The organism is Micromonospora sp. CPM1 (genome assembly GCF_023896895.1).
Classification (GTDB): Bacteria; Actinomycetota; Actinomycetes; order Mycobacteriales; family Micromonosporaceae; genus Micromonospora; species Micromonospora tulbaghiae.
Window position 1 is genome coordinate 1 of sequence record NZ_JAMHIU010000029.1, and the last position, 56,394, is coordinate 56,394.

Annotated in this window: 53 protein-coding genes and 1 pseudogene (1 of these 54 only partly in view); 15 read left to right on the top strand and 39 right to left on the bottom strand. The window is 74.5% G+C overall.

The window, feature by feature from the left end:
* Positions 1 to 240: 240 nt before the first annotated feature.
* Together M8C11_RS26520 and M8C11_RS26525 are read right to left on the bottom strand one after the other, a co-directional pair.
* Positions 241 to 960: a hypothetical protein gene (locus M8C11_RS26520; RefSeq protein ID WP_252454115.1), complete on the bottom strand. Its 720-nt coding sequence runs from the start codon at positions 958 to 960 to the stop codon at positions 241 to 243.
* Positions 961 to 965: 5 nt separating this feature from the next.
* Positions 966 to 1,469, bottom strand: coding sequence for a SigE family RNA polymerase sigma factor (locus M8C11_RS26525; RefSeq protein ID WP_013285212.1), 504 nt, complete (start codon positions 1,467 to 1,469; stop codon positions 966 to 968).
* 136 nt (positions 1,470 to 1,605) lie between these two features.
* Here M8C11_RS26525 and M8C11_RS26530 point away from each other — a divergent pair, with 136 nt between their 5' ends.
* Entirely contained in the window at positions 1,606 to 2,400 is a 795-nt protein-coding gene (locus M8C11_RS26530) for a DUF3152 domain-containing protein (protein WP_252454046.1), read from the top strand.
* 134 nt (positions 2,401 to 2,534) lie between these two features.
* On the opposite strand, the gene M8C11_RS26535 is transcribed toward M8C11_RS26530, so the two are convergent.
* Genes M8C11_RS26535 through M8C11_RS26545 form a run of 3 tightly spaced genes read right to left on the bottom strand, consistent with a single transcriptional unit; the run spans position 2,535 to position 4,359 of the window.
* A complete protein-coding gene (locus M8C11_RS26535; RefSeq protein ID WP_252454116.1) occupies positions 2,535 to 3,362 on the bottom strand; it encodes a DUF72 domain-containing protein in 828 nt (275 codons plus the stop codon).
* 29 nt (positions 3,363 to 3,391) lie between these two features.
* Positions 3,392 to 4,021, bottom strand: coding sequence for a hypothetical protein (locus M8C11_RS26540; protein ID WP_252454048.1), 630 nt, complete (start codon positions 4,019 to 4,021; stop codon positions 3,392 to 3,394).
* On the bottom strand, positions 4,018 to 4,359 hold the full coding sequence (locus M8C11_RS26545; RefSeq protein WP_252454050.1) for a hypothetical protein: 342 nt from the start codon (positions 4,357 to 4,359) through the stop codon (positions 4,018 to 4,020). The genes M8C11_RS26540 and M8C11_RS26545 overlap by 4 nt, the downstream gene beginning before the upstream one ends.
* A gap of 198 nt (positions 4,360 to 4,557) precedes the next feature.
* On the opposite strand from M8C11_RS26545, the gene M8C11_RS26550 reads away from it, so the two are divergent.
* Entirely contained in the window at positions 4,558 to 4,983 is a 426-nt protein-coding gene (locus M8C11_RS26550; RefSeq protein WP_252454052.1) for a VOC family protein, read from the top strand.
* A gap of 69 nt (positions 4,984 to 5,052) precedes the next feature.
* Here M8C11_RS26550 and prfH read toward each other — a convergent pair whose 3' ends face one another.
* Both prfH and M8C11_RS26560 read right to left on the bottom strand, forming a co-directional pair.
* Positions 5,053 to 5,658, bottom strand: a complete 606-nt coding sequence (prfH, locus tag M8C11_RS26555) for a peptide chain release factor H (protein WP_252454053.1) — start codon at positions 5,656 to 5,658, stop codon at positions 5,053 to 5,055.
* Positions 5,655 to 6,803 (bottom strand): RNA ligase RtcB family protein, encoded by a 1,149-nt coding sequence (locus M8C11_RS26560; protein ID WP_252454054.1) that lies wholly within the window; start codon positions 6,801 to 6,803, stop codon positions 5,655 to 5,657. Before M8C11_RS26560 ends, prfH begins: the two co-directional genes overlap by 4 nt.
* A 221-nt stretch (positions 6,804 to 7,024) precedes the next feature.
* Here M8C11_RS26560 and M8C11_RS26565 point away from each other — a divergent pair, with 221 nt between their 5' ends.
* A complete protein-coding gene (locus tag M8C11_RS26565; protein WP_252454055.1) occupies positions 7,025 to 7,783 on the top strand; it encodes a peptidylprolyl isomerase in 759 nt (252 codons plus the stop codon).
* A 70-nt stretch (positions 7,784 to 7,853) separates the two neighbouring features.
* Entirely contained in the window at positions 7,854 to 8,831 is a 978-nt protein-coding gene (locus tag M8C11_RS26570) for a DUF2804 domain-containing protein (RefSeq protein ID WP_252454056.1), read from the top strand.
* Positions 8,832 to 8,877: 46 nt separating this feature from the next.
* On the opposite strand, the gene M8C11_RS26575 is transcribed toward M8C11_RS26570, so the two are convergent.
* The 11 genes from M8C11_RS26575 to M8C11_RS26625 all read right to left on the bottom strand — a co-directional run bounded on the left by M8C11_RS26575 (position 8,878) and on the right by M8C11_RS26625 (position 21,483).
* Positions 8,878 to 10,251, bottom strand: coding sequence for a glycosyl hydrolase family 18 protein (locus tag M8C11_RS26575; RefSeq protein WP_252454057.1), 1,374 nt, complete (start codon positions 10,249 to 10,251; stop codon positions 8,878 to 8,880).
* A gap of 122 nt (positions 10,252 to 10,373) precedes the next feature.
* Complete coding sequence (locus M8C11_RS26580) at positions 10,374 to 11,474, bottom strand: L-dopachrome tautomerase-related protein (RefSeq protein ID WP_120570757.1); 1,101 nt, start codon at positions 11,472 to 11,474, stop codon at positions 10,374 to 10,376.
* A gap of 86 nt (positions 11,475 to 11,560) precedes the next feature.
* Positions 11,561 to 13,822: a catalase gene (locus M8C11_RS26585; RefSeq protein WP_252454058.1), complete on the bottom strand. Its 2,262-nt coding sequence runs from the start codon at positions 13,820 to 13,822 to the stop codon at positions 11,561 to 11,563.
* Positions 13,823 to 13,914: 92 nt separating this feature from the next.
* Positions 13,915 to 14,577 (bottom strand): 4'-phosphopantetheinyl transferase, encoded by a 663-nt coding sequence (locus tag M8C11_RS26590; RefSeq protein ID WP_252454059.1) that lies wholly within the window; start codon positions 14,575 to 14,577, stop codon positions 13,915 to 13,917.
* Positions 14,574 to 15,398: a metallophosphoesterase gene (locus tag M8C11_RS26595; RefSeq protein WP_252454061.1), complete on the bottom strand. Its 825-nt coding sequence runs from the start codon at positions 15,396 to 15,398 to the stop codon at positions 14,574 to 14,576. Before M8C11_RS26595 ends, M8C11_RS26590 begins: the two co-directional genes overlap by 4 nt.
* A 64-nt stretch (positions 15,399 to 15,462) precedes the next feature.
* On the bottom strand, positions 15,463 to 16,413 hold the full coding sequence (gene pip, locus M8C11_RS26600) for a prolyl aminopeptidase (RefSeq protein ID WP_252454062.1): 951 nt from the start codon (positions 16,411 to 16,413) through the stop codon (positions 15,463 to 15,465).
* A 43-nt stretch (positions 16,414 to 16,456) separates the two neighbouring features.
* Positions 16,457 to 16,831 carry a hypothetical protein gene (locus M8C11_RS26605; protein ID WP_252454063.1) on the bottom strand — a complete coding sequence of 125 codons (375 nt, stop codon included), beginning with the start codon at positions 16,829 to 16,831 and terminating at the stop codon, positions 16,457 to 16,459.
* Positions 16,832 to 16,958: 127 nt separating this feature from the next.
* Entirely contained in the window at positions 16,959 to 18,428 is a 1,470-nt protein-coding gene (locus M8C11_RS26610) for a hypothetical protein (RefSeq protein ID WP_252454064.1), read from the bottom strand.
* A 135-nt stretch (positions 18,429 to 18,563) separates the two neighbouring features.
* Positions 18,564 to 19,526, bottom strand: a complete 963-nt coding sequence (locus M8C11_RS26615) for an anti-sigma factor RsbA family regulatory protein (RefSeq protein WP_252454065.1) — start codon at positions 19,524 to 19,526, stop codon at positions 18,564 to 18,566.
* Positions 19,523 to 20,350, bottom strand: coding sequence for an MEDS domain-containing protein (locus tag M8C11_RS26620; RefSeq protein ID WP_252454066.1), 828 nt, complete (start codon positions 20,348 to 20,350; stop codon positions 19,523 to 19,525). Before M8C11_RS26620 ends, M8C11_RS26615 begins: the two co-directional genes overlap by 4 nt.
* 23 nt (positions 20,351 to 20,373) lie before the next feature.
* The gene (locus M8C11_RS26625) at positions 20,374 to 21,483 is read right to left on the bottom strand and encodes a hypothetical protein (protein WP_252454067.1); all 1,110 of its coding nucleotides are present in this window, start codon (positions 21,481 to 21,483) and stop codon (positions 20,374 to 20,376) included.
* Positions 21,484 to 21,658: 175 nt separating this feature from the next.
* Between M8C11_RS26625 and M8C11_RS26630 the strand changes: the two genes are divergently transcribed.
* Positions 21,659 to 22,117, top strand: a complete 459-nt coding sequence (locus tag M8C11_RS26630; protein WP_252454068.1) for a GNAT family N-acetyltransferase — start codon at positions 21,659 to 21,661, stop codon at positions 22,115 to 22,117.
* 214 nt (positions 22,118 to 22,331) lie between these two features.
* Here M8C11_RS26630 and M8C11_RS26635 read toward each other — a convergent pair whose 3' ends face one another.
* Positions 22,332 to 22,847, bottom strand: a complete 516-nt coding sequence (locus tag M8C11_RS26635) for a 2'-5' RNA ligase family protein (protein WP_252454069.1) — start codon at positions 22,845 to 22,847, stop codon at positions 22,332 to 22,334.
* Positions 22,848 to 22,967: 120 nt separating this feature from the next.
* Here M8C11_RS26635 and M8C11_RS26640 point away from each other — a divergent pair, with 120 nt between their 5' ends.
* On the top strand, positions 22,968 to 23,474 hold the full coding sequence (locus M8C11_RS26640; protein WP_252454070.1) for a DinB family protein: 507 nt from the start codon (positions 22,968 to 22,970) through the stop codon (positions 23,472 to 23,474).
* Here M8C11_RS26640 and M8C11_RS26645 read toward each other — a convergent pair.
* Positions 23,461 to 24,438, bottom strand: a complete 978-nt coding sequence (locus tag M8C11_RS26645) for a glycoside hydrolase family 88 protein (RefSeq protein WP_252454072.1) — start codon at positions 24,436 to 24,438, stop codon at positions 23,461 to 23,463. The genes M8C11_RS26640 and M8C11_RS26645 overlap by 14 nt on opposite strands.
* 133 nt (positions 24,439 to 24,571) lie before the next feature.
* Between M8C11_RS26645 and M8C11_RS26650 the strand changes: the two genes are divergently transcribed.
* Both M8C11_RS26650 and M8C11_RS26655 read left to right on the top strand, forming a co-directional pair.
* Entirely contained in the window at positions 24,572 to 24,949 is a 378-nt protein-coding gene (locus tag M8C11_RS26650; protein ID WP_120570744.1) for an SCP2 sterol-binding domain-containing protein, read from the top strand.
* Entirely contained in the window at positions 24,946 to 27,024 is a 2,079-nt protein-coding gene (locus M8C11_RS26655) for a glycogen debranching N-terminal domain-containing protein (RefSeq protein WP_252454074.1), read from the top strand. The genes M8C11_RS26650 and M8C11_RS26655 overlap by 4 nt, the downstream gene beginning before the upstream one ends.
* Positions 27,025 to 27,036: 12 nt before the next feature.
* On the opposite strand, the gene M8C11_RS26660 is transcribed toward M8C11_RS26655, so the two are convergent.
* Positions 27,037 to 27,747, bottom strand: coding sequence for a Pr6Pr family membrane protein (locus tag M8C11_RS26660; protein WP_252454076.1), 711 nt, complete (start codon positions 27,745 to 27,747; stop codon positions 27,037 to 27,039).
* A gap of 25 nt (positions 27,748 to 27,772) precedes the next feature.
* Positions 27,773 to 28,501 carry a hypothetical protein gene (locus tag M8C11_RS26665; RefSeq protein ID WP_252454078.1) on the bottom strand — a complete coding sequence of 243 codons (729 nt, stop codon included), beginning with the start codon at positions 28,499 to 28,501 and terminating at the stop codon, positions 27,773 to 27,775.
* Between the two features lie 144 nt (positions 28,502 to 28,645).
* On the opposite strand from M8C11_RS26665, the gene M8C11_RS26670 reads away from it, so the two are divergent.
* Together M8C11_RS26670 and M8C11_RS26675 are read left to right on the top strand one after the other, a co-directional pair.
* Positions 28,646 to 29,536, top strand: a complete 891-nt coding sequence (locus M8C11_RS26670) for a DUF72 domain-containing protein (protein ID WP_252454080.1) — start codon at positions 28,646 to 28,648, stop codon at positions 29,534 to 29,536.
* A 60-nt stretch (positions 29,537 to 29,596) separates the two neighbouring features.
* Positions 29,597 to 29,782: a GTPase activator gene (locus M8C11_RS26675; RefSeq protein WP_252454082.1), complete on the top strand. Its 186-nt coding sequence runs from the start codon at positions 29,597 to 29,599 to the stop codon at positions 29,780 to 29,782.
* 1 nt (position 29,783) lies between these two features.
* On the opposite strand, the gene M8C11_RS26680 is transcribed toward M8C11_RS26675, so the two are convergent.
* The 13 genes and pseudogenes from M8C11_RS26680 to M8C11_RS26740 all read right to left on the bottom strand — a co-directional run bounded on the left by M8C11_RS26680 (position 29,784) and on the right by M8C11_RS26740 (position 43,761).
* A complete protein-coding gene (locus tag M8C11_RS26680; protein ID WP_120573875.1) occupies positions 29,784 to 30,167 on the bottom strand; it encodes a hypothetical protein in 384 nt (127 codons plus the stop codon).
* A 111-nt stretch (positions 30,168 to 30,278) separates the two neighbouring features.
* On the bottom strand, positions 30,279 to 30,908 hold the full coding sequence (locus M8C11_RS26685; protein ID WP_252454084.1) for a hypothetical protein: 630 nt from the start codon (positions 30,906 to 30,908) through the stop codon (positions 30,279 to 30,281).
* Between the two features lie 84 nt (positions 30,909 to 30,992).
* Positions 30,993 to 31,850, bottom strand: coding sequence for an alpha/beta fold hydrolase (locus tag M8C11_RS26690; protein ID WP_252454086.1), 858 nt, complete (start codon positions 31,848 to 31,850; stop codon positions 30,993 to 30,995).
* 23 nt (positions 31,851 to 31,873) lie between these two features.
* Positions 31,874 to 32,854 (bottom strand): glycosyltransferase family 9 protein, encoded by a 981-nt coding sequence (locus tag M8C11_RS26695; RefSeq protein ID WP_252454088.1) that lies wholly within the window; start codon positions 32,852 to 32,854, stop codon positions 31,874 to 31,876.
* Positions 32,851 to 33,546 (bottom strand): SDR family oxidoreductase, encoded by a 696-nt coding sequence (locus M8C11_RS26700; RefSeq protein WP_120570736.1) that lies wholly within the window; start codon positions 33,544 to 33,546, stop codon positions 32,851 to 32,853. The genes M8C11_RS26695 and M8C11_RS26700 overlap by 4 nt, the downstream gene beginning before the upstream one ends.
* A 21-nt stretch (positions 33,547 to 33,567) precedes the next feature.
* Positions 33,568 to 34,968: a D-glycero-beta-D-manno-heptose 1-phosphate adenylyltransferase gene (gene rfaE2, locus M8C11_RS26705; RefSeq protein WP_252454090.1), complete on the bottom strand. Its 1,401-nt coding sequence runs from the start codon at positions 34,966 to 34,968 to the stop codon at positions 33,568 to 33,570.
* 377 nt (positions 34,969 to 35,345) lie between these two features.
* Positions 35,346 to 35,918 (bottom strand): annotated as a pseudogene (locus tag M8C11_RS26710) (SIS domain-containing protein); the annotation flags it as partial.
* A complete protein-coding gene (locus tag M8C11_RS26715) occupies positions 35,918 to 37,135 on the bottom strand; it encodes a glycosyltransferase (protein ID WP_120570735.1) in 1,218 nt (405 codons plus the stop codon). The gene M8C11_RS26715 and the pseudogene M8C11_RS26710, both read right to left, overlap by 1 nt.
* Positions 37,120 to 38,103, bottom strand: a complete 984-nt coding sequence (locus tag M8C11_RS26720; protein ID WP_252454092.1) for a glycosyltransferase — start codon at positions 38,101 to 38,103, stop codon at positions 37,120 to 37,122. The genes M8C11_RS26715 and M8C11_RS26720 overlap by 16 nt, the downstream gene beginning before the upstream one ends.
* Positions 38,104 to 38,153: 50 nt before the next feature.
* The gene (locus M8C11_RS26725; RefSeq protein ID WP_252454094.1) at positions 38,154 to 39,722 is read right to left on the bottom strand and encodes an HAD-IIIA family hydrolase; all 1,569 of its coding nucleotides are present in this window, start codon (positions 39,720 to 39,722) and stop codon (positions 38,154 to 38,156) included.
* Positions 39,722 to 40,738, bottom strand: coding sequence for a glycosyltransferase family 2 protein (locus M8C11_RS26730; RefSeq protein WP_252454096.1), 1,017 nt, complete (start codon positions 40,736 to 40,738; stop codon positions 39,722 to 39,724). The genes M8C11_RS26725 and M8C11_RS26730 overlap by 1 nt, the downstream gene beginning before the upstream one ends.
* Positions 40,735 to 42,387 (bottom strand): carbamoyltransferase C-terminal domain-containing protein, encoded by a 1,653-nt coding sequence (locus tag M8C11_RS26735; RefSeq protein WP_252454098.1) that lies wholly within the window; start codon positions 42,385 to 42,387, stop codon positions 40,735 to 40,737. Before M8C11_RS26735 ends, M8C11_RS26730 begins: the two co-directional genes overlap by 4 nt.
* 162 nt (positions 42,388 to 42,549) lie before the next feature.
* Positions 42,550 to 43,761, bottom strand: coding sequence for a globin domain-containing protein (locus M8C11_RS26740; protein WP_252454100.1), 1,212 nt, complete (start codon positions 43,759 to 43,761; stop codon positions 42,550 to 42,552).
* Between the two features lie 155 nt (positions 43,762 to 43,916).
* Here M8C11_RS26740 and M8C11_RS26745 point away from each other — a divergent pair, with 155 nt between their 5' ends.
* On the top strand, positions 43,917 to 44,354 hold the full coding sequence (locus tag M8C11_RS26745) for an Rrf2 family transcriptional regulator (protein WP_091423567.1): 438 nt from the start codon (positions 43,917 to 43,919) through the stop codon (positions 44,352 to 44,354).
* Entirely contained in the window at positions 44,354 to 44,986 is a 633-nt protein-coding gene (locus M8C11_RS26750; protein ID WP_252454102.1) for a class I SAM-dependent methyltransferase, read from the top strand. The genes M8C11_RS26745 and M8C11_RS26750 overlap by 1 nt, the downstream gene beginning before the upstream one ends.
* A 40-nt stretch (positions 44,987 to 45,026) precedes the next feature.
* On the opposite strand, the gene M8C11_RS26755 is transcribed toward M8C11_RS26750, so the two are convergent.
* A complete protein-coding gene (locus tag M8C11_RS26755) occupies positions 45,027 to 46,283 on the bottom strand; it encodes a hypothetical protein (RefSeq protein ID WP_252454104.1) in 1,257 nt (418 codons plus the stop codon).
* A gap of 345 nt (positions 46,284 to 46,628) precedes the next feature.
* On the opposite strand from M8C11_RS26755, the gene M8C11_RS26760 reads away from it, so the two are divergent.
* Entirely contained in the window at positions 46,629 to 48,686 is a 2,058-nt protein-coding gene (locus M8C11_RS26760; protein WP_120573871.1) for a type IIA DNA topoisomerase subunit B, read from the top strand.
* A gap of 32 nt (positions 48,687 to 48,718) precedes the next feature.
* A complete protein-coding gene (locus tag M8C11_RS26765; RefSeq protein WP_252454106.1) occupies positions 48,719 to 51,208 on the top strand; it encodes a DNA topoisomerase (ATP-hydrolyzing) subunit A in 2,490 nt (829 codons plus the stop codon).
* Positions 51,209 to 51,871: 663 nt separating this feature from the next.
* Here the strand turns inward: M8C11_RS26765 and M8C11_RS26770 are convergent.
* From M8C11_RS26770 to M8C11_RS26780, 3 genes are all read right to left on the bottom strand, one after another.
* Positions 51,872 to 53,212, bottom strand: a complete 1,341-nt coding sequence (locus M8C11_RS26770) for a uracil-xanthine permease family protein (RefSeq protein ID WP_252454108.1) — start codon at positions 53,210 to 53,212, stop codon at positions 51,872 to 51,874.
* Between the two features lie 95 nt (positions 53,213 to 53,307).
* Complete coding sequence (locus tag M8C11_RS26775) at positions 53,308 to 53,943, bottom strand: alpha-ketoglutarate-dependent dioxygenase AlkB (RefSeq protein ID WP_121682944.1); 636 nt, start codon at positions 53,941 to 53,943, stop codon at positions 53,308 to 53,310.
* A gap of 40 nt (positions 53,944 to 53,983) precedes the next feature.
* Positions 53,984 to 55,309, bottom strand: coding sequence for a polysaccharide pyruvyl transferase family protein (locus tag M8C11_RS26780; RefSeq protein ID WP_252454110.1), 1,326 nt, complete (start codon positions 55,307 to 55,309; stop codon positions 53,984 to 53,986).
* Positions 55,310 to 55,464: 155 nt separating this feature from the next.
* Between M8C11_RS26780 and M8C11_RS26785 the strand changes: the two genes are divergently transcribed.
* Positions 55,465 to 56,394, top strand: the 5' portion of a protein-coding gene (locus M8C11_RS26785; RefSeq protein WP_252454111.1) for an acyltransferase. It continues 288 nt past the right edge of the window; 930 of the gene's 1,218 nt are visible here — the first part of the coding sequence; its start codon is at positions 55,465 to 55,467; its stop codon lies off the right edge, out of view.

The window sequence follows — 56,394 nt, forward strand, 5'->3', positions numbered from 1 at the left end:
ACCCCCACCCGCCCCCGGCCGCTCCCCGCGATCTTGCACTTGCGGCCCTGTCGATGTCGCAGATGTCCCATCTGACCGGGCAGAAAGTGCAAGATCGCCGACGAGGGCCGGTCCCAGGCGCGTCATGTCCCCCCGTCACGTATCCCGGGAGCAGCCGGAGATCTTGGTACGAGAGCGCCCTCGTGGGGGCCGTTCCGTACCAAGATCTACGGGCGGCTCGGGTCGCCGGGGCGGGCGAGGCTACAGGCGGCGGCCCTGGGGGTCTCGGGCGGTGATGCCGTCGAGCGGGGTTCCCGGCGTGAGGGTCGCCGGGTCGAACCAGAAGATCACCACCTGTCGGTCCTCGCTCCACCGGGCCAGTTTCGCCTCGACCTGCCGGCCGTCGACTGTCCCGACGATGCGTGCCGCCGGGCCGACGAAGTAGCCGAACGTGGGGATCGACGCGTCGGCGGGCACCCGCTGCTGGTCGTACCCGATCTCGTGGAAGCCCGGCCGGCGGTCGCTGCCGGACACGTCGTTGACCAGGAAGTCGGACGTCAGGTGGCCGTCCGGCGCGCGCCGCCCGGCGACCAGGCCGATCGTCACACGTGGCAGTTCCGGCACGTCGACCGGGACCATGAAGAACACGCGCGCGTCGGCGCCGTACCGGATGCCGCTGTCCACGACGGTCCCGAGCGGCCGCAGCGGCGACTCGGTTGGGGCCGGCGCGGCGGTCGGCGCGGGTGGGGGAGTGGCGGTGGACGCGGTGGCGACCGGCTCCCCGGCCGGGAGGTCCGGCGGGCCGGGCCGCGTCGCCACGGCGTCGACCCCGACCGCCACCGCGACCGTCGCCACGGCCGCCGCGACCCCGGCGCCGACCCGCCGGCGGCGGCGCAGCCGGCGTCCCCGGCGCATGATGTCCGCGATGTCCAGGCCGTCGGCCCGTTCGGTCGCCCGCATCGCGCGGCGCAGCTCGTCCATCTCGGTCACCGGCACGTCTCCTGCGGTCGGGGCGCGGACAGACCGGCGGTACGCAGCTTCTCCAGCGCCCGGGACGAGGTGCTCTTGACGGTGCCGACGGACACGTCGAGTTCGCGGGCCACCTGGGCCTCCGGCAGGTCGAAGTAGTGGCGCAGGACGACGACGGCGCGTTCGCGCGCGGTGAGCGTGCCGAGCGCGGTGACCAGCCACCGCCGCGTCGCCACCTCCTCGGCCATGTCGCCGCCGCGCCGCTCCGGGAGGTCGTCGCTCGGGTACTCGCGGATCGGCCGCCGCCAGGTGTCGACGAGGTGGTTCACCAGCACCGAACGGGCGTAGCCGTACGGGTCGCCGTTGCGGATCCGGGACCAGGACGCGTACGTGCGCACGAGCGCGGTCTGGGCGGCGTCCTCGGCGTGGTGGTGGTTGCCGGTCATGAGGAAGGCGGCGTGCGTCAGCCGCGCGGAGGACGCCCGCGCGAACTCGACGAACTCCGCGTCACCCCGGGCCATGCCGGTCCTCTGCACCTCTCACCCCGGTAGGGACGTGCGGGACGCGGAAAAGGTTGAGTCCCCGCCGGACCAACTTTCGCGGCGGGTCACCCGTCCTCATCCCCGCGCCCCCGACCGGGCGCCGAGGGGAGACGAGATGACCAGGACCGTGGACCGGACACGCGGCGGCGCGGCGGTGATCGCGCTGGCGGTGTCGCTGGCCGGTTGCACACCGGCAGGGGCCGACCAGCCCGCAGTCGCGCTGTCCGAGCCGGCCGGGCCGTCCGCTGCCGCGCCGGCCGCGTCGGCGGCGGCGCCCGTCCGGTCCCGGCCGGCGCGGATCGGCTATCCCGCCGAGGGTGGCAACCGATGGCGGTACGCCGCCGCCGAGCCGGCCACCACAAGGGGTACGGGCCGGCTGCTGCGCTACCGGGTGGCGGTGGAGCGCGACATCACGGGTCTGCCACCGGCCGAGTTCGGGGCGCAGGTCACCGGCATCCTCGCCGGCCCGGGTGGCTGGACGACTGACGGACGGATCGCCCTGCGCCGCGTCGGCGCCGGCGGGCCCGCCGACTTCACCGTCTACCTCGCCACCCCCGGTACGCGCGACGACCTGTGCGGGGACGGGCCGGACCGGTACACGTCCTGCCGGCGCGGGGACCGGGTGGTGGTGAACGTGGCCCGCTGGGTGCTCGGCGCGCCCGCCTACGGGAGCGACCTCGCCGCGTACCGCCGGTACGTGGTCAACCACGAGGTCGGTCACCGCCTGGGGCACGGGCACGAGCGCTGCCCGGGGCGGGGGCGTCCGGCGCCGGTGATGCAGCAGCAGACACTCGGCCTGCACGGCTGCACACCGAACCCGCTGCCGTTCCTGCGCGGCGAGCGGTACGCGGGCCGGTCCGGCGCGTACGACGACCGCCTGCCCCCGCCCGAGGGCGGCCGGCCGGGCTGAGGTCCGGTCCGGCGCCGGGTCTGTGCGGCCGGGCTGCGCGGACCGTCCGGTCGGGCGCGCCTGCGCCCGGCCGGGCCGGCGATCCCACCCGGCGCTCGGAACAGCATGACCGGGCCGGCGATCCCGCACGGCGCTCAGAACAGCGTGGCCGGGCCGACCGGCTCCGGCTCCGGCAGCGGCGCGAGCCCGGGCACCCGCTCGCGGACCTGGCCGTGGAAGCGGCGGGCCAGCTCGGGCGCGTCCGCGTTGTCCGGCGTGTGCACGAACACGGTCGGCGAGCGGCCCTCCCGCAGCCAGCCGGTGACCACGTCCAGCCACGGCTGCCAGCCCTCGACGGTGCGGGCCGGGTCGTCCCGGCCCAGGTAGCGCACGATCGGCCGGTCGGTCAGCGCCCGGGTACGCAGCGGCAGGCGCGGCTTGCGCGTCCACGCCTCCCGCTCCGCGTCGCTCGTCGGCGGCGCCCGGAAGAACGCTGTGGTGTCGAACGGGATCCACTCGGCGCCGGCCCGGTCGAGCGTCGCCTCCAGCGCGCGTACCGCACCGGCCTCGGTGAAGAAGGCGGGGTGGCGGACCTCGACGGCGTACCGGTGGCCGGCGGGCAGCGTGCGCAGGAACCGGTCGAGGTCGGGCACGTCACCGGGGCCGAACGAACCGGGCAGCTGGATCCAGAGCGCGTCCGCCCGGGGGCCGAGCGGCTCCATCGCGTGCAGGAACGCCCGCAGTTCCGCCTCGCCGCCGGTGAGCCGGCGCTCGTGCGTGACCACCTTCGGCAGCTTCGGCAGGAAACGGAAGCCCGGTTCGGTCTGCTCGGCCCAGGACGCCACCGTCTCCCGGGCCGGGGTCGCGTAGAACGTGGTGTTGCCCTCCACGGCGTCGCACCACCCGGCGTACGCGCGCAGCCGCTCGTGCGCGGGCAGCGGGTGCGGCAGGAAGCGGCCGGACCAGGACTTGTGCGTCCACATGGCACAGCCCACGTGCAGGCGCAGCCCGGTCACCGGTAGGGCCAACTCGTCGAGCCGCCGCGCAGAGCCGCCTCCCGGTTCCATTTCCGGGTGAGGTACTGCGCGAGGCAGCCGAGGCCGGCGAGCACCGGGGCGAGCAGCATGAGCAGCAGTCCGGCGCCGAGCCGGAACCGGTCGCTCTGGATGCCCTTGGCGGTGGTCAGCGCGAACGCCTCCGCACCGGCGCCGGTGCAGCTCACGAAGTCGGTCTCCATCCAGCCGGTGCCCTCGGTGGCCAGCACCGGAGTGAACTGCCGGGGTTCGCCGCGGTCGCGCATCACCGCCGCGGTCCCCTCGGGCCGGGCCCCGGTCAGCTCCCTGGTCCGCTGCTCGCCGGTGGAGTAGACCCGGCTCTTCGCGGTGCACCGGACGGTGGCGGGGTCCACAGTGGCGGGGGTGGCGAGGATCAGGATGTTGCCGGGGCGTACGCCGGTGTCCCGTACCTCGATCTCGGCGCCGGGAGCGAACTCGGCGGCGGCGGAGAAGGTCGACGCGGCGGCGAACGGACCCGTCTGGGTCAGCAGGGCGAGGCCGAGGAACCCGGCCAGCAGGAACCCGCCCCAGCCGACGAAGATCCACATCGCGACCACGGCGCGGAAGCGCTGCACGAGCGGGTTCACCGGACGCGGTCCATGTCGCAGGCGCCGTCGGCGACCTGTCCGGGGTCGGAGGAGTACACGCTGCGCTTGGCGTCCGGCACGGACAGCTGCACGCAGAGCGCCGACGCGTCGTTGTCGGTGACGAACGTGACGACGCCGATGCCGTCGTAGTCCCCGATCGACAGATCGCTCACGCCCCGGGGGAACTGCCCGGTCTCCTGCTTGACGGACACGGCCTCGCGCATCGCGTCGCGGAGGTAGGTCTCGGGATCGGTGCCGGCGTCCCCGCCGCCGCAGGAGGCGAGCGAGAGGGCCACTGTCGCCAGCGCCGCCGCCAGACCGGTCCTTCTCCGTCGCATCCGTCCTCCTCGCGCGCCACGTCGGCGGGCTGGGGCCGCCGGTCCGCCGCGCCCACGGTAGCCGGACCGGTCAGCGACGACGGATCGGGCCGCGACCGCCGGGCGTCACCGCGTCGGATCGGGTCGCGACCGCCGGGGCGTCACCGCGGCGGATTGCGCCCCGACCGGCGGGGCAAGAGGAGGCCGGAGGTGGTGACGATGACCGACGGACCGGGTCCGCGGCTGTGCCAGGTGGTGCTGGACTGCACCGACGCGCGCGCCCTGGCCGAGTTCTACCGCGCGCTGCTGGGCCTGGTCTACCGGCCCGGTGACGAGCCACCGGCGGCCGGGGAACCGGACGAGCGCGGCCGGGACTGGCTGGTGCTGCGGACCGCGGAGGGCGTGCCGCAACTGGCCTTCCAGCAGGTCGACCGGCTGCCGGAGGCGACCTGGCCGGAGGGGGAGGTGCCGCAGCAGTTGCACCTCGACCTGACCGTGCCGTCGGTGGTCGAGCTGGACCGGCAGCACGAGCGGGTGCTCGCGCTCGGCGGGCGGCTGCTGCGGGACCGGTCCGACGACCCGGACGAGCCGCTACGGGTGTACGCCGACCCGGCCGGCCACCCGTTCTGCGTCTTCGTCGCGTGAGGCCGGGCGCCGGGCCCGGACGGTGGAGCCGGCCGCCGACGGCGGGCACGGGTCACGGCCCGGCCCGCCCTACGGCCGCTCCACCCGTACCGGGTCGCCGCGCACGAGGTCGTCGTGGATGCGCCAGCGGGCGTCGACACCCGCGCGCCGGGCCGCCTCGTCGTCGGCGGCGATCCGCTGCCGAAGCAGCTCGACCGCGATACGGCGGTTGAGGTGCAGGTGCCGTTCGGTGTCGACCACCACGGTCCGGCCGGACGGGCGGTGCGTGGCGCGGACGGCGGTGCTGGCCTTGTTGCGGTGCTGGCCGCCCGGCCCGCCGGTGCGGCACGGCACGAACTCGATGTCGGCCTCGTCGAACGGCGTGACCACCACGTCGGTCCGGCACGTCCGCGCGGCGACGTACCAGTTCTTCCGTCCGTGACCCGTCCGGTACGGGCTGGGCGCCTGCCAGCAGAGCGTGCCGGTCCACCCGGCCGCGAACGCCTCCGCCCCGGCGCCGGTGATCCGGACGAGCACCGACCGGTAGGTGCCCGCCCGGTCGCCGGCCACCGTCTCGACCCGGTCGGTACGCAGGCCCCGCCGGGCCGCCTCGCCCTCCAGGCGGGACAGCAGCCGGGCCAGCGCCCACGCGCACTCGGCCGGTCCGCGTCCGGCGGACAGCAGCAGCTCGGTCACCTGCGGCCCTTCCGGCGCTCGTCGCGACGACCCACGTCCGGCGTCTTGTAGGTGACCAGCGGAACCGTCGTGGCGATCGGGGTGGCGAGGTCGTGCGCCACCAGGTCGCCGATCACCTGCTCGATGCGCTTGTACGCGGTGGGCGCCTCCTCGAACAGCAGCTGCCGGTCGCCGCACACCACGATCGAGCCGACCGGCGTACGGCGCAGCTCCTCGACGGTGTGCTTGGCCCGGCCCCGGCGCAGCGCGTCGGCGCGGGACATCTTGCGCCCGGCGCCGTGCGCCACCGAGTAGCCGGCCTCGGGCCCGGCGTGCGCCGCCACCAGGTAGGAGGGCGTGCCGCGGGTGCCGGCGATCAGCACGTCCCGGCCGTCGCCCGGCGCCGCGCCCTTGCGGTGCAGGTAGCGCCCGTCGCGGATCTCGACCAGGTTGTGGCACTGGTCGACGACCGGCTCGGTCGGTTCGGCGCCGAGCGCGTACGCGACCCGCGCGGCCAGCAGCCGCCGGTTGAGCGAACCCCACCGCACCGCCGCGTCGTGCCGGGCCAGGTAGGCGTCCGGGTCGGGTGCGGGGCCGGCGCCGTGCGCCTCGGTGTGCTCGCGCAGGATCCGTTCGCCCAGCCCGCGCGAGCCGGAGTGCACGACGAGCACCAGGTCGCCGGCGTCCAGCCCGAGCCGCGCGGCGTGCTCCGCCGCGAGGACGGGCCCGACGCGGGCCAGCTCGACGAAGTGGTTGCCGCGCCCGACCGTGCCGAGCCCGTCGAGGTGACCGGCCGGGATCTCGCCGTCCAGCACCGACCAGGCCGGGTCGTCGGTGTCCGGGTCGAGCGCCCGGTCCAGGTCGGGGAACCGGGCGGCGAGCCGTTCGGGTACGACCCGGCGCAGCGCGATCGGGAAGACCGCGATGCCGCACCCGATGTCGGAGCCGACCAGGAACGGGTAGAGCACCGTGGAGGACATCGCGGCGCCGATCGGCGCGCCCTTGCCGGGGTGCAGGTCCGGCATGGCGGCCACGTGCGCCATGCCGTCCAGGGCGGCGACCTGCCGGCACTGGTCGAGCGCGGCGGACTCGATCCAGCTGCCGGGGGAGGAGAAGACGGAGACGGTGGCGGGCACGACGGCCCGCCCGGAGGGGTACGCGGACACAGACGCTCGTTTCTGGGGAAGAACGCGGAGAACGGCGGACGGCAGGCGGCGAGGGCCTGCGGGCTGGGGTGCGATCCGTCAGAACGTCATGCCGCTCAGCCTCCCGGAGGCGCCCAGGGCCGGCAACCGACTTTCGACCCGCCGAGCGCCCGCGTCGACATCGGATGAGCTGATCCATAGACTCCGGTCGTTCTGGTACCACGAGTCCAGGGAGGACCACCGTGTCGAGCGAGACCCGAACGCACGCCGCCTTACCCCTGCTGGCCCGCCTCGCCGGGGTGAGCCTGGCCGCCGCGACGATCGTCGCCGCCGCAGGTGTCGCCGCGACCGCGGCGCCCGCCGCCGATCCCGCGCCGACCAAGGGACCGTGCGCGTACACGCCCACGCCGGACGAGCCGGCCGCCCGTCCGGTGCCGCTGCCGCCGGACCCGCGCCGGACGCCGGACCGGGGCACCGTCCGGGTCACGCTGCGCACCAACCAGGGACCGATCGGGCTGACGCTGGACCGCGAGCAGGCGCCGTGCACCGTGCAGAGCTTCCTGCACCTGGTGCGGAAGCGCTTCTACGACCGGACGCCCTGCCACCGGCTCACCGCGTACCCGACGCTCACGGTCCTGCAGTGCGGCGACCCGTCCGGCACCGGCGAGGGCGGCCCGGGCTACCGCTACCGCGACGAGCTGCCCACCGACCTGCCGCCCGCGCCGACCGACCCGACGGGTGTACGCCGCCTGTACGCGCGCGGCACGCTCGCCATGGCCAACGCCGGCCCGGACACCAACGGCAGCCAGTTCTTCCTGGTCCAGGCCGACTCGGCGCTGCGCCCGAACTACACCGTGTTCGGCCAGGTCGACGCGGCCGGGCTGGCCACGCTGGACCGGATCTCGGCCGGCGGCATCGCGCCCACCCCGGAGGATCCGGCTCCGGTCGACGGCGCCCCGGCGGTGCCGGTGGAGATCTGCCGCGCCAAGCAGGGACGCTGACGCGACGGCCCGGCGGGACGGCCGTCCAGGCCGCCCGCCGGGCCCGCGCCGCCCTCGGTAGCCTGCGGCGATGACGCATGAGCGGGAGATCACCGAGCCGGTCGACCTGTGCCGGCCGGACGGGCGGCTGAACCCGGACGCGGTCGGCTGGAGCCGCCGGCCACTGCACCGGGCGAACCTGCGTGGCTGGGGCCGGGCCAAGCGGTGGGAGCACTGGGGCGTGGTCACGCCGACGCACATCCTCGGCCTGGTCGCCTCGTCGCTCGACTACGCCGGGGTGCAGAGCCTCTACCTGCTCGACCGGCGCACCGGCCGGGAGACCACGGCGGAGGCGGTGGTGCCGTTCGCCCGGGGCACCGTGCTGCCGCCGGTCAGTGGTGCCGGTCCGGTCCGCGCCCGGGGCGGGAAGCTGACCGTCGCGGTGGACCAGGGCCCGGACGGCAGCACGGTGCGGGCGAGCGCGCCCGGCGTCGAGGTGGACCTGACCGTGCCGCTGCCGCCGGGGCACGAGTCGCTCGGCGTGGTGGTGCCGTGGAGCACCCGACGGTTCCAGTACACGGTCAAGGACATCGGCCGGCCGGTGCACGGCACGCTCACCGTGGACGGCACGGCGTATCCGGTGGGGGAGGGATCGTACGCGGCGCTCGACCACGGCCGGGGCAAGTGGCGGTACGCGGTGCGGTGGAACTGGGCGGCCGGCAGCGGCCCGGGCCGGGCGATCCAGCTCGGCGGCATGTGGACCGACGGCACCGGCTCGACCGAGAACGCGGTGTTCGTCGACGGGCGGCTGCACAAGATCGGCGCGGACCTGACCTGGGAGTACGACCGCACCGACTGGCTGCGGCCGTGGCGGATCACCGGCGACCGGGTGGACGTGACGTTCCACCCGTTCCACGAGCGGGTGGCGCGTACCAACCTGCTCGTGCTGGCCGGGGAGACGCACCAGTGCTTCGGGCACTTCAACGGCTGGGCGGCGACCGACGACGGTGAGCGCGTGGACCTGGACGGCCTGGTCGGCTGGGCCGAGGAGGCCCGCAACCGCTGGTGAGGCCGGTCCCCGCCGGGCCGGGCGGCCCGGCGGGGAACTCCCGGGGTCAGGCGGGCAGCCGCCAGACCTGGTTGGCGCCGCCGAAGCAGTCCCAGATCTGCAGCCGGGTGCCGTTGGCGGAGCTGTTGCCGGTGGCGTCCAGGCACCGGCCCGACGCGGGGTTGCGCAGCGTGCCGTTGCTCTGCGCCTGCCAGACCTGGGCGCCGGTGCCGTTGCAGTCCCAGAGCTGGATCTTCGTGCCGTTCGCGGTGCCGGCGCTCGTCACGTCCAGGCACTTGCCCAGCGCCCGCAGCGTGCCGTCGCCGCCGGCGGTCCAGCTCTGCGCGGCGGTGCCGTTGCAGCCGTAGAGCTGGATCGCGGTGCCGTTGGCGGTGCTCGCGGCGGCCACGTCCACGCAGGCGCCGCCGATGCCGGTGATCGGGCCGGTACGCCCGGAAGGCGGCGGGTTGCCGCCGCCGGTGACGGTGTCGTAGATCGCGCTGACCAGCGACGTCGAACCGGTGGTGTCCTGCGACAGCTCCCAGTTCATCATCCCGCCGGCGTTCGCCATGGCCCACTGCGTCTTGCGCTTGACGGTCGGTACGCCGTTGTAGCACTGCTGCGCGCCGCCGACTGTGGTGCAGTCCCGGTTGGCGTTGGCCGGGTCCATGCCGACGAGCGCCGAGTAGGTGTAGTAGCCGGGGCGGCTGTAGAAGGGCACGCCGAGCACCGCCTTGGCGGCGGGCAGGCCGCGCGACTTCCACCTGTTGACGCTGGCGATCGACCAGTCGTAGCCGGCGTGCGGGCTGCCGCCGTCGTACGCCATGATGTTCAGCCAGTCCACCGAGCCGAAGACGGCGGCGGGCACCCCGTCGACGTAGTAGCCCTCGGAGACCACGGCGGCGGTGAGCAGCTTGCCGCGGCTGTGCAGGGCGCTGCCGAGCTGCTGCATGAGCAGCGTGTAGTTGTTCGCCGAGGCGCCCGGGTCGGGGTACTCCCAGTCCATGTCCACGCCGTCGAGGTTGTACTGGTTGACGAACGCGATCAGGTTGTTGACGAACGCGCTGCGCGAGCCGGAGTTGGCGGCGAGCGCCTCGAACGCGGAGTCGTCGCCGTCGTTCCAGCCGCCCACGGCGATGGAGACCTTGACGTTGTTGGCGTGCCCGAGCGACACGAGCGAGGAGAGCTTGGACGGGTTCTCCACCGGGCGCAGGCTGCCGTCGCCGTTGGGGAGCACGAACGCGTAGTTGATGTGGGTGAGCTTGCCGTACTGGACGGTGTTGACGTTGCCGCTCCAGGACGGCATGTAGCCGACGCTCTTGAAGTTGTTCGGCAGCACCGCGGCCTCGGCGGCGGTCGGGGCGAGGGTGAGCGTCGCGGCGGTGGTGGCCAGCGCGAGCGCACCGGCGGCCAGGCGCCGCCGGAGGTGGGGTCTGGGCATCGAGGGCCTTCCCGGGGGACGGGGGCGGATGGGGGTCTTCCTCGAGGTGGCCCAAATATTAAAGAGTATTAACTAAGGCGTCAACGACACACTTCGATACGTGACGCGGCGTGCGCCCTCGGTCAGCGCAGCAGCACCGGCCCGGCGTCGATCGGCACCCGGAACAGCGCGTACGGCTTGCGCCGCAGATCCCGTCCGCCCTGGTAGGTCGCCTGCCGGTGCAGCTGGTTCGCGGTGACGTAGAGGTGGCCGTCGACTGCTACCGACATGGTGTCCGGCCAGAGCAGGCGCGGATCGTGCACCACCGTCTCGAACTCGCCGTCGGGGCGGCGTCGCAGCACCGCGTCGTGCTCGTACGCGGTCAGGTAGAGCGCTCCGGAGTCGTCGGTCTCCAGACCGTCGGAGCCGGTGCCCTTGTCGCCCTCGTCCACCACCGTGGCGGCCACCTGGTCGTCGCCGAGCGACCGGTCGGCGAGCGCGTCGGTGGCCACGCTGTACCAGCGGCGCGAGGCGAGCGGGCAGTAGTACAGCCGGGCACCGTCGGCGGAGATCGCGATGCCGTCCGCGCCCATCGACACCGGCTTCGCCGGCCCGTCGGCCGGGCGTTGCAGGAACGGCCGCCCCTCCACCACCGGCCGGAACGCCGACAGCGGTTCGGCCTTGGTGGACGGGTGCTCGTGCAGCCGGCGCCAGGACTCCCCGGTGGCGAGGTCCACCACGATGAGACCGTTCGGACCGGAGTCGGAGGAGTCGGTGATGTAGGCCAGGCCCGCCTCGCCGCGGCGCAGGTCGAACCGGACGTCGTTGAGGTACGTCGTGGGCAGCGCCACGTCGGCCGGGAAGGTGATCACCTGTCCGACGGAGTCGGTGTCCAGGTCGACGCGGACCAGCTTCGGCCCGCCCGGCTTCGTGGGCTGGAACATCGGGCTGCCGGTGTCGAGCACCCAGAGACGGTCGGCCGGGTCGACCACGATGCTCTGCACCGAGACGAACGCGCCCGCGTCGTCGTCGCCGGACGGATCGTTCCAGTCCCGGTCGGGGAACGGCACCTCACGGCCGTCGCGCAGCTCCACGACGGTGGCCGGCACCTCGTCGCCCCACTTCGGGAAGTTGACGAAGATCCGGCCGGTGTGCGACACGCTCACCCCGGTCGGCATCGCCCCGGTGAAGGTGTGCACCAGTTCCAGCTCGCCGACCGGTTCGTCGGCCACAGGCCCGTTCATCCACTGCTCGTTCCCGGGCGGGACCGCGGCAAACGTGGACGTGGGGCGGTCCCGGATCCGGGACCGCCCCACGCACGTGGACGAGATCAGGCGACCGAGGCCGGGAACCTCTCCCAGACCCGGTGCGCCGCCATCAGCCGCTGCACCTCGGCGAGCACCTCGGTGCCGGAGCCACCGGTGACCACACCGGGCGTGCCGGTGACACCGGCCTGGTTCAGCACCTCGGCGCCCGCGCCCCAGGCGCCGATCACCTTGGCGTGCCGCCACGCCTCCTCGACCAGCAGCAGCACCCGCGGGTCGACGGTGGAGGAGCCCGGCGCGCCGGCCTTGGCGTCGCGGGCCGGCAGCGCGTCCGGCGCCGGGGCCGGCGCGCCGGCCAGCAGCACCGCGTCGAACTCGACCGAGCGGCCGGTGGCGAACGTGCGCTGCACCGGCAGCCCGTCGACAGTGCCGCCGTGCGCGGCGATCAGCAGCGGCACCATGCCGGCGGCGAACACCTCCCGGCGTACCTCGTGCACGTCGCCCAGGTCGGCCTGGGCGTCGACCACGATGCCGACCATCCGGCCGTCGGCCGGCCACTCCCGGCCCACCTGGGACAGCGCCGGGCTGGGCTGCACCTCAGCGAGCGGCACGGTGGGCTGCGGCGCGGGCAGGCCCAGACCGATCGCCACCTGCTCGCACAGCACCGGGTCGACGTTGGCCAGGCACTGGAGCTGCCGCTCCTTGATCGCCTGGTGGTAGCACTTGCCCAGCTCGAACGTGTACGCCCGGATGATGTGCTCCTTCTCCACCGGCGACATGCTCTGCCAGAACAGGCGTACCTGGCTGTAGTGGTCGTCGAAGGAGGCCGGCGAGGCGCGCACCTTCGGCGCCTCGGCCACCGTCACCGGCGTGTCCACGAACGCGTGCTCCCGGTCGCCGGCCGGGAACGGATTGCCGCCGTCGAGCGAGTTCGGCCGGTACGGCGCCACGCCCGCGTGCACCGCGTGCTGGTGGAAGCCGTCGCGCAGCATGTCGTTGACGTCGGCGTGCGGCCGGTTGATCGGGATCTGGGTGAAGTTCGGCCCGCCGAGGCGGGTGAGCTGCGTGTCCACGTACGAGAAGAGGCGGCCCTGCAACAGCGGGTCGTTCGTCACGTCGATGCCCGGCGGCAGGTGCCCGACGTGGAACGCCACCTGCTCGGTCTCGGCGAAGAAGTTGCGCGGCGTCTTGTTCAGGGTGAGCTTGCCGATCGGCTGCACCGGCGCCAGCTCCTCCGGCACGATCTTCGTCGGGTCGAGCAGGTCGATCCCGGCGAACGTCTCCTCCGGCGTGTCCGGGAAGACCTGGATGCCCAGCTCCCACTCCGGGAACGCGCCGGCCTCGATCGCGTCGTACAGGTCGCGGCGGTGGTAGTCCGGGTCGATGCCGCCGATGAGCTGCGCCTCCTCCCAGGTCAGGGAGTGCACGCCCAGCTTCGGCTTCCAGTGGAACTTGACCAGAACCGTCGCACCGGCCTCGTCGACCATGCGGAACGTGTGCACGCCGAAGCCCTCCATGGTCCGGTAGGACCGCGGGATGCCCCGGTCGGACATGTTCCACATGGTGTGGTGCTGTGCCTCGGTGTGCAGGGACACGAAGTCCCAGAACGTGTCGTGCGCGCTCTGCGCCTGCGGGATCTCCCGGTCCGGGTGCGGCTTGCCGGCGTGGATGACGTCCGGGAACTTGATCGCGTCCTGGATGAAGAAGACCGGGATGTTGTTGGCGACCAGGTCGAACGTGCCCTCGTCGGTGTAGAACTTGGTGGCGAAGCCGCGGGTGTCGCGGACCGTGTCCGCCGAGCCGCGCGAGCCCAGCACCGTGGAGAAGCGGACGAAGACCGGCGTCTCGCGGCCCTTCTTCAGGAACCCGGCCCGGGTCACCTCCTCGGCGGTGCCGTACGCGACGAACGTGCCGTGCGCGCCCGCGCCCCGGGCGTGCACCACCCGCTCCGGGATCCGCTCGTGGTCGAAGTGGGTGATCTTCTCCCGCAGGTGGTGGTCCTGGAGCAGGACCGGGCCGCGCGGACCGGCCTTGAGCGAGTGGTCGGTGTCGCGCAGTCGCGCCCCGTTGGCGGTGGTGAGGTAAGCCCCCTGCTGCCCCTTGGCGATCTTCGGCACGCCGGTCTCGGCGCCGGTCGGGGTCCGGGTGTCCGGCGCGCCCTGCTCGTGCTTGGGCGGCAGCGGCCCGTGCGGGGTGGTCGGCTCCTCCAGCGGTGGTGGCGCGCTGCCGGGAGCGCCCGGCACGTCCGGAGTCAGCGCGTCACCGACCTTCTCGACGGCGGCTTCGACGACACCCTTGACGATCTGGGCGGGCTTGCTGGATTCCATCAGGACCTGTCCTCCTACAGCGAAATGTCCAGGCCCCTTCCGCCCTACCCCGGCTCAGGGCGGGCAAACCGGAACAATCGCGGGATCACAGGTCAGGACCGGTGCGGCACGGCCACGGCGGTGAGCAGCAGCCCGCCGGCGACCAGCCAGCGGCCGTCCAGGACGTCCAGCGGCGGGCCGCCGTCGGTGCGGGTGCCGTCGACGAGGATCCGGGCGGCGAACCGGCCGGACCGGTCGAACGTCAGCTCCGCCTCCTCGAACCCGAGCCAGCGCCCGGTCAGCGGGTACCACGCCTTGTAGACCGACTCCTTGGCGCTGAACAGCAGCCGGTCCCAGTGCGTCGCCGGGTCGGCGGCGCGCAGCGCGGCCAGCCGCTCCGGCTCGCCCGCGGTGAGAACCACGCCGGCCACCCCGTCGGGCAGCGGCTCGTGCGGCTCCGCGTCGATGCCCAGCCCGGCCAGCGCCCCCGCCGGCGCCACCGCCGCCGCCCGGTAGCCGGTGCAGTGCGTGATGCTGCCCACCACGCCGGCCGGCCAGACCGGCTCCCGCCGGGGACCGGGGCGGATCGGCGCCGGGGCGTACCCGAGCCGGGCCAGCGCCTCCCGCGCGCAGCGGCGGGCCGTGACGAACTCCTGGCGGCGCGCGGCGACCGCGCGCGCGACCAGGTCCTCCTCGCCCGGGTACGGCGCCTCGTCCGGCACGTCGGCGAACGCCTCGACGGCCAGCGCCCCGGCCGGCAGCAGCGCCCCGATCATCCGAGGATCCGCTTCATCGGCGCCGGCTCGCCGCCGCGGCGCCGCCACTCGCGCGGGTAACCCAGCGACACCTCCTCGAACCGCACCCCGTCGTAGTGCGTGGTGCGCGGGATGTGCAGGTGGCCGTAGACGGCGACGGTGGCGCGGTGGCGCACGTGCCAGTCGGCGGTCTGATCGGTGCCGCACCACTGCGCGAACTCCGGGAACCAGAGCACCTCGGTCGGCTGACGCACCAGCGGCCAGTGGGTGACCAGCACCGTGGGCAGCGCCGGGTCGGTGGCCGCCAGCCGCCGCCGCGTCTGCTCCAGCCGGGCCGCGCACCAGGACTCCCGGTCCGGGTACGGGTCGGGGTGCAGCAGCATCTCGTCGGTGCACACCACGCCGGCGTCGTACGCCGCGCGCAGCGACTCCTCCTTGGTCGTGGTGCCGGGGGCGCGGAACGAGTAGTCGTAGAGCAGGAACAGCGGCGCGACGGTGACCGGCCCGCCCGCGCCCCGCCACACCGGGTAGTCGTCCTCCGGGGTCAGCACGCCCAGCTCACGGCACATCGCCACCAGCGCGTCGTAACGCGCCACCCCGCGCAACGTCACCGGGTCGTTGGGGTGGGTCCACAGCTCGTGGTTGCCCGGCGCCCACACCACAGTCGCGAACCGGTCGCGCAGCAGCCGCAGCGTCCGTTCCACGTCGGCGAAGACCTCGCCGACGTCGCCGGCCACGATCAGCCAGTCGTCCGCCGTCTCCGGCCGCAGGCCGTCCACCACCGCGCGGTTCTCCGCGTACGACACGTGGAGGTCACTGACCGCGTACAGCGCACCCGTCACCCGGCCGATCCTGCCAGCGGCGCTCCCGGATGACCAGGCGCGGACCGGTGGGGTCCGGCGCCGGTCAGCCGACCCTCGCGGTCACCTCGTCCAGGGCGCGCAGCACCTCCCGGGTCACGCCCGGCTCGGCCGCGGAGTGCCCGGCGTCCGGCACGATCCGCAGCGTCGCCTCCGGCCACCGGCGGGCCAGGTCGTACGCGGACACCGGCGGGCAGCACAGGTCGTAGCGGCCGTTGACGATCACGGCGGGCAGGTGCCGGATGCGGTCCACGCCGTCGAGCAACTGGCCCTCGGCGAGGAAGCCGCCGTGCACCGCGTAGTGCGACAGGATCCGGGCCACCGGCAGCGCCTGGTCGTCGGCGGTGAAGTGGGCGAGCAACTCCGGGTCGGGCCGCAGCGACGAGTTGACCGCCTCCCACCGCCCCCAGGCCCGCGCGTACTCCCGGGCCCGCGCCTCGTCCGGGCCGTGCAACCGCCTGTGGTACGCGGCCAGCACGTCGTCGCGCTCGTCCGGCGGGACCGGCGCGACGAACCGCTCCCACTCCTCGGGCTGGAGGTGGCGCAGCCCGCCCTGGTAGAACCAGTCCCGCTCGCTGCGCCGCAGCAGCAGCACGCCGCGCAGGACCAGGCCGGTCACCCGCTCCGGGTGCGTCTGGGCGTACGCCAGGCCGAGCGTGGTGCCCCACGAGCCGCCGAACACCAGCCAGGAGCCGATGCCCAGCCGCTGCCGGATCGTCTCCAGGTCGGCCACCAGATGCCAGGTGGTGTTGGCGCGCACCTCGCCGTGCGGTGTGCTGCGCCCGGCGCCGCGCTGGTCGAACAGCACGGCCCGGTGGCGGGCGGGGTCGAAGAACCGGCGGGCCACCGGCACCAGGCCGCCGCCGGGCCCGCCGTGCAGGAACACCACGGGTACGCCGTCCGGCCGGCCGACCTCCTCGACGTACAGGACGTGGCCGTCACCGACCGGGACGCGGTGGGTGGCGTACGGCTCGACGGGCGGGTGCAGACCGGTCATGCCCGGTCATTGTGCCCGCCGCGGGCGCGCCGGGTGGTCCCGGTCAGCAGGCGACGTTGCCGCCGAGGTTGTCCAGCAGCGCGTCGGCGACCCAGCCGGAGACACCGGTGGTGACGTCCCGCAGGTACGTCCACGTGTAGGTGGTGTGGCCGTTCGCGCTGACCCGGTCGCCGCTGGCGAAGCAGTGGAAGTCGACCGTGTGACTGAGCTGCCCGTAGCCCAGCGAGGCGCAGGTGGTGTGCGGGCCGGTGCGGATGTTGACGTTCGTGGCGTTGAACAGCTGGCCGAACTTGCTGTCCACGTTGGAGTGCGAGTGGCTGCACCCGGCGCTCGCCGGTCCGGCAGTACCGGCCACCACGGCGCCCGCCGAGGCGACGGTCAGGACGACGGCGGCACCGATCGAGCAAATCTTCCGCATACCCGTCAACCCCCGGATAAAGATCGAGACGCATCAGCAGATCGATCCAAATATTTGCATATAGCAAGGTCGATGGGCAAGATGCGGCGCCGCCGCCGGCCCGGCCCGGACCGGCGGCGACGGTTGCTCAGGCGGTAGCCGGTACGCCGTTGTCAGTACCCGTGGTCTCCACCTCGGGCACCTCGCGCGGGGCCGGCGTGCGGACCGCGAACGCGTCGAAGCTCGGCCCGTCCAGCCGCTCGACGATCGGCTCCACCGCGGGCGGCTCCGACCGGTCCGGCTCGATCGCGTCCGGCTCGATCCGCCCGTCCACCGCCCGGGGCGCCACCTCGGCCGGGACGGTGATCGCCGGGCGCGTCGCCACCTGCGGGTACTCGGCGGTCTCCCCACCGCCCGCGGCGGCCGCCATGACCGCCGCCGCGGCCAGGTCGGCGACCCGCTTGGCCTCCCGCTGCACCCGGGCCCGGGTCTCCTTGGCGTGCTGCTCGGCCAGGTCCGCCGCGCGCCGCGCCTCGTCGAGCCGCCTGCTCTCCGTGGCCAGGTCCCGGCGTACGCCGACCAGCCGCTCCTCCAGCTCCGCGCCGGTCCGCTCGATGGTGGCGATCTCCCGGCGGGTGTCCTCCAGCTGCCGGCCGGCCGTCTCCAGCTCCGTCTTGAGCCCGGTCAGCGTCTCCTGCCGCTGCTGGATCTCCCGCTGCACGCCGGCGAGCTGCTCCTGGTGCGCCGCCGTCTCCTCGTCGGCCCGCTCCCGGACCTCGTTGGCGTACTGCTGCGCCTCGGCGACCAGCGCGGCGATGTCCTTCTCGGCGGCGGCGGCCCGGTCGGCCAGCTCCTGCTCGGCGGCGGCCCGCCGCTCGTCCAGTTCCTTGGCCATCGTGGCCTGCCACTGGGCCAGTTCCTGCTGGGCCTTGCTGCGGTTGGCCTGGACCTCCTGCTGGATCTGCGTCCGCGCGGCCTTCACCAGCGCCTCGGACGCCGAGCGCGCCTGCTCGACCTGCTGCGCGCTCTGCTCGGTGATCCGCTTCGCCTCCTGCTGGGCCCGGTCGTGCACGGCCTGGCCCTCGACGCGAAGCTTCTCCGCCAGCTCCCGTACGGCGGTCAGCTCCGCCTGCGCGGCGGCCCGCCGCTCCTCGTCCACCCGCTCCTGCTCGGCCCGGCGGGCGGACAGCTCCTCGTCCAGCTCACGCCGCTCCCGCGCGGCCTGCTCCTGCGCCGCCGCGAGCAGCTTCTCCGCCTGCCCCTGGACGTCCTCCGCGCGCCGGGTGGCCAAGTCGGTGATCTGGCCGGCCTGCTTCTCGGCCAGGTCCAGGATCTGGTCGACCATCGGGCCGAGGTCGCGGAAGGACGCCCGGTCCACAGCAGTCGGACGGTCGCGCAGCTCCACCGTCTCGGCCTGCGCCCGCTGCACCTGCGCGGTCAGGTCGCGCACCTGCGCGTACGCCCGGTCCCGCGCGGCGGTCAGCGCGCTCACCTCGGCGTCGACCTGCTCGACGTACCGGTCCACCTGACGTTTGTCGTAGCCGCGCAACGCGGGATCGAACCGCGGACGCGCGGACAGGTCGTCGTGGGATGCGAACGGCTCGGCACCGTTTGACATGCGCCATCCTCCGTCGGTTCGCCAGCGCCAGGCCGGCGGATGACCGCCCCGCAGGGCACGATGAGGCGCTACGGTACCGCGTCCGCGCGCGGGGCTCGCCCCGCCCCGCCCCCTGCCCGCCGACCGGCGGCGCGGTCAGACCGGGAAGTGCGGGTTCCCCGCCGTCAGGCGGATGGTGAAGCCGCCCGCGTCCCGGTGGTACGTCACGTGGTCGCAACTCTGGTGGCTGATCCACAGGCCCAGCCCGCCGTCGGAACCGTCGCCCGCCGGCAGCAGCCCGGCGTACGGATCCTTGGGGCCGCTGCCCCGATCGTGGACGGTCACCACCATCCGGTCCGGCGCGCGCCACAACCGCAGGCACACCGGCGGCTCACCGTGGCGCAGCGCGTTGCTCACCACCTCGCTGACGGCGATGACCAGACCGTCGAGGCCGTCCGGCGTGAGCAGGCCACGGTCGGCGGCGCGCACCTCGGCGCGGGCGCGGGCCGGCGTCGGGTCGATCAGCTCGACCAGCGGCGCGGTCCGCTGCACCGGGTCCGCGGGCGCCGGACGGAACTCGGTCAGGTAGCTCGTCGGCTCGGTGTAGAGACCGGCCGGCTCGTGCCCGCCGTCCGGCCGGGCCATCAAAGGATGGGTACGTGCCACGTCGGCGAGCACGCGCGCGGGCGTGCCCCGGCGGTCGTAGGCGCAGATGCCCCAGAGCGGGAAGTCGTCGTAGGCGTGGTTGATCGCCGACTCGTAGCGCGCCCACCAGTCCCAGGTCGCGCCGAGCAGCACCGGAGGCAGCTCGCCGACCAACCGGATCTGCGCCGCCCCCGCCGCCACGTACGAGGCCAGCAGCTCCCGGTAGGAGCGCAGCGCGACGCTGGGCCGAGCGTAGACGTCGCCGACCGGCAGGAACGTGACATCGGCGCCCGGCGGCAGCGCCCGGCGCACCAGCTCGGCGTTGCGCTCGTCCAGGTTCACCGCCGTCGGCTCGCCGGCCGCGACCCCGTCCAGCAGGAACGGCAGCGCCACCGCCAGCAACTCCTCGTCGGAGTCGTAGACGAACGCCTCGTGGAAGTAGCCCACGTGGCCGGAGGCCGCGCCGCTCCTCATCGGACGACCTCCACCCGTACCTCGGACAGACCGAGCAGGTCGACCAGCCGGGCCGGGGCGCGGCTCGGCGTGCGCAGCACCGCGACGGCGTCGTGCCGGCGGGCATGGTCGCGCAGGTGCAGCAGGCTGCGGTGGTCGACGAACCGCAGCCCGGCGGCGTCGAACACCAGCCGTCCCGCCACCGGCCGCGGGTCGGCCCGCTCCAGCGCGGCGGCGAAGTCCCGGTGGTTGGACGGGTCCAGCTCGCCGGCCAGCGCCACCGCCGAGTCGCCGCCGCCGGCGTGCAGCCGGAACAGCACGTCGGCGTTGGTCTCCGGGTGCAGGCAGGCCAGCTCGGCGATCGCCGCGTCGTCCAGTTGCCGGCGGTCGTAGGCGCAGATCGCCGACATCGGCCGGTGCCGCATCCAGTGGTCGATGCGGTGCTCGTAGCGGGCGAAGGCGTCCCGCTGGGCGGTCGTGCGGACCAGGCTGGTCGCCTCGGCCAGCACCCGCAGGCCGGTGTGCCCGGCGGCCAGCGCCTCGGTGGTGGCCCGCACGTACGCCCGGACCTGCCGCTCCGGGTCGACGACCTCGTCGTGCCGGTACGCCTCGCCGACGGGAACCAGCCGGAGCGCGTCCCGCCGGCGCGCGGCGTCGATCCCGGGGACCGAGGCCAGCCAGCCGCTGACAGTGGCGCGATCCTGCGGACATACCACCCAGACCTGCTCACCGGCGGCCAGACCGGCGCTTACCTGCTGCACCGCCAGCGCGCGCAACGTGGCCGGGTCGTCGTAGGCGAGGCAACCGTGGGAGTAGCCCGGGTACGACGTGCTACCGCTGGTCAACGACTCCGCCTCATGGGTCCAGTCTATGCCGGGCCCACCTGGAGATCGCGCCAGGCCGTGGCCTCGGGCGGCGGGTCGCCCAGCTCGAACTCGGCCCAGTTGTTCCAGTACGCGATCGCGTCCACGTCGTTCTGCTGGCGCAGCCAGGTGACGTGCTCGCGGATCGTCCGCGCCCGGCCCGCGCCGGTGGTGTCGGCGGCGGTGCGGCTCAGCCCGTACTCGGGCACCAGCAGCCGGATGCCCGGGTACGCGGCGCGCACCTTGCCGAAGGCCACGCCGAACATCCGGGAGGCCGGCCAGTACGCGGCGGTGTCCCGGGAGTAGCAGTCCACGCCGTAGTGGGTCATGCCCGGGTAGCCCCAGTCGGCCGGGTTGCCGCGCCCCTCGTCGAGCCAGTAGCGGGTCACGATCGGCCCGTGCCCGAGCACCCACCGCCGGTTGCGGTGCGCCGCCACGATCTGCGTCACCCGGCTCGCCGTCGCCCGGTACGTGGCCGGGACCACGTCGCCCATCGGCTCGTGGTACCAGGTCAGGTAGATCGGGCGGTTCACGCCGTCGAGCCATCCGGCGAGCTGCTCGACGTCGTCCTTCCAACTGACGTGCATGACGGCCGAGGGCGCGTCGGCGAACTTGCCGGCGTTGAGCGCGGGCAGCTCCGGCAGCGTGTCCGCGTCCGGGCCGTCCGTGCCGAAGTCGCGCATGTAGCGGATCCCTGGGTAGTCGGCCACCGCCCGTTGCGTCCGGGCGCCCTTCTCGGCGCTCATCCCGACCAGCAGCGGCACGGTCAGCGTGGTGGTGCCCGTGCCGGTGCGGCCGGCGCCGTCACGCGCCGTCGCGGTCAGCGTCACCGTGCCCCGGCCGGCCAGCACGGTGACTGTGAAGCGGCCCGGATCGGCGCCGCTGGGTGTGATGGTCACCCCCGGCGAGGCGCTGGCGAGCTGGACGGTCAGCGGGACGCTCAGATCCACCCGGATGGGGCTGTCCCAGGTGACGCCGGTGGGGTCGCTGACCCGGCCGGCGAGCGTCAGCAGCCGCGAGTCGGGGTGGAAGGCGTCGACCCGTACGGTGGTCGGCTGCCCGGGGAGCAGGACGGTCTGGTCGGCGGTGACGGAACGGACGACGGGTGCGGCCATGAGGCTCTCCTTCGACGAGCTCGGCTGCCGCTCCGGCCGCACGTCTTCGGGTGGCCAGAGTGGCTCTGACCTGCGCTTTTACCAGCTTGCTTCGGTTCGGCCCCGATCGTCAGGGCAGCCGCAGATGGCGCGAAACCCGGTCGCCGCCCCGCTGTCCCGCCCGCATCCTGAACCGATGCCGATCACCGTGCGGAACCTGCGCGTACCGGACTGGCCGCAGCTGTGGCCGATGCTGCGGGACATGGGCGTCGGCGACGACCCGCCGGAGGCCCACCGGCTCCGGTTCGCCGCGCTGCTGGCCGATCCCCGCTGGGCGCTGCTCGGCGCCACCGACGGGGGCGGGTTGATCGGGTACGCCGCCGCCCAGGACCACGGGCCGCACCTGCGTTCCGGCGATGCGCACCGCACCGTACGCCTGCACGACCTGTACGTCCGGGCGGACCGCCGCCGGGACGGGGTGGGCCGTTCGTTGTTCACCGCGGTCCACCGCTGGGCCGGCGGGCGGGCCCGGCACCTGGAGTGGCAGGCCCACCACGAGCGGGCGGCGCCGTTCTACGAGCGGCTCGGCCATCGGGGTGACCCGTGCCCGCAGCCGGACTACCCGAACTTCCTGCTCGACCTCGCTCCGCAGTGACCCGCCTCCCCTTGACGTGACCGGCTCACCGCCCGCTCATGATCGACACCGGGTCGGGGAGGTGGCGGTATCCGCGGGGGTCTGATGCCACCGTTTCCCCGATCTGGTGTCGATCATGGGGCGGGATGCACGTGTCGGGGAAGTGGGGCTGTCGGCGAGGGTCTGATGCCACCACCTCCCCGAACTGGTGTCGATCATGGGGGCGGGGAGGGTGTCAGGGGAGAGGGTGGGAGATGTCGCGGGCGTGGTCGGCTACCGCGGCGCCGACCACCGTCGCGGTCAGCGGCAGCACCTCCAGGCACCGGCGTACCGCCGCGCCCATCAGCGGGTTCGGCACCCGCATGGACAGCGTGCAGTGCGGCACCCAGCGGCCCGGCCGGTAGTGCTCCACCACCTCGACGCCGGCCCGCGCCAGCCGGTCGTGCACCGCGGCGTGGTGCGCCAGCAGCTCGGGCGTCGGCGCCGGCCCGAGCCAGAGCACCCGCCCGAGGAACTGCCCGGCGTGCTGGAACTCCAGCCGCAGCGGCGCGGCCACGACGGTCCCGGCGAGCGCCTCGGCGACGCGGTGCGGGTCCAGGCGGGGCGCGACCGCCAGCGAGACGTGCGGGCGGTGCCGCTGCGCCAGCAGGGACCGCATGCTCGGCACCCCGTCGGAATCCAGCAGGTCCCACAGCACCCGGATCCGCCGGGTGGCGTCGGTGTCCAGATACAGCTCCAGCGCCGCGACCACGCGATCACCCTAGAGGCGGTGCCCGTGCCGAGGTTTGCCGGGCACGCTGGGCGGTACTGCCCGAGGGGACGGCAGGAAAGCCGAGGGGACGGCAGGAGACGGCAGGGGAGTGAGGGACGCGTGGACGCGACGGACGTGCTGACCGAGGCGTACGGGCGGCTGCCCGATCTGGTCGCCGGGGCGCTCGACGGGCTCGACGCGGCCCAGCTGCGGCGGGCGCCGGCCGACGGGGCGAACCCGGTCGGCTGGCTGGTCTGGCACCTGACCCGGATCCAGGACGACCACGTCGCCGACGTGATGGGCCAGCCGCAGCTCTGGGCCACCGGCGACTGGGCGGCGAAGTGCGGCCTGCGGCCCGACCCCGCCGACACCGGCTTCGGGCACGGCCCGGAGCAGATCGCCGCGGTACGCCCGGAGAGCGGTGAGGTGCTGCTGGACTACCACCGGGCGGTGGTGGACCGGAGCCTGAAATACCTGCGCGGGCTGCGCCCGGCCGACCTGGACCGGGTGGTGGACGAGAACTGGGATCCGCCGGTCACGCTCGGGGTGCGGCTGGTGAGCGTGCTCGACGACGACTTCCAGCACGTCGGTCAGGCCGCGTACGTGCGCGGGCTCATCCTGGGCTGAGCGCCGCACCGGCCCGGCGCAGCGCGGCGTGCCCGAGCAGGTGACACGCCTGCGCCTCGGGCGAGGTGCCGGAGCGCTCGAAGTCCGGCGCCCCGCTGACGCCCGTCACCCGGCCGTACGCGTCGATGCGCCGGCCGGCGGCGGCCAGCAGGTCCGCTCCCACCTCGTACCAGGACCGGGGCAGCCAGCCGTCGGCCACCCCGGTGAGGGCCGCGTACCCGAGCAGCTGGGCGGTGTTGGCCTCGCGGAACGCGCCCGGCTCGTCCAGCACGTCGGGGAAGAGCCCGTCCGCGCCCCGGTACGCCAGGCAGGCGGTCAGCACCTCCTCCACGTGCCCGGCCAGCTCGGCGCGGAGGGTGCCCGGCCACTCCGGCGAGAGTCGCAGCGCGCGGGCGATCCCGGCGACCACCCAGCCGTTGCCGGTGCCCCAGGGGCCGGGCCGGTCCAGTTCGCCCCGGTCCTCGTCCCAGCGGGCGGCGTACAGGCCGGTGCGCGTGTCGTACAGCCGTCGCCGGTGCCCCGCGACCTGCGCGGCGGCCGCTTCGGTCCGGCCGGTCAGCGCCAGCAGCGGCACCACCATGTAGATGGTGTCCGCCCACACCTGGCGGCCGTCGAGCAGGTGGAACAGCGTGCCGTCGGCGGCCCTCGGCGCCCGGCGGGTCAGCCAGTCGAGCTGGGCGTCCAGCGCCACGGCGTACCGGCGGTCGCCGGTGCGGCGCGCGGCGTGCCGGACCACCTCGCCGCACGCGGCGCCGTTCACCACGCCCACCGAGCCGGGCGGCTCCCCGAGCCGCCCGTCCGGCCGCTGCCGGGTCACCGCGGCGTCGGCGACCAGCACGGCGGCCTCGTCCAGGCCCAGGTCGAGCAGCGCCTGACCGAGGATTCCCTGCTCCCACGATTCGCGCTGCATGGTCAGCAGCGCGAGCAGCACCCGGTCGGCGGTGGCGTCCCCGGTCGTCGGCACGGCTCAGGGATACCCGCCGGACCGCCGCGGCTCACCCGGACCGGGTGAGTTCGCCTCACCCGCAGCGCGGGGACGCTGCGGGACGAGCGGCGCCGGCAGGCGGGCGGCCGCGACCACCGACGAGGAGGGCCCGATGAGCGTCTCGGCCGTGGAACACCTGGCCCGCGGGACCGCCGGCCGGCACCCGGAGCTGCCCGAGACCACCTCCGGCACCATCCGCCTGGACCTGCGCGACGACGGGCACACCGAGCACTGGTACCTGACCATCGACCGGCAGGACGTCCGGGTGGAGCGCCTGGCCGAGGAGGCGGACCTGGTGGTCGGCGCGAACCGGGAGGTGTTCGACCGGATCGCGGCGGGGCGCCTGCACCCGGCCGCCGCGCTGCTGCGCAACGACCTCGCCGCGCGGGGCGAACTGAAGCTGCTGATGACGCTGCGCCGGATCTTTCCCGGCCCGCCGGACGCCCGTGATCCCCGCGACGTGCCCGGCGAGCGGGCGGCGGCCCGATGAGGCAGGAGCTGGTCCACGTCCTCGCCGGCAACGCGTTCGCGTTGAGCGACGCGCAGGGCGACATGGAACGCGACCCGTCCGCCCCGATCGGCCTGTTCTCCTTCGACACCCGGTTCCTGTCCCACTGGGTGCTCACGATCGACGGCGAGCGGCTGCACGCGTTGTCCCGCGACGACCTGACCTACTTCGAGACCCGCTTCGTGCTGGTGCCGGGCGCGGCCAGCCACTACGTGGACGCCGACGTCTCGGTGATCCGGCACCGCTCGATCGACGAGGCGTACCACGAGAGCCTCACGGTGCTGAACCACTCGGCCGAACCCGCCGAGTACACGGTGCGGATGGAGATGGCGGGCGACTTCGCCGACACCTCCGAGATCCTGCGCCCCGGCCCGCGCCGCCCCACCGTCGTCCCCGATCCGGAGGGGCGGCGGTTGCGGATCCGGTACGAGCGCGGGCGGTTCGTCCGGGAGACGTGCGTCTCCAGCACCGCCCCGGCCGAGGTGGACGCGCGGGGGATGACCTTCCGGATCCGCGTCGAGCCGCAGGGTGAGTGGCACGTCGACCTGCACGTCGCCATGATCATCCAGGGCGCGGGAGGGCGGGACCTGCGGGCCGACATCGAGTCGCACCGGCAGCACGTCCGGCAGGACATGCGCGGGGATCTCGAACGGTGGTACGAGCGGGCGCCGCACCTGGTCTCCGACCGGCCCGCGCTCACCGCCGTCTACCGGCAGGCCCTGACCGACCTGGCCGCGCTGCGCTACATGCCGCTGGCCTACACCGACCCGGTGCCGGTCGGCGGGATGCCCTGGGCGATGACGCTGTACGGGCGCGACGCGCTGTTCACCTGCCTCCAGACGCTGCCGTTCACGCCCGAGCTGACCCCGGCCACGCTGCACATGCTGGCGATGTTGCAGGGCGGCCGGCTCGACGACCGGCACGAGGAGGAGCCCGGCAAGATCGTCGCCGAGCTGCGGTACGGCGAGGCGGCCGCGTTCGACGAGCAGCCCACCGCGATCTACTACGGCGCGGCCGACACCACGCCGCTGTTCGTGATCCTGCTCGACGAGTACGAGCGCTGGACCGGTGACGCCGACCTGGTCCACGAGCTGCGGCACCCGGCCCGGATGGCGCTGGACTGGCTGACCCGCTACGGCGACCAGTGCGGCGACGGCTACCTGCGCTACCGGCCGCGCAACACCGACAACGGGGTCGCCAACCAGACCTGGCGCAACTCCCCGGAGGCGATCGTCGACCGGTACGGCGCGGAGCCGCCGTACCCGCGCGCCACGTGCGAGCTTCAGGGGTACGCGTACGACGCGCGGATCCGGGGCGCCCGCCTGGCCCGGGAGTTCTGGAGCGACCCGGGCTACGCGCAGCGCCTGGAGGCCGACGCGGCGCGGCTGCGGGAACGGTTCGACAGTGATTTCTGGCTGCCGAAGCAGGGCTACTACGCGCTGGCGCTCACCCCCGACGGCGAGCCGGTCGACGCGCTCACCTCGCATCTGGGGCACCTGCTGTGGAGCGGCATCGTGGAGCCGGACCGGGCCGGCGCGCTGGCCGCGCACCTGCGCGGGCCGGACCTGTTCTCCGGCTGGGGCGTGCGCACCTACGCGCAGGGGCAGCGGCCGTACAACCCGGTCGGCGCGCACCTCGGCGCGGTCTGGCCGTCGGACAACGCGATCGTCGCGGCGGGCCTGCGGCGGTACGGCTTCGACAAGGAGGCGGCCGACATCGCCGCCGGTGTGTTCGCGATGGCGGAGACGCTCGGCGGGTCGGTCCCGGAGGTGATCGCCGGCTACCCCCGCGCGTTGACCAAGTACCCGGTCCAGTTGCCGGAGGCCGGGCGGCCGCAGTCGTGGGCCTCGGGTGGGCTGCTGATGCTGCTGGGGACCATGCTGGGGCTGCGCCCGTGCGGGGAGAACCTGCTGGTGAACCCAGCGATCCCGACCGGGTTCGGGCGGATCGAGCTGCTCGACGTGCCGGGCCGGTGGGGACGGGCCGACTCGTACGGCCGGGAACGCGGCGCGGGCCGGCGGATGCGCGCGGGTCAGCCCACCCACCGGGCCGCGTGACCCGCTCGCCGCTCAGCCCGAGCCGCTGGTCTCCCGCTGGGCCACCGGGGGCTCCACCGGTTCGGCCGCGGCCGGCGGCTCCGCCGGCTCGGTGCGCCCGGCCCGGGCGAGCAGCCGGTCCACGCCCACGAACAGCAGGCCCAGCAGCCAGAACACCGCGGCGAAGCCGACCGCGCTGACCGCGACCCCGTCGTAGCCCAGCTCGCCCGCGTCGATGAACGGGTACGGGTAGCTGCCCACGATCAGGCCGCGTACCAGCGCGAAGACGAGGTACCCGACCGGGAACGCCAGCCACCAGGCGGCGTACCGGGGGCGAAGCCGGCCGCGCCTGTCGAACAGCGCCCAGTCGGCGACCGCCAGCAGCGGCACCACTGTGTGCAGGAGCTGGTTGCCCCACCACTCACCCGGTTGCCGGTCCGGCTGGGCCATGGCGAACGGGCTGGCCGGGTTGGCCAGCACCAGGTGGTAGACGGTGCCGGTGATGGTGATGTAGAGGGTCACCGCGCCCTTGAGGACGCTCGGCGGCTCCGGCCGGTCGCGCAGCGCGCACCAGGCGCCGTACCCGGCGAGGACGCCGACCGCCACGTTGCTCTGGATGGTGAAGTACGGCAGCAGGCCGGTCACGGTGGCCGGACCGAGCGCGGTGAGCACGATGCCGGCCAGCACGGCGAGCACCACGGCGAGGCGGAGGAGGATCGCCGGTAGGCGACGCCGGGGGGTCACGGGGGGGCAAGTTACCAGCCGGTCGTCAGCCGTTACGCCGCCCGGGCGGGGTGCCGGACGGCGGCCCGGCGTGCTCGGGGGCGGGGCCGTCCACGCCCGGTGGCGTGTCGCCCACGCCCGGCGGCGTGCCGCCCGGGCGGACCGGGTGCTCGGTCCTGCCGCCGCCCCGCTCCTCGCCGGACTTCCCCGGCGGATCGTCGTCGCCCAGGAGCCCGGCGCAGTAGTCCGGCACGCGGTCGCGGCCCCCGGCGGCGCTGACGAGGTCGCCGAAGGCGGGCGTGCCCAGGGCGTGGCCCCGGTCCGGCTCGGCGACGGCCCGGTACGCGACGCACAGGCCGGACGGTTCGGACGGCTGTGGTGTCCCGGGCACCGGCGAGTGGGCCGGCGGGCTCGGGCGGTCCGGCGGCGTGGGCGGTGCGGTGACGACCGGCGGCGCCGCCGGTCGGACGGCGCGCGGCAGGTTCCCGGTCGCGGCGAGCGCGACGCCGCCGGTGAGGGACGCGGCGATCGCGGTCACCGCCAGCCGGACACCGAACCGGGCCGGGACGCCGAACCGGGCACCGCTGCGGCGCATCCGCCGGGCCGACCGGAACGCCGCGACGGCGGCCGCCTCGCCGTCGAGTTCGCCCGTGCCGGGAGCGGCGCGGACCGCGTCCAGCACGGCGGCCAGCCCCGGCGGGGCGGACGGCGTGTCGCCGGAGCGGCCGGCGAGCAGCCGCTCGACGGTTTCCTGGTCCAGGCCGGATGCGTCCATCTCGTGACCCTCAGCGCCGCCACCCGGCCGGGCGTCACACTCCGGCACGTCCGGCCCACGGTGAGGTCGGTCACCCGGTGCCGGTGACGGCCCGGAGGGCATCTCCGGTTGCCGATGTCCCGCGGTCGCGGTGAACTGAATTACATGGGTGTCATCAAGGTGGGCACGTCCTCGTGGGCCGACCAGATGCTGGTCCGCTCCGGCTGGTATCCGCGTGGGGTCAACACACCCGCCGGGCGGCTCGGCTGGTACGCCGAGCGGTTCGGACTGGTCGAGGTGGACACGTCGTACTACGCCGTGCCGGTGCCGGAGACCACGGCGGGCTGGGCGGAGGCGACCCCGGACGGGTTCACCTTCGACGTCAAGGCGTTCCGGCTGTTCACCGGTCACCACACGCCGGTCGACGCGCTGCCCCGCGACCTGCGTCCGGAAGGTGGCCCGAGCCGGATCCGCTGGCGCGACCTGCCCGCCGGGGCGTACGACGAGTTGTGGGACCGGTTCCACGCGGCGCTGGCGCCGCTCGCGGCGGCCGACCGGCTCGGTGCCGTGCTGTTGCAGTTCCCGCCGTGGCTGGCCCGCGGCGAGGCGGCCCGGCGGCGGATCCTGGACGCCGCGCGGCGCTGCCGCCCCTGGCCGGTGACGGTCGAGCTGCGGCACTCGTCCTGGTTCGACGGGGACGCGATGGCCGACACCGTCACGTTCCTGCGTGAGCACGACCTCGGGTACGCCTGTGTGGACATGCCGCAGGGGCACGTCTCCTCGGTGCCGCCGATCCTGGTCGCCACCACCGACCTGGCCGTGATCCGGTTCCACGGGCACAGCACGGCCTGGGAGAGCGGCGACAAGCAGGAGCGGTTCCGGTACGCCTACGGCGAGGGGGAGCTGCGGCGCTGGTCGGTGCTGCTGCGCGAGCTGGCCGACCAGTGCGCCGAGCTGCACGTGCTGATGAACAACTGCTGCGGCGACCAGGCCCAGCGCGACGCCGCCCGCCTGGCCGACCTGCTCGGCGTCGCGCCCGCCGCCGCGCGCGCCTGACGTTTCCTCAGCCGTCGTCCGGGTACCGCCGGGTGCATGGACGAGCGCGAAGGGGGATCTGTGGAGAAGCGGCGCGGCGAGGACGAGCGGGACCCGCGAGCGACCCGGGAGGCCGAGGAGGCGCACGGCGGCAGCATGGCGCCGGGCCTGGTCGACGACACCGGGCACCCGGTGGCCGAGTCACCGGTGCCGGACAACGAGCCGTCGGCGCCGGGCCGGCCGGGTGAGGACGGCACCGGCTCCTGAGCTAGGGACGCGTCTCCGGGTGCATCCCGGTGGCCTCCTCCAGCGCGTTGTCGCCGAGGTCGCCGTCCGCGCTGTCGTCCGGGAACGTCCGCCCCGACGGGGCCGGATCGGGCGGCGCGCCCGGCCCGGCCTCGGGCGTCCGGGTCGGTTCCACGGATCCGAACCCGTGCCGGCCCGCCTTCGGCCCGCCCGGCCCGGCGCCGGCCGCCCGGCGTTCGCCGAGCCGCCCCTCGGGTACGGCGGTCTCCTCGCTGCCCTCGTCCATCGGGTCGCTGTCGCCGGCGCCCCACGGCGGGTCGGCGTCGAACCCGTCGGTGGTGCCCCACGGCGCGGCCGACTCCGGCCCTCGCCCGTCACCCGTACCCGGCCGGTCCCTGCTGGTCATGGTCACCTCGCCTGGCTGCTGATGTCCGTGCCGCCCGCCGACGGACGGCCTGTCCCGGTGCACCGCGCGGCCGGTGGCCCACCCCGATGTGGGTCGCCGGCCGCGCGGTGGTCAACGGGCCGCTCCGACCAGGGAACGTCCGGCGGCGCCCATGGTGGCCACCTTGCCGATGTGCTTCGGCGCGGACATGATCCCGCCCGCGCGGTCCAGCATGCCCCGGAACACCTGGCCCGGTTTCTGCTGCTCACCCATGTACGCCGACACCACGACCAGCGCGCCGGTCAGTGCCGGGACCGCCCACTGGAGCAGCTTCATCTGCCGCTGGCTGGCGGCGACGTTGGCCGGGGTGTGGTGGTTGGGCTCGGTGGTCCCCTCGACCGGCGGCCCGCCGGCCTTCTCCAGCCGCATGCCGACCAGCCGGCTGTAGCCGGTCACCGCCAGCGCGCCGACCGTCAGCGCGGTCTTCACCGCGCTGACCCGTCCCACGCCCGCCTGGCGGGCCATCCGCGGGCTCTCGGTGACGAGTTCACCGACCGCGCCGGCCAGGTGCGCGCCGATCGCCGCCGCGTTGACGGGCGTCCACCGCGCCCAGCCGGCCGAGGCCACCGGCAGCCGCTCCGTCGTGTCGTTGATCCGTGCCGCCGCGCCGTTGACGCCCAGCGCCCCCATCAGGGAACCGCCGAACCAGGCCGCCAGGCCCAGGTCGTGCATCGAGCGCAGCGTGGTGTGCCGTTCTGACATCAGATCCCCCTCCGCCGTGTTCGGGCGGTGCGGCATACCCACGATCGGGCGACTCACGCCCGGCGTGGCGGGGAGGAGGAGGGTTCAGCGCCGGGGGAGCGTGCCGGCGAACGCGGCGATCCGGGCGGCCAGGGGACCCGACGCGCGTACCCAGGTGAAGTGGTCCAGCGGCGCGCCCGCTTCGGCGACGGTGTAGCGGTGCCGCGTCACGGGTGCCTCGGCCAGCTTCTCGCACAGGTGGTCGAGCGTCTCGTGCGGCGTGTACTGGTCGTCGTCCACGCTGACCGCGAGCACGGGCGTCCGGATCCGCCGCACGGCGGCCTCCGTGTCCACCCCGTCCAGCGCCGGGAACCGGCCGGTGCGGGCGGTGTGCGCCCAGTCCCGGATCACGCCGGCGGCCTGCCGGCCGCCGAAGCCCCAGCCGGGCCAGACGCCGAGGAGCCGGGCCGTCGCCGCGATCCCCTGGGTGTACGGCAGCACGCCCCACCCGCGCCGGCCCGGGTACCGCCGCCACCACGGCAGCCCCACCGCCACCAGCGCCAGCCCGTCCACCCGGCCGTCGTCGTGCAGCGCCTGGTGCAGCACCGCGACCTGACCGCCGAGTGAGTGCCCGAGCAGCAGCCGGGTGCGGCCGTCCAGCCGGGGCTTGAGCGCGTCGAGCACGGCGCCGATGTCGGCGGCCATCTCCTGGTAGCCGTACCGGCAGGCGCGCGACGGCGCGGGGGTGCTCTCGCCGGTGCCGCGCAGGTCGGCCACGATCACCGCCAGCCCGGCGTCGCGCAGCGCGGCGGCGAACGGCCGGTAGTAGCGGGCGCGCACGCCCATCGCGGGCCAGATCAGCACCACCGGCGCGCCGGGCGGACCGGCCGGCTCCGGGTAGACCTGCACGCCGATGCGCGCACCGTCGACGTCCACGTACTCCTGGGTGTAGTCCCCGCTCACCCGGGCAAGCCTACGGCCCTAACCTACCGGCGGGTAGTAAGGGGTGTCCGCGCCCGCTGCACCGGCACGCGTGGGCGGTGCCGGGCGGCCCGTTCCACCCGGTCCACGGCGGCCAGCACGTCCGGCACGTCCAGCGCGGCGAGCGCCGGGTGCACCTCCTCGTCCCCGGCGGCCGGACGCGGACCGGCCCACAGCGCCTCGTGCCACGGCCGGTCCGGCGGCGGCCCCCACCACGACGGCGGCACCGGGCCGAACAGCAGCACCGACGGGGTGGCGTAGGCGGTCGCCAGATGCCCGGTGCCGGTGTCGCCGCAGAGCACCAGCCGGGCGTACGCGACGAGCGCGGCCAGCTCGCCCACGTCGGTCGCCCCGGCCAGCACCGCGTCGCCGGGCAGCCCGGCGGCCCGGGCCACCGCCGTCGCCAGCCCTCGTTCGGCCGGGCTGCCGGTCACCACCACCCGGTGCCCGCGCCCGGCCAGCTCCCGGGCCACCGCCGCGAAGCGCGCCACCGGCCAGCGCCGCTGCGCCGCCTTCGCCCCGGGATGCACGATCGTCACGCCGGCCGGGAACCCGTCCGGCGCCGGGCGGCGCAACGCCAGGTCGGCGCGGTCGGCGGGCACGCCGTACCAGGCCAGCATCCGGCACCAGCGGTCCACCTCGTGCTCGTCGGCCCGCCACGGCGGCCCGTCCGGCACGCCCGCCTCCGGGCTGGCGAAGGCCAGCAGCCGGCCCGGCCGCAGCGCGGTCAGCACCAGATGCGACTGCGGGCCCCGGCCGTGCAGGTTGACCGCCGTCTCCGGCGGCGGCCCGGACCAGGGCAGCGGCCCCAGCCCGTCCGCGTGGACCTGCCGGTCCACGCCGCCCACCAGCCCGACCAGCGGTGCCAGCCAGCGCGGCGCGACCAGCGCCAGCTCCTTCCCGGGGTACGCGGCACGCAGCGCGCGCAGCGCCGGCACCCCGGTCGCGAGGTCGCCGACGCCGAGCGCGCGCAGCACGAGGATCACGGGTACGACGACTCCTGCTCGGCGCAGACCACCAGCTCGCGTACCGCACAGCCGGGCGGCTGGGTCAACGCGAACATCACCGCCTCGGCGGTGTCCGCCGGGTCGTTGAGGATCGCGTCCGGACCGGGCTTGTACTTCTCGTCCCGCTCGTCGAAGAACGCGGTCCGCATCCCGCCCGGGACCAGCAGCGTCACGCCCACCGAGCCGGCCAGTTCGGCGGCGAGCGCCCGGGTGAAGCCGACCACCCCGAACTTCGCCGCGCAGTACGCCGTCGCGTCGCTCACCGCCTTCACGCCCAGCGTCGACGCCACGGTGACCACAGTGCCGTGCGCGCGTTCCAGCTCGGGCAGCGCGGCCCGGATCACCGCGGCGGTGCCGAGCAGGTTGATCGCCACGATCCGGTCCCAGACCGCGCCGTCGACGTCGCCCAGCCGCCCCGGCACGTCCATGCCGGCGGCGGTCACCACGCCGGTCAGCTCACCGGCCTGCTCGGCGATCCGCCGGGTGGCCGCCTCGGCGGCGCGGCTGTCGGCCAGGTCGCACTCGACCCAGGGCACGCCGTCGGCGGGCGCGCGGCGGTCCAGCACGTACGGCCGCCCGCCGGCCTTGGCCACCGCCGCCACGACCGCCGCGCCGAGCCCGCTCGCGCCACCGGTGACGAGCACCGCCTGGCCGTTGATGTCCCTGCTCATGCCGGACTCCTTCTCGCTCGTTCAGACCACTGTTCGGACCAGGTGCAGGCCGCGCTGGCGCGCGGCGGAGATGGTGCCGGTGGTGGACCGGCCGGACAGGTAGGGGACGGTGACCACCCGGCCGCCCCAGCGGCGTACCAGTTCCGCCTCGGGCAGCTCCACGTCGCCGTAGTCGCCGCCCTTGACCCAGACGTCCGGCCGCAGCCGGGCCAGCACCTGGTGCGGAGTCGGCTCGTCGAAGACCACCACCGCGTCGACGCAGTCCAGCGCCGCCAGCAGCCGGGCCCGGTCCTCGGCCGGGTTGACCGGGCGCTCCGGTCCCTTGAGCCCGCGCACGCTCGCGTCGGAGTTGAGGCAGACGACCAGGCAGTCACCGAGGCGGCGGGCCGCGCGCAGCGTGGACAGGTGCCCGGCGTGCAGGATGTCGAAGCAGCCGCCGGTGGCGACCACGGTGCCGCCGTCGGCGCGTACCCCGGCGATCAGGTCCTCGGCGGCGCGCGCCGGATCCCGCGGGGCCGGTTCGTGTTCCCGGCGCAGTCCGGCGGCCCCGCCCGCCGCCACGTACGCCGACGCGGCCTCCACCGCCGCGCGGACCGCCTCGGCGACCGGCGCGCCGTCGCCGAGCGCCCGTGCCGCGGCAGCGGCGAACCGGTCGCCCGCGCCGCAGGTGTCGTCGACGTGCTCCGGCACCGACGACGGGGGCAGCGCCAGCGAGGTGGCGCCGCCGTGGCACAGCACCGCGCCGTCCGGGCCCATGGTCACCGCCACCGCGCCGACCCGCCACCGGTGGCGCAGCTCCTGCCCGGCCCGGGTGGCGGTGGTGAGCGGCGAGCCGCCGCCCGCGTCGCCGGTGACCCGGCGCAGCTCGTCGAGGTTCGGTGTGGTCAGCCGGGTGCCGGGCACCGGGGCGGGGCCGCGCGGGTGCGGATCCCAGACCACCGGCGCGGTCGCCTCGGCCAGCGCGGCCCGCAGTGCCGGCTGGCGCAGCAGGCCGCGCCCGTAGTCGCTGACCAGGATCGCGCCGGCGCGGCCGAGCAGCTCCCGGACCGCCTGCGACGGCTCTCCCGGCTGCTGCGGGTCGCCGCCGCGGTCCAGTCGCAGCAGCGTCTGCCCGCCGGCCCGCAGCCGGATCTTCTCCGCTGTCGCGCCGGGCAGGCGCATCGGGTAGAGCGCGACGCCCGCGCCGGTCAGCAGCTCCGCCAGGCGCGCGCCACCGGCGTCGTCGGCCAGCGCGGTGACGAGCGCGACCTCGCCGCCGTCGGCGGCCGCGAGCAGCGCCGCGAGTCCGGCGCCGCCCGGGCGGTCGGTGGCGGTGCGCTCGTCGAGCACCGGCACCGGTGCGTCCGGGCAGACCCGGCTGACGGTGCCGTCCACGTCGCGGTCCAGCAGCGCGTCGCCGACGACGACCAGCGGGCCGTTCACGACTCCACCCAGCCGGTGCCGGTGTCGCCGTCGCGGCGGCGGCCGTTCGCCGCGCGTCCGTCCGCCGCGCATCCGTCCGGCGGCGCGAATCCGTGCAGGCCGTGCCCGTTCGGCCCGTGCCCGTTCGTGCCGTGCCCGTTGGGCCCGTGGCCGTTCGTGCCGTGCCCGTTGGGCCCGTGCCCGTTCGTGCCGTGCCCGTTGGGCCCGTGCCCGTTCGGGCCGTGGCCGTTGGCGCCGAACGGTGCCGCGCCGTCGACAGCGGCCAGCACCAGGCCGTCCCACCCGGCCCGGTCCGGCCCGCCCTCGGCCGCCGTTCGGCCGGTGCGATCCACCGATACGGAGTCGACCGGCCGCCACGGCGCGTGCGGGAGGTGCCGGACCAGCGGCAGCGCCTGGTCGACGTACTCGCACAGCAGGTGCGTGGAGACCAGGTGCAGTTCCTGCACGACCTGGCTGTCCGGCGACGGCACGGCCAGCACGTCGTGGCAGAGGTCGGCGAGGGGGTTGGGTGCGGGTCCGGTGAAGGCCCAGCAGCGCAGTCCGGTCTGGTGTGCGGCGTGGGCGGCGGTGAGGAGGTTGGTGCTGGTGCCGCTGGTGGACAGGAGCAGGAGGATGTCGTGGGGTCGGCCGTGGGCGCGTACCTGCCGGGCGAAGGTTTCGTCGTATCCGTAGTCGTTGGCGATGGCGGTGAGGGCGCTGGTTTCGGCGTGCAGTGCGATGGCGGACAGGGGTTGGCGGTCGTGGCGGAGTTTGCCGACGAGTTCGGCGGTGAGGTGCTGGGCCTCGGCGGCGCTGCCGCCGTTGCCGGCCACCAGCAACCGCCCGCCCCGGGCCAGCGTCCACGCCAGTTCCGTGCCCCAGGCGGCCAGCCGCTGCGCCTCCCGCCGGTACGGCAGCAGGGCCGCGGCCAGCCCGGTCAGGTGCGTTTCGAGCGGGTCGGGATGTGTCATCACGCCACCGCCGGTGTGGGCCGGGCCGCGCTGGTCAGCGTGCCGTAGACCGCGCCGAGCTGCTCGGCGCACCGCTTCCAGGAGTACCGGCTGCGGATGCGGTCGAGCGCGGCGGTGGCGTACGCGAACCGGCGCACGTTGTCGCCGAGCAGCCGGCGCAGCGCGGTGCCGAGCGCGCGGGGGTCACGCGGCGGCACCAGGTCGCCGGTGAGCCCGTCCACCACGCTGTCGGCGATGCCGCCCACGTTCGTGCCGATCACCGGCACGCCGCAGGCCATGCCCTCCAGCGGGGTGAGCCCGAACGGCTCGTACCAGGGGGCGGCCACGAGCACGTCCGCCGACCGGTACCAGGCGCCCATCTCCTCGCGCGGCACGCCGCCGAGCAGCCGTACCCGGTCGGCCACGCCGCACGAGTCGGCGAGCGCGGACAGCCGGCGGGCGAACGTGTCGGCGGGCAGCAGGTGGGCCGGCGGGCCGCCGACCACGACGCACTCGGCGTCCGGCACCGCCGGCAGCGCCCGCACCACGTCCAGGAAGCCCTTGCGTTCGACCATCCGCCCGACGGTGAGGATGCGCGGGCGCGCCGGGTCGCGCGGCGCGACCGGGCCGTCCGGGCGGAACACCGCCTCGTTGACGCCGGACGGGACCAGCGCCATCCGGGACCGGGGCACGCCCATCCGGACCAGCTCGGCGACCTCGTCCGAGCACTGCACGACGACCCGGTCCACGGCCCGGCCGAGCGCCCGCTCGTAGCCGGCGCGCCCCGGTGGACTGGTGTCCCGGGCGCCCTGGTGGCGGCGCTTCACGGTGCCGAGCGCGTGGTACGTCAGCACTGTCGGCACGCCGGTGCGGCGGCTCGCGTGCACGGTCGCCAGTCCGCTCATCCAGAAGTGCGCGTGCGCCACGTCCGGGGTCCAGCCGCCGCGCCGCCAGGTGTCGGCCAGCCAGCTGCCGAATTCCCCCATGTACGGCAGCAGGTCGTCCTTCGGCACCCGCCGGGCGGGACCGGCCGGCACGTGGCACACCTGGTAGCCGTCCGGCGCGCCGACCACCTCGGGCAGCGTGGGGGAGTCGCGGCGGGTGTAGACGCGGACGTCGTGTCCCGCGCCGGTGAGCGCGGACGCGAGTTCCGCCACGTGCGTGTTCTGGCCGCCCGCGTCCTCCTCGCCGAGGGCGGCGAGTGGGCTGGCGTGCTCGGAAATCATCGCGATGCGCATGTCTCCTCCTCCAGGATCCGGTCCCAGTCGGCGAGGAAGCGGTCCAGACCGAACCGTTCCTTCGCCACCTCGCGTGCCCGTGCGCCGAGCCGGTACGCGGCGTCGGCGTCCTCGGTCAGCCAGTGCGCCGCCTCCACGAGCGTGTCGACGCGGGTGGACAGCACCCCGGCGTCCGGTGGGACGGCGTCCACCGCTTCCGTGGTGGCCAGTGCCACCACGGGCATGCCCATGGTCATGGCCTCGATGAGGCTGAGGCCGAGTGAGGTCCAGCGGCACAGGTGCAGGTAGGCGCGCCGTTTGGCCAGTTCGGCGTGCATGGCGTGCTGCGGCAGGTCTTCGTGCCCGGTGACCGGCAGGCCCGGGAAGCCCGCCGCGGTGAGCGCGTCCGGCAGCCCGGCCACGCCCATCCCGTACACGTCGAGCGGGGCGACCGCCGCGAAGCGCGGCATGAGGTCGGTGCCGGTGACGCGCCAGCGGCGTACCGGCTCGTTGGTGACGACGGCGAGGCGGTCGAGTTCGCCGGTCCACTCGACGGCGGGCGGTACGACGCCGTGGTCGACCACTGTGGTCCTGGTGCCGCCGTTGTCCCAGAACAGCTGGTTGAACGCGGTGACGTGGGTGAGCAGCAGGTCGTCGCGGTCGGCCATCGGGTGGCGGGTGTTCGGCACGTCGCCTTTCGGGGTGTTGTGTTCGACGTAGATCGCGGGCACGTCGCGGCCGGGCCGGCGGCCGAGCCACTCCGCGGCCAGGTCGATCTCCTCCGGGCGTTGTAGGATCACCAAATCCACGTCGGTGTCGCGCAGTTCCTCGGGGGTGACCTCGACGGCGCTGTCCGGCCACGGGTAGGTGCGCGCCCGGCCCAGCCCGTACGGGCCGCGATCCGGGGTGACCGGCACCAGGTAGCGGTGCCGACCGTGCACGAAGGACGTCGTCCAGGAGCCGTGCACGTGCCACAGCAGTACGTTCATCTCTCTCCTCGGGGGCGACGGTTGCGGTGCTCGACGGCGGCGCGGGCGGGTCAGCCGGGGGCCAGCGTGCGGACGGCGGCCACCACCGCGCCCGGGTCGACGCCGCTCAGGCACGGGTGCCCGGGAACCGGGCAGACCGTGGCGCGGGTGTCCCGGCACGCGGCGCCCGCGTCACCGAGGCGCACCGTCGGCACCCGGTACGGTCCCCACTGTCCGAACGGCACAGTGGGTGCGAACAGGCTCACCACCGGCACGCCGAGCGCGGCGGCCAGGTGCGCCGGGCCGGTGTTGCCGACCACCAGGCACCGGGCGCCGGTGAGCAGCCGGGCGAGCCCGGCCAGGTCCGTCGTACCGCCCAGGTCCAGGCCTCCGGCGGCGGCCACCTCCGCGGTCAGCTCCCGCTCGTCCGGCCCGCCCGTCACCAGCACCCGCCGGCCGTCGGCTGCCAGCGCGGCCACGATCCGCGTCCAGAGCCGCGGCGGGCAGGCCCGGGCGGGCACCGACGCGCCGGGGTGCACCACGACGTACGCGCCGCCGGGCGGCTCCGGGTCCGGCCCGGTCCGCACGCGCAGCGCCGGTTCGTCGTGGTCGGGCAGCGCGAAGCCGGCGGCGGCGGCGAGGGACAGGGCGCGTTCGGGTTCGGGTACGCCGGCCGGGACGCGGTGGCGCACGTCGAGCAGGCTGCCGGGGTAGTCGTCGCTGATCGCGCTGATCCGGGGCACGCCGGCCAGGCGTAGCAGCAGGGCCAGGGGCAGCGCGGTCTGGTGGAAGGAGGTGAACACGACCGCCTCGTCGGCGCGTACCGCCGCGAGCCGGTCGGTGAGGCGGCGTATGTCGTCCGGGTCCACCGGCGCGGGGGAGCCGTCGATCCAGGGCAGGGGCCACTCGACGATCTCGTCGACGCCGGGGAGCAGTTCGGCGGCGGCCCGGCCGCGTGGCCCGCACAGCAGCACCACGCGACGCGCGCCGGCCGCTACCGCCCGGATGCCCGGACCGGTCACCAGCACGTCTCCGGCGGAGTCGCTGCGGACCACCAGCACCGTGCCGGTCGTCCGGGGCGTCACCGGCCGGACCGCCCGCGCCCGGCGCAGGATCTCGTCCACGGCGGCGGGCAGGTCCCGGGCCACGGCCGGCGCGGCGGCCACCTCCTCGGGCCGGGTGACAGGGGTGGGTACCAGCACACCAGTGGCGCCGGCGGCGAGCGCGGCGGTCATGTCCCGGCCGATGTCGCCGACGAGCACGCACCGGGACGGCGTGGTGCCGAGCGCGCGCGCCGCCTCGTGCACCAGGCCGGGTGCCGGCTTGCGGCAGGCGCAGCGGTCGCCGTCGTCGTGCGGGCAGATCGCCCAGTGGTCGAACGGGCCCAGCAACTCCTCGATCCGGGTGTGCACGGCGTGCATCTGGGCCTCGGTGAACAGGCCCCGGGCCAGGCCGGACTGGTTCGTCACCACCGCCAGCCGCAACCCGGCCGCGCGCAACCGGTCCAGCGCCTCCCGGGCGCCGGGCACCGGCCGTACCTTCTCCGGGTCGCCGTTGTACGGCACGTCCTCCACCAGCGTGCCGTCGCGGTCCAGCAGCACCGCGTCGTACAGCCCGCGCCGCAGCTCGGGGGTGGACATCAGCGGCCGTCCCCGGCCGGTACGGCGCGGGCGCGCCACCAGCCGCGTACCCAGTGGAGCGTCGCCAGCGGCGGGATGAGCGCGCTGGTGACGAGCATGGTGGCGACCTCGTCCGGGGTGCGCGGACCGGGTGCGATCCGGGCCCGGGCGAACTCGGCGGTCCCGGCCGCCCACCCGAGCGCGGCCAGGCCGCCCGCCACGCCGAGCGCCCGCCGCGCCGGGTGCCGGACGGCGGCGCGTGCCGCGACGGCGGCGAGGGCCAGCGCTCCGGCGGCGGTGATCGCCGTGTGCCGGGGCCGCCGCCCCGGCGGCAGGTCCAGGTCGGTGCGCCAGCGGCGGCCGTAGCGGCGGCGCAGCAGCGCGTCGTCGGCGTTGCCGCGCTGCGTGCGCAGGCTGACCCAGCGGCTCTCCGGTCGCACCGGGTGGGTCACCCGTCGTTCGCCGCGCACCAGCTCCCAGCCGGCGCGCCGGACCCGGTGGGCCAGCTCGGCGTCCTCCCGGTAGGCGCGCGGGAACCGCTCGTCGAACCCGCCGACGGCGGCGAGCGCGGCCCGCCGGTACGCCATGTCCGCGGTGATCCACCGCCCGTCGGCCAGCCCGGCGGTGCCGCGTTCCCAGTCCGTGGGGCGCCGGTGCTCAGGCAGCGGCACCTCCACCACGCCCTGCACGCCGCCGACCCGGCCGGGCACGGCCAGGTCGGCGCGCATCCGCGCCGCCCAGTCCGGCGCCGGCACCACGTCGTCGTCGAGGAAGACCACCCATTCGCCCCGGGCCGCGCGCCAGCCCAGGTTGCGGGCGGCCGCCGGGCCCGCGCCGCGCCCGGTCAGCACCTTCGTGTACGCGGTCAGCGCCCCCGGCACGGCCAGCTCCCCGGCGTCCTCGCCCCGGTCGTCGACCAGCAGCAGCTCGACGTCGCTCGCGGCGTCGCTTCTCTTCTCACCCAGTTGGGCGGCGAGCGCGTCCAGCAGCGCGGCCAGGCTGGGGCGGCCCAGCGTGGGCACCACCAGGCTGATCACCGGTCACCGCCGAACGCCCGGCGACGCACCGCGAACGGACCGAGCGCGAGCAGATCCACCGGCGCCGAGCCGAACAGCTCCATCGCCTCCCGCGGCGTGTCCACCATGGGCCGCCCGGCGGTGTTCAGCGACGTGTTCACCACCACCGGCAGGCCGGTACGCCGCTCGAACTCGGCCAGCATCTCCGCCACCAGCGGTTCCGTCTCCGCGTGCACGGTCTGCACCCGGGCCGTGCCGTCCACGTGGGTGACGGCCGGGATGCGGTCCCGCCACTGCGGCTTCACCCGGTGCACGAACAGCATGTACGGGCTCGGGAACACGCCCTCGAACACGTCCGGGAAGCGTTCCGCGCGCACCATCGGGGCGATCGGGCGGAACTGCTCCCGGCCCTTCACGTCGTTCATCCGGCGGGTGGTGTCCCGGTCGCCGGGGTGGGCGAGCAGCGACCGGTGGCCGAGCGCGCGCGGGCCGTACTCGCTGCGCCCCTGGTACCAGGCGACGATGCCGTTGCCGGCGAGCACCTCCGCCGCCTCGGCGGCGATCGACTCCGGCCGGGTGTACGGCAGCGCCGCCCGGCGCAGCTCGGCCTCCAGCTCCTCGTCGGACCAGCCCCGGCCCAGGTCCACCCCGGTCATCGGGGCGGTCCGGTCACCGAGTTCGGCGGCGACGTGCAGCGCCGCGCCGAGCGCCGTGCCCGCGTCACCGGCGGCCGGCTGCACCCACACGTCGCGGTACGGGCCCTCGGCGGCGATCCGCGCGTTCGCCACGCAGTTCAGCGCCACCCCGCCGGCCATGGCGAGCGTGCGGGCGCCGCCGGAGGCGTCGTGCAGCCAGCGGGCCAGGTCGAGCACGACCTCCTCCAGCCGCCGCTGCACGCCGGCGGCCAGGTCGGCGTGCGCCTCGCCCAGCTCCGTCCCCGCCTCGACGCGCTTGGCCAGGCCCGCCCAGTCGATCGGCTCGACCCGGAAGCCGCCGTCGTCGGTGACCCGGACCAGCTCGCGCAGCGCGTCCAGGTGCTTCGGCGTGCCGTACGAGGCCAGCGCCATCACCTTGTACTCGTCGCTGGAGTGCAGGAAGCCCAGGTGCCGGGTCAGGTCCTCGTAGAGCAGGCCGAGCGAGTGGGGCAGTTCCTGCGAGCGCAGCGGCGACAGCCGCCCGTCCCGGTAGACGCCGGCCAGGTGGCTGGCCACCTCGCCCCGGCCGTCGAGCACCAGCACCGCGGTGTCGTCCCCGGCGGGCGGCGCGGCCAGCCCGGCCGAGGCGGCGTGCGCCACGTGGTGCGGGACGAACCGCACCTTCTCCGGGTCGAGGCCGGGCAGCGCGGCGGCGAGGAACTGCGGCGCGCGCCGCGCGTAGTCCACCCGCAACCCGTCCCACGGGTCGGCCAGCCCCAGCTCGGCCGCGTCGCGGCACAGGCCGGGGTCGAAGGAGTACGCGACCGCGTCGAGCCGGTCGACGTCGATGCCCGCACTGGCCAGGCACCATGCGGCGGACAGCTCGGGCAGCTCCCACGCGGAGAACGGCACCGGCCGTTTGCCGTGCTTGCGGCGGCTGAACCGCTCCTCTTCGGCGGCGGCCACCACCCGGCCGTCGACCACCAGGGCGGCGGCCGGGTCGTGGAAGATCGCGTTGATGCCAAGGACGCGCATGGGTGGACCCGTACCCTCGGGTTCCGCCCCTAACCAGTAGATCATCGACTTCTCTGCGGCTCGTCGCCTCCGCTGTGGAGGCTCCGGACCCAGGCCAGGGCATCGACGCGCGTCGTCGGACCGAAAAAACGGGTCTGCGGAGTCCTGTTTCGCGGCGGGGCGTCAGCCCGGCAGCATCCCGGGGCCGAACACCTCGTAGGCGATCCGCTCGGCCGGCACACCCCGGCGCAGCAGGTTGCCCCGCACCAGGTTCATGAACGCGATCGGGCCGCACAGGTGCACGGCCGCCCCGGCGGGCAGCGGGAGCCGGTCCGGGTCGATCAGTCCGGCGGACACCTCCGCCTTCAGGCCGGGCAGGTCGGCCCCGGCGGCGTCGAGATACCAGAGCTGGACGGCCAGGTTAGGCAGCCGCTGCTGGAGCGCGGGGAGTTCCGCACGCAGCGCGTGCGCCTCGGCGTCCCGGTCGGCGTGCGCCAGCGTCACCCGGCGTCCGGGGTCGCGGTCGGCCAGGTGCGCCAGCGTCGCCATCGCCGGGGTGAGCCCAATGCCGGCGCTGACCAGCAGCAGCGGCCCGTCGCCGCCGGTGGCGTCCACGTCGCCGAACGCCGGGCTGAGCCGCAGCGTGTCGCCGACGGTCACCCGGTCGTGCAGGTGACCGGAGACCATCCCGTCGGGCGCGCCGCCCTCTCCGCGTACCCGCTTCACGGTGATCCGCCACTGGTCGGCGCCGGGGCGGCCGGAGAGGCTGTACTGGCGGATCTGCTGCCCCCGGCCGCCGTCCAGGTCGACCGCGACCGAGACGTACTCGCCGGGGGTGAAGCCGGGCGCGGTGCCGCCGCCGGCCGGCGCGAGGGTGAGCGAGACGACGTCGGCGCTCTCCCTGGTGCGGCCGGTGACCCGCCAGTCCCGCCACACCGGGCCGCCCTCGGGCACGCCGGCGCCGGCGTAGAGCCGCGCCTCGCGGGCGATCAGCTCGCAGGCCAGCAGCCAGTAGACCTCGTCCCAGGCGGCGGCCACCTCCGGGGTGACCGCGTCGCCGAGCACCTCGCCGACCGCGGCGAGCAGGTGCCGCCCGACGATCGGGTACTGGGTGGCGGTGATGCCGAGCGAGGCGTGCTTGTGCGCGATCCGGTCCAGGATCGGGCCCCACGGCATGCCGGTGTCGCCGGTCAGGTGCGCCGCGTACGCGACCACGGCGGAGGCGAGCGCGGCCTTCTGCGCCCCGGTGGCCTGGTTGCCCCGGTTGAACAGGTCCAGCAGGTCCGGGTGGGCGTCGAACATCCGCTGGTAGAAGCGGCCGGTGATGGCCTCGCCGTGCGCCCGCACGACGGGCAGGGTGGCGGTCACGACCGCTGCTGAGGATTCCGAGAGCACGACCGAATCTCCTTCCGGGGCTCGAACAGGTCGATCCCCACGAAACAGGAATCGGGGATTCCTGTTTTAGGGCCGAAGGTCCCGGTGCCGGGGTGGCATGGGTCACCGTGAATCTGCTGGTGTCCTGGACGGCGCCGAGTGGCTAGGGTCGGTGCGTGAGGCTCAACCGGTCGACCGACATGGCGCTGCGGATCGCCATGCTGACCGCTGCGTCCCCGGTCCGGGCCACAGTCGACGAACTCGCCACCCGGCTCGCGCTGCCCCGCAGCCACGTCGCCAAGGTGGTGCAGCGGCTGCAACGCATCGGGGTCCTGGTGACCATCCGGGGCCGCTCCGGCGGCGTGGCCTTCGCCGAGCACGCCGCGGACATCACCGTCGGCCAGGTGGTCCGCGCCTTCGAGGGCGACGGCGAGGTGGTCGACTGCGCGCAGCCGGTCTGCCCGCTGATCGCGGAGTGCCGGCTGCGCGGTGAGCTGCGCCGCGCGCAGGCCGCGTTCCTCGCCGTGCTCGACGGGGTACGCCTCGGCGACCTGGTCGACGGATCCGCCGGCCCGCTCCTGCTCAGCCTCGGCGCGCCACCGGCCGGTCGCTGATGGCCGTCTCCCATCCGATCTTCTCCCGGCTGTTCGCCCGCGCCAGCGTCGCGATGGACCAGGCCGGCATGGCCGAGCACCGCCGCCGCCTGGTCGCCGGACTGCGCGGCCGGGTGGTCGAGGTCGGCGCCGGCAACGGGCGCAACCTCGCGCACTACCCGCCGCAGGTCAGCCGGGTGCTCGCCGTCGAGCCGGAACCACGCCTGCGTGCCCTGGCCCGCGCCGTCGCACCCGGCGCCCCGGTCCCGGTGACAGTCGCCGCCGGTCTCGCCGAGGCGCTGCCGGTCGCCGACGGCGCCGCCGACGCGGTGGTGCTGTCGCTCGTGCTCTGCTCGGTGCCGGACCAGGCGGTCGCGCTGCGCGAGGCGCGGCGGGTGCTGCGGCCCGGCGGGGAACTGCGCTTCTACGAACACGTGGTGGCCCAGACGCCCGGCCTGCGCCGGGCTCAGCGCCTGGCCGACGCCACGCTCTGGCCGCTGTTCTGCGCCGGCTGCCACACCGCCCGGGACACGGTGGCCGCGATCCGGGCCGCCGGTTTCGAGGTGACCGAACTGGACCGGTTCCGCTTCCCGCCGACCGGGCTGCCCGCTCCGGCCTCGCCGCACGTGCTCGGCACCGCGATCCGGCCCTGACGCCGGACCGGGCCGGATCCCCGGCCCGGTCCTGGCGCGCTCAGCTCACATTCACCGTGCCGTCCGGGGCGCGGACGCAGGAGACGGTACGGGCGCCGGTGGCCGCCGCCCCGGCCAGGCACCGGCCGAGCACCTTGTGCCCGGCGGCGTTCGGGTGCCACGACTCCTGGCAGGTCTGGAAGTACGTGCCACAGGCGTTGGCGATCCGCTGGATGTCGAGCTTGTCGTACCCGGAGAGGCTGGTGACGAACGTGCCGGTCGGGCCGTCCATCAGCCGGATCGGCGTGGCCAGGGCGTTGCCCGGGCTGCCGGTCGACTCGCAGAGCCGGGCGCCGTCGAACGCGCGCTGCACGTTCAGGTAGACCAGGTCTTCCTGCGGGAACTCGGCGGCCAGCGTGCCGCGTACCGAGCTGACGAGCGTGCCGAGCCCCTGCGAGAAGCGGTGGCCGGGCGCCAGGCTGGCCCGGTGGATCGGGCAGCCGGCCGCGTACCGCTCGGCGCCCAGCGCACGGAACTTGTCCCGGGTGTCGTCGCGGCTGTCCTCGGTCCAGTAGCTCTGGTCCAGCTCGAACGGCAGCGGGTTGGTGTAGTCCTGGAACACCACCCGGTGCTGGCCGTCGGCGTCGATCTCGTCCAGCGTGGCCAGCAGCTGCCGCAGCGCCGTGGTGGTCTCCGCGGTGGCGGCGGTGAACTGCGCGGCCGTGCCCAGGTCGGCGTCGGTGCACGGCTTCTGCTCCACCGGCCCGCCCAGGTACGCCCAGAACTCCCACCAGCCGGTCCACGCGTCGGCGATGAACCGGTTGGCGCACTTCTCCGCCACGCTGCCGAAGGTGAACGAGCTGTTGTTCGAGCCGAGGCCGACGAGGACCAGGTCGATGTCGTGGGTCCGGGCCACCGTCCGGAGCTGGTCGAGCTGGGCGGCCACCTGCCGCCCCTTGGCCCGCGTCGACGAGGCGTTGGCGATGTCGTACGGCTGGCCGCCCGAGCAGGCCAGGTTGAACCGGGCGGAGATGCCCGGCAGGTTCGCCTGGAACAGTGAGGCGTTCGGCGAGCGGTGGCAGAAGTAGGCGTTGGCGTTGGCGGCGGACCAGCCGGGGAAGCCCTGGGCCACCCCGTTGACGTCCACCACCGGCGCGTACGCCCCGGCGCCCTCACCGCTGATGAAGCTGTCGCCCAGCGCCACCGCGGCGGTGGGCAGCGCGGCGGCGGCCGGCCGGGCGGGCGCCGCGGCGGCGGGTAACGCGACCGTGGCGAGCGCCAGCGCCGCCGCGAGCACGGAACGACGGAACACGGACATGCCCGACCTCCCAGACATCGAAATGTGAAAGATTCTTCAGGGGGGCGATCAGATCACGCGCGTGTGACGGACGTCAATGGTTCGACATCCGCGGCCCCGCACCGGGGAAGACATCCGGCGCCCGGGGCGTTGTGCCGCCTGGACCCCCAGCCCGTCCCGCCGGCCGCCGTACACGGCGCGGCGGGGACCCGGCCGGCAGGCCGATCGCGCAACGCACCGCCCCGGTGCCGCCGACCTGTCGGGGCACCCGGCTAGGCTCGCTCCGGCGCGCCGCGCCCGGCGATCATCGTGGGGGGATCACACGGTGAACGGCACCACACCGCCGAGACCTGGGAGTACGACCAGTTGACCGCACAGCCTGACACCCTCTACGGGGCCGACGACCTGACGCATCTGGAAGGCCTCGACGCCGTCCGCAAGCGCCCGGGCATGTACATCGGCTCGACCGACAGCCGTGGCGTGGGTCACCTCGTCAACGAGATCCTCGACAACTCGACCGACGAGGGTGTCGCCGGTCACGCCACCAGAGTCGACGTGATCCTGCACGCCGACGGCTCGGTCCAGGTCGACGACGACGGCCGGGGCATCCCCACCGACGTGCACGCCAAGTCCGGCATCTCCGGCGTCGAGCTGGTGCTGACCCGCCTGCACGCGGGCGGCAAGTTCGGCGGCTCCGGCTACAAGACCTCCGGCGGCCTGCACGGCGTCGGCGCGTCGGCGGTCAACGCGCTGTCCCGCCGCTTCGACGTCACCGTCCGGCGCGGCGGCAAGGTCCACGCCATGTCGTTCCGCCACGGCGTCCCGGGCGTCTTCGACGGCGACGGCCCGGACGCGCCGTTCACCCCGGGCCCCGGCCTCCAGATCGTCGGCGCGATGAAGCGCGGCCAGCGCACCGGCACCTCGATCCGCTGGTGGCACGACCCGCGCTACTTCGAGACCGGCGCGGCGCTCGACACCGAGACGGTCCGGCTCAAGCTGCGCAACACCGCGTTCCTCGTCCCCGGCGTGGCCTACCGGCTGCGCGACGAGACCGGCGAGGAACCCGTCGAGGAGAGCTTCCACTTCCCCGACGGCCTCACCGACATGGTGGAGTTCCTCGCCCCGGCCGGCGACCGGCCGGTCTCCGGCACGCTGCTGGTCACCGGCGAGGGCACCTACCGGGAGAACGCCGCCGACGCCAACGGCGTCATGCAGTCCAACGTGCAGCGACGTGCCGAGGTCGAGGTGGCGTTCCGCTGGGGCACCGGCTACGAGCGCACCGTCGAGTGCTTCACCAACACCATCCGCAACGCCCACGGCGGCACCCACCGCAAGGGCTTCGAGCGGGCGCTCGCCCGTACCCTCGCCGAGGCCGCCCGCAACGCCCGCGGCCTGCTCAAGCCCAAGGAGGACGCGCCCACCCTGGACGACGTCCTGGAGGGCATGACGGCTGTGGTGCACGTGCGCATCCCCGAGCCGCAGTTCACCTCGCAGACCAAGGACGAGCTGTCCACCGCCGGCATCACCAAGGTGCTCCAGGGCCTGGTCGAGGCGCACCTCAAGAGCTGGCTGGACGACCGCCGGACCAAGGCCGAGGCCCGTACGGTGCTCCAGAAGATCGTCGACGCGGCCCGCGTCCGGCTCACCCAGAAGCAGCAGAAGGACGCCGCCCGCCGCAAGACCGCGCTGGAGGGCGCGGCCATGCCGGCCAAGCTCGTCGACTGCCGGGCCACCGGCGTGGAGCGCAGCGAGCTGTTCATCGTGGAGGGCGACAGCGCGCTGGGCACGAGCCGCATGGCCCGCTCGTCGGAATACCAGGCGCTGCTGCCCATCCGCGGCAAGATCCTCAACGTGCAGAAGGCCAACCTCCAGCAGGTGCTGGACAACGCCGAGTGCGCGGCCATCGTGCAGGTGCTCGGCGCCGGCTCCGGCCGGACGTTCGACCTGTCCGCCCTGCGCTACGGCCGGGTGCTCATCATGGCCGACGCGGACGTCGACGGCGCGCACATCCGTACCCTGCTGATCACGCTGTTCGCCCGCTACATGCGGCCGCTGATCGAGGCCGGGCGGCTCTACGCGGCGATGCCGCCCCTGCACAAGATCACCACGAAGGGGCGCAACCCGCAGACCGTCTACACCTACACCCAGGCCGAGATGGAGGCGACCGTCCGCAAGCTGGAGAAGGCCGGCAAGCAGATCGTCACCCCGATCCCGCGCTTCAAGGGCCTCGGTGAGATGGACGCCGACGAGCTGTGGGAGACCACCATGAACCCGGCCACCCGGGCCGTCCGCCGGATCACGCTCGACGACGTCGAGGCCGCCGAGCGGATCCTCGAACTGCTCATGGGGGAGAAGGTCGAACCCCGCCGCAACTGGCTGATCGACTCCGCCGACCGGGTCGACCGCGACGCCATCGACGCCTGACCAACGGGTTCGTCTCGGAAGGAAACCGCACCATGGCACGCCGCAAGGACGACCGCGCGAAGGCGGACCTGGCCGCCTTCGACCAGGCCGGCGCCCGCGTCTTCGACAACCCGCTGGTCACCGAGGTCTCGGACTCCTACCTGGAGTACGCGTTCTCGGTCATCCACTCCCGCGCCCTGCCCGACGCGCGCGACGGGCTCAAGCCGGTGCACCGGCGCATCCTCTGGTCCATGCACGAGCAGGGCCACCGGCCGGACCGCGGCCACGTCAAGAGCGCCCGGATCGTCGGCGACGTGATGGGTAAGTACCACCCGCACGGCGACACCGCGATCTACGACGCGATGGTGCGGCTGGCGCAGGACTTCTCGCTCAACGTCCCGCTCATCGACGGGCACGGCAACTTCGGCAGCCCGGACGACGGCCCGGCCGCGGCCCGCTACACCGAGGCCCGGATGTCCCGGGAGGCGATGCTGCTCACCGGCGAGCTGGGCGAGGACACGGTCGACGTCGAGCCGAACTACGACGGCTCGCTGACCCAGCCCACCGTGCTGCCGGCGGCGTTCCCGAACCTGCTCGTCAACGGCGCGTCCGGCATCGCGGTCGGCATGGCCACCAACATGATCCCGCACAACCTCGGCGAGGTGGTCCAGGCCGCCCGCTGGCTGATCAACCACCCGGACGCCACGCTCGACAAGCTCATGGAGTTCGTCCCCGGCCCCGACCTGCCGACCGGCGGGCTGCTGCTCGGCCTGGACGAGGTGCGCCGCGCGTACGAGACCGGGCGCGGCGTGGTGCGCATGCGCGGCCGGGTGGAGATCGGCCCGCTGGAGGGCAGCCGCGGCCGGCAGGCCATCACCGTCACCGAGCTGCCGTACGGCGTCGGCGCCGAGAAGGTCATCGCGGCCATCACCAACGAGGTCAACAAGACCAAGCGGCTCACCGGCATCGCCGACGTCAAGGACCTCACCGACCGGGAGAACGGCACCCGCCTCGTGGTGGAGTGCAAGGTCGGCGTGAACCCGCAGGCGCTGCTGGCCGACCTCTACCGGCTCACCCCGCTGGAGCAGTCCTTCGGCGTGAACAACCTGGTGCTCGTCGACGGCCAGCCCCGCACCCTCGGGCTCAAGGAACTGCTCGACGTGTTCCTGGCGCACCGCTACGAGGTGGTGACCCGGCGCAGCGCGTACCGCAAGCGCAAGCGGGAGGAACGCCTGCACCTGGTCGACGGCCTGCTGATCGCCCTGCTCGACATCGACCGGGTGGTCAAGCTGATCCGGGCCAGCGAGGACGCCCAGGCCGCAAAGGACGGCCTGATGCAGAAGTTCAAGCTCTCCGAGATCCAGGCGGCCTACATCCTGGACACCCCGCTGCGCCGGCTGACCAAGTACGACCGGCTGGAGCTGGAGGCCGAGCAGGAGAAGCTACGCGGCGAGATCGCCGAGCTGTCGAAGATCCTGGACGACTCCAAGGTGCTGCGGAAGGTCGTCTCCGACGAGCTGGCCGCAGTGGTCAAGCAGTTCGGCGCGCCGCGGCGGACCACGCTCGTCGACGGTGACCTCAAGGAGGTGCTCGCCGCCTCGGTGCCCGCCGGTCCGCTGGAGGTCGCCGACGACCCGTGCCAGGTGATCCTCTCCGCCACCGGGCTGGTGGCGCGGACCGCGGCCGAGTCGGAGGAGGCAGCCGAGGCGCGCCGGCGCAGCGGCCGGGTCAAGCACGACGCGGTACGCGCGATCGTGCACTCCACCGCTCGCGGCCGGGTGCTGCTGGTGACCAGCGCCGGCCGCGCGTTCAAGATCGACGTGCTGCCGTTGCCGGTGCTGCCGGAACAGTCCGGCACGGTGTCGCTGCGCGGCGGCATGTCGGCGGCCGAACTGGTGCCGCTGGAGCCCGGCGAGACGGTCGTCGGGCTCGCCCCGCTCGGGCCGTCCGCACAGGGGTCGCCCGGCCTGGCGCTCGGTACCCGCGCGGGCGTCGTGAAGGTGTGCGCCCCGGACTGGCCGGTCCGCTCCGACGAGTTCGAGGTGATCTCGCTGCGCGACGGCGACGAGGTGGTCGGCGCGACCTGGCTGACCGACGGCGCCGAGACGCTGGCGTTCGTCTCCTCGGAGGCGTCGCTGCTGCGCTTCGCCGCAACCGTGGTACGCCCGCAGGGGCTCAAGGGCGGCGGCATGGCCGGCATCAACCTGCCAGGCGACGCCCGGGTGGTCTTCTTCGGCGCGATCCGCACCGACGACGCGAAGCACGGTGAGCCGATGGTGGTCACCTCGACCGGCGCCACGGTGAAGGTGACGCCGTTCAAGGCGTACCCGGCGAAGGGCAGGGCGACCGGCGGCGTACGCGCGCAGCGGTTCCTCAAGGGCGAGCTGGAGCTGTCGGTGGCCTGGATCGGCCCGCGACCGGTGGGCGCGACGGCCACCGGCGACCCGGTGGAGCTGCCCCCGGCCGACCCGCGCCGCGACGGCTCCGGTTTCGCCGTGATGCTCGGCCCCACCGTCGTAGGCCACCACATCGACCGCGACTGACGGGGTCGGGGCGGGCGGCCCGGCCCAACCCGCCCCAACCGTTCAGTCGCCTCCGCTCGTCCCCTGCCTCCGCCCGCACCCGGCCCGGCGGCGTGGTCCTGGCCGCCCCAGCCCTCCGGCCACCCGACCCGTCCTCCCCGCTGCGCCACTCCCGGCCCCGCCCAACCCGGTTGATCAAGGAGTTAGCGGCCTTTTCACGCCCCGCGCCGACCACAAACTCCTTGATCACCGCAGCGGGTGGTGCGGCGGACCAGGGCACCCGGGGCGGCTGGCGGCTGTTCGGCGCTGGGGTGCCCGGTCGCACTCTCCATTGCGCGGTGATCAAGGAGTTGGTGGGCTCTTAGCGCCTTCTGCCGACCACAAACTCCTTGATCACCGCAGCGGGCGCTCCTGTCGCCCTGGCCGCCCGGGGCGGCTGGCGAGTTCCGGGCGTCTGGGCACTCGCCCTCACTGTGCACGGTTGATCATGAGGTTAGGGGCGACAAAACGGACACCGATCGCCGCTAACCTCATGATCGACGCGGTCGGGCCCTCCGGGTGACCTGATCGCACCCCCACCGCCTGTTGACCATGAAGTTGGCGGGCGTGAATCGGGCAAATTGTGCCGCTAACTTCATGATCAACGGGGCGAGATCGGGCCGGGTGGGGTGGGGTGGGGTGGGGTCAGAGTTCGGGTTCGGGGGACTGGCGGGACTCGGGGGTGGTGCCGCGCAGGCGGGCGATCAGGCGCATGCCGTGGTAGATCGCGAGGGCGGCGGCCGTGCCCAGGGCGATGCCGTTGAACGACAGGTCGCCGGCCGTCAGCGTGTAGTTGGCGGCACCGATGATCACCGCCACCGCAGCGGTGAACAGGTTGATCGGGTCGTGGAAGTCGACCCGGCTCTCGATCCAGATCCGGGCACCCAGGATGGCGATCAGGCCGTACAGGGCGGTGGTGGCGCCACCGAGCACACCGGCCGGGACGGTCAGGATCAGCGCGCCGAACTTCGGGCACAGGCCGAGCAGGATCGCCGTGGCGCCGGCGATCCAGTACGCGGCGGTGGAGTAGACGCGGGTCGCCGCCATCACGCCGATGTTCTCCGCGTACGTGGTGGTGCCGGAACCGCCGCCGGACCCGGCCAGCACCGTGGCGACGCCGTCGCCGAGCAGCGCCCGGCCCATGTCGCGGTCGAGGTTGCGGCCGGCCATCGCGGCGACCGCCTTGACGTGCCCGGCGTTCTCCGCGATCAGCACCAGGATCACCGGGATGACCAGCACGACGGCGCGCGCGTCGAAGCTCGGCGTGTGGAACTCGGGGAAACCGACCCAGGCCGCCTGGCGCAGGCCGCTGACCGCCTGCTGGTCGAGGTTGCCGGTGAGCGCGGCGAGCACCCAGCCGACCACCACGCCGACGAGGATCGACAGGCGCGCCACGAAGCCGCGGAATAGCACTGTGGTGAGCAGGATCGCGACGAGCGTGACCACGGCGATCAGCGGCTGTGCCTTCACGCCGGTGCCGGATCCGTCGCCGTCCCAGGCCACCGGCGCGAGGTTGAGGCCGATCAGCATGACGATCGCGCCGGTGACCACCGGCGGCATCAGCGCGTCGATCCAGCGGGAGCCGGCCACCTGCACCACGATGCCGACGATCGCCAGCGCGACGCCCGCGACGACGATGCCGCCGAGGGCCGCGCCGATGCCGCCGTCGGTCTTCGCGGCCAGCACCGGCGCGATGAACGCGAACGACGACCCGAGGTACGAGGGCAGCCGGTTGCCGGTGATCAGCAGGAACAGCAGCGTGCCGAGCCCGGAGAACAGCAGCGTGGTGGCGGGCGGGAACCCGGTGATCAGCGGGACGGTGAAGGTGGCGCCGAACATGGCGACCACGTGCTGGACGCCCACGCCGATGGTGCGCGGCCAGGAGAGCCGTTCGTCGGGCTGGACCACGTCGCCGGGGCGTACGTGGCGGCCGTCGCCGTGCAGGGTCCACGGGGACCAGCGGGAGGAGGTGGGGGACTGGGTCATCGGTCGCCCTTCGCGTCATCGGGTGACGGGGGCGTGATCGACCCTGGGAGTTGTTTCTAGCACGTGCCCTGGCCAGGCGTGGGCCCGCCCTCGGCTCAGGCGACGCCGGTGGGACGGAACTGGACGCTGACCCGGGGGCCGACCGGGCGGGTGGTCTTCGGCACCGCGTGCTCCCAGGTGCGCTGGCAGGAGCCGCCCATGACGACGAGGTCGCCGTGGCCGAGCGGGAACCGCAGGCTGCCGCCACCTCCGCCGCGGGGGCGCAGCAGCAGTGCGCGCGGGGAACCGAACGAGACGATCGCGACCATGGTGTCGGTGTGCGCGGAGCGGCCGAGCGTGTCGCCGTGCCAGGCCACGCTGTCACGTCCGTCGCGGTAGAGGCACATGCCGGCGGTGACGAACGGCTCGCCCAGCTCGGGGGCGTAGTGCCGGGTGAGCGCCTCCCGGGCCGCGGTGAGCACCGGGTGCGGCAGCGGCCGGCCGGCGGCGTACCAGCAGAGCAGCCGGGGCACGTCGACCTCGGCGTCGTACATGGTGCGGCGTTCGGCCCGCCAGGGCACGTCGTGACGGAGCGTGTCGAGCACCTCGTCGGAGCCGCGCACCCAGCCGGGCAGGTGGTCGACCCAGGCGCCCCGGCTCAGCTCGTGCCGGCGCAGCGCCCCGGCGAGCGGGCCCAGGGTCGGGCCCTGCTCGGCCAGGTCGAGCATCGAGGGCTGGTACGCGTCGGACACGCAGCCGATCGTACCGTGCTCTCGAACAGGCGTACGACGGTCAGCGCCGCAGCATCCGGCGGACCTTGCCCGGGACGGCCTGCTTGATCCGCTCCCGGAGCTGCTGCGAGCGCAGCGCGTCGATGGTGGCGGCGAGCTTGGCGTTCTCGTCGCGCAGCCGCTCGATGCGGGTCAGCAGTTCGGCCGGCGTGGTGGCCGTGGCGGGCCGGACGGCCGGCGGGAACACCGTCTCGTCGACCCGGCGGTCGAAGCGCGCCGCGCTGTCGCCGTCGGCGAACGAGGTGCCGAGGTCGTGCTTGGCCAGGAACGCGGTGATGGTCTCGAAGCGGGCCTTGTGGCCGTCGTTAAGCGCGGTGTAGTCGGCCTCGGCGTAGAGGTCGGCAGCGTCGACGTCGGCCGGCACGTCCCGCATGATCCGGTGCGGGATGCCGAAGTAGCGGGCCAGTTCCAGGGTGCGCGAGTCGTGGGCGAACAGGTAGCCGGGCGTGCCGGCGACGAGCGCGGTGATGGTGCCGTGGATGCGGGTGCCGAACGCGAAGTCGTACCCGGACAGGTGCGACATCCAGGTCCACGGGTCGACGAACATGCGCACCTTGTCCTCGGCGAACAGCGGGTGCGAGGTGTGCAGCGGGATGTCGCTGCTCTGGCCCCGGTGCTCGGGCGCGTCGCCGTAGAGCAGGGTGCCGAGCGTCCGCAGGTCCTGCGGCACGTAGCAGAGGTTCGGGTAGCGCTCCTGATGGTGGCGGACCACCGAGGCCATCGAGCGGACGTACGGGGAGATGGTGAGCGCGACCTTCGAGTCGGCGGTCAGTTCCGGGCGGGTCTTCTCCAGATGGAACGTGTCGCCGTGCAGGAACATCGACGGACAGCCGATCTGCTCGACGGCGGAGAAGCCCAGCGCGTTGAGGTAGCTCTCGGTCACCTCGCCGCGGACGCCGATGCTGTGCGACCGGTCCAGCACGGCCTTGCAGAACGCGCGGACCGGCTCGTCGATCGGCCGCAGGTACTCGCGGTCGCCGTCGACGTTCGTCTGCACGCCGACGCCGAGCACCACCACCGGGATCTTCAGCCGCTCGATCAGCCGGGTCAGCGGCGTGAGGCGGTGCACGAAGCTGCGGCGGAACGCGTTGGCGAGCGGTACGACGAAGACGTCGTGCCGTTCGTTGATCTCGTCGGCGAGCCGCGGGTCGGCCGGGGTGCGGGTCGGTGTGATCTCGGCCGTGGAGGTGGCGAGCAGCTTGTACGCGGCGTGGCTGAAGACCAGGTTGCCGCTGTTGTCCCCGATCCAGTTGCCGGCGAACGTCTCCTCGGGCGTGAGGACGTCGAACGGGCCCTTGCGGGCGCGGAGCAGGATCCGCTGGTGCATCCGGTTCGCTCACCTTCCGTACGGCACGGCGTGCGGGCGGGAGCCGGGTTGGTGCCCGCGCGTGCAGGAACGGAAATCCTATCCGCCGCCGGTGTGGAGCCGAGCGGGCGGCGGCTCGCCGGGAACGTCCCGGTTCCCCGGGTAGGGTGCCCGGAATGACCAGCGCGCCGACCGTCACCCGTGCCCCACGACTGCCGTCGCTGACCGGATTGCGGTGGGTCGCCGCGCTGCTGGTCTTCGCCTTCCACGCCGGCACCATGGGGATCGTCGCCGAGCCGCACCTGAAGGCCGTGGTGGACAAGGCGTTCAGCCTGGGCCTGTCCGGCGTCGAGTTCTTCTTCATCCTCAGCGGGTTCGTGCTGGTCTGGTCGTACCGGGACGGGGAGCGCGCGTGGACGTTCCTGCGCCGCCGGTTCGCCAAGATCTACCCGAACCACGTGGTGACGTTCGTCGCCGCGCTGGCGGTCGCGGCCTGGTTCGCCGACCCGGTCGTGCCGTGGGCCGCGATCGCCAACTTCTTCCTGGTCCAGGCGTGGATCCCGCTGGGCGGCTACTTCTACAGCGTCAACAACGTGAGCTGGTCGCTCTCCTGCGAACTGGCCTTCTACCTGTGCCTGCCGCTCGTGGTGCCGTGGCTGCGCCGCGCCCGTACCGGCGTGCTGCGGACCGTGCTGGTCGCGGCGCCGCTGCTCATCCTGGCGCTGTGGCCCGGCCAGCACCTCGTCCCGGAGGAGCAGCGGTGGTGGTTCACCCAGATCTTCCCGGTGACCCGGTCGCTGGAGTTCTGGATGGGGGTGGCCGCCGCCGAGCTGATGCGCCGGCACCGCTGGCGCGGACCGAACCTCGCGGTCGCCACCGGGCTCTTCGTCGCCACCTGGGTGGTGGCCGCGCTGTGGATCCCGGCCGAGTTCTGGGCGGCGCTGCTCGCGGTCGCGTACCTGCTGGTCATCGCCGCCGCGGCGGACGCCGACGTGCGGGGCCGGCCCACCCCCTGGCGGTCCCGCGCGATGGTCTGGCTCGGTGAGGTCTCGTTCGCCTTCTACCTGGTCCACGTGCTGGTCATGGTCACCGTGCTGCGGCTGACC

Coding starts and splice junctions, on each gene's coding strand:
- M8C11_RS26725 (WP_252454094.1), bottom strand. CDS start 39,722: ATGTCCACCCCCGAGCTGCGGCGCGGGCTGTACGACGCGGTGCTGCTG.
- M8C11_RS26535 (WP_252454116.1), bottom strand. CDS start 3,362: ATGTGGACGCACAAGTCCTGGTCCGGCCGCTTCCTGCCGCACCCGCTG.
- M8C11_RS26715 (WP_120570735.1), bottom strand. CDS start 37,135: ATGCGCATCGCGATGATTTCCGAGCACGCCAGCCCACTCGCCGCCCTC.
- M8C11_RS26650 (WP_120570744.1), top strand. CDS start 24,572: ATGAGCGTCTCGGCCGTGGAACACCTGGCCCGCGGGACCGCCGGCCGG.
- M8C11_RS26585 (WP_252454058.1), bottom strand. CDS start 13,822: ATGGAATCCAGCAAGCCCGCCCAGATCGTCAAGGGTGTCGTCGAAGCC.
- M8C11_RS26685 (WP_252454084.1), bottom strand. CDS start 30,908: ATGTCAGAACGGCACACCACGCTGCGCTCGATGCACGACCTGGGCCTG.
- M8C11_RS26750 (WP_252454102.1), top strand. CDS start 44,354: ATGGCCGTCTCCCATCCGATCTTCTCCCGGCTGTTCGCCCGCGCCAGC.
- M8C11_RS26700 (WP_120570736.1), bottom strand. CDS start 33,546: ATGAGCAGGGACATCAACGGCCAGGCGGTGCTCGTCACCGGTGGCGCG.
- M8C11_RS26550 (WP_252454052.1), top strand. CDS start 4,558: ATGACCGACGGACCGGGTCCGCGGCTGTGCCAGGTGGTGCTGGACTGC.
- M8C11_RS26605 (WP_252454063.1), bottom strand. CDS start 16,831: ATGCGGAAGATTTGCTCGATCGGTGCCGCCGTCGTCCTGACCGTCGCC.
- M8C11_RS26545 (WP_252454050.1), bottom strand. CDS start 4,359: ATGCGACGGAGAAGGACCGGTCTGGCGGCGGCGCTGGCGACAGTGGCC.
- M8C11_RS26755 (WP_252454104.1), bottom strand. CDS start 46,283: ATGTCCGTGTTCCGTCGTTCCGTGCTCGCGGCGGCGCTGGCGCTCGCC.
- M8C11_RS26590 (WP_252454059.1), bottom strand. CDS start 14,577: ATGATCGGGGCGCTGCTGCCGGCCGGGGCGCTGGCCGTCGAGGCGTTC.
- M8C11_RS26570 (WP_252454056.1), top strand. CDS start 7,854: ATGACGCATGAGCGGGAGATCACCGAGCCGGTCGACCTGTGCCGGCCG.
- M8C11_RS26680 (WP_120573875.1), bottom strand. CDS start 30,167: ATGACCAGCAGGGACCGGCCGGGTACGGGTGACGGGCGAGGGCCGGAG.
- M8C11_RS26770 (WP_252454108.1), bottom strand. CDS start 53,212: ATGACCCAGTCCCCCACCTCCTCCCGCTGGTCCCCGTGGACCCTGCAC.
- M8C11_RS26735 (WP_252454098.1), bottom strand. CDS start 42,387: ATGCGCGTCCTTGGCATCAACGCGATCTTCCACGACCCGGCCGCCGCC.
- M8C11_RS26575 (WP_252454057.1), bottom strand. CDS start 10,251: ATGCCCAGACCCCACCTCCGGCGGCGCCTGGCCGCCGGTGCGCTCGCG.
- M8C11_RS26625 (WP_252454067.1), bottom strand. CDS start 21,483: ATGGCCGCACCCGTCGTCCGTTCCGTCACCGCCGACCAGACCGTCCTG.
- M8C11_RS26610 (WP_252454064.1), bottom strand. CDS start 18,428: ATGTCAAACGGTGCCGAGCCGTTCGCATCCCACGACGACCTGTCCGCG.
- M8C11_RS26520 (WP_252454115.1), bottom strand. CDS start 960: ATGGACGAGCTGCGCCGCGCGATGCGGGCGACCGAACGGGCCGACGGC.
- M8C11_RS26765 (WP_252454106.1), top strand. CDS start 48,719: ATGGCACGCCGCAAGGACGACCGCGCGAAGGCGGACCTGGCCGCCTTC.
- M8C11_RS26615 (WP_252454065.1), bottom strand. CDS start 19,526: ATGAGGAGCGGCGCGGCCTCCGGCCACGTGGGCTACTTCCACGAGGCG.
- M8C11_RS26580 (WP_120570757.1), bottom strand. CDS start 11,474: ATGAACGGGCCTGTGGCCGACGAACCGGTCGGCGAGCTGGAACTGGTG.
- M8C11_RS26525 (WP_013285212.1), bottom strand. CDS start 1,469: ATGGCCCGGGGTGACGCGGAGTTCGTCGAGTTCGCGCGGGCGTCCTCC.
- M8C11_RS26720 (WP_252454092.1), bottom strand. CDS start 38,103: ATGAACGTACTGCTGTGGCACGTGCACGGCTCCTGGACGACGTCCTTC.
- M8C11_RS26665 (WP_252454078.1), bottom strand. CDS start 28,501: ATGGACGCATCCGGCCTGGACCAGGAAACCGTCGAGCGGCTGCTCGCC.
- M8C11_RS26630 (WP_252454068.1), top strand. CDS start 21,659: ATGCCGATCACCGTGCGGAACCTGCGCGTACCGGACTGGCCGCAGCTG.
- pip (WP_252454062.1), bottom strand. CDS start 16,413: ATGACCGGTCTGCACCCGCCCGTCGAGCCGTACGCCACCCACCGCGTC.
- M8C11_RS26530 (WP_252454046.1), top strand. CDS start 1,606: ATGACCAGGACCGTGGACCGGACACGCGGCGGCGCGGCGGTGATCGCG.
- M8C11_RS26670 (WP_252454080.1), top strand. CDS start 28,646: ATGGGTGTCATCAAGGTGGGCACGTCCTCGTGGGCCGACCAGATGCTG.
- M8C11_RS26780 (WP_252454110.1), bottom strand. CDS start 55,309: ATGCACCAGCGGATCCTGCTCCGCGCCCGCAAGGGCCCGTTCGACGTC.
- M8C11_RS26655 (WP_252454074.1), top strand. CDS start 24,946: ATGAGGCAGGAGCTGGTCCACGTCCTCGCCGGCAACGCGTTCGCGTTG.